A 40640-nucleotide genomic window follows, 5' to 3' on the forward strand; every position below is an offset into this window, starting at 1 on the left:
GATCAGCTGCACGCACCACGACGCGTTCCGGTTCTTCACCCCGCAGGCCCGTCCCCTCAACGCGCTGCAGCCCGAGCGCGCCGACCAGGTCCGCCTGGAACAGCCGGGCTGCCTCCACGCGAACATGGACCTGTTCAAGTGGAGCTACAAGCTCGAACCGTTCGTGCCCGCCGAGCTGGTCGCCGACTGCTTCGAACTGGCCGTGCGGGTGCGCGAACTGGACATGCGCGCCAGCCCGTACGACCTGCACGAACTCGGCTACGAGCCGGTTCCGGTCGAAACCCCCGACGGCCGCGCCGACTACGTCCGGTGGCAGCGCGACTTCGCCGCCGAGGCCGCGGTCCTGCGGCAACGGCTGATCGACACCTGCCGCGAGGTCCTCGACTGGGCGGCGCAGCCGGTGTGATCACCCCTGGTCGGCGGCGGCCCGCGCGGCGAGGATGCGGTTGACGTTGCGCTCGGACCAGTCGGCGATCGCCTCCACCGGCCCGCGCAGCGAATGCCCGAGGTCGGTCAGCTCGTAGGTCACCCTCGGCGGCACCTCCGGGTACACGGTCCGGATCACCAGTCCGTCGCGCTCCATCGCGCGCAACGTCTGCGTCAGCACCTTCGGGGCGACCCCGCCGATGCCGGTGCGCAGCTGCGTGAAGCGCAGCGGGCCGTCGGACAGCAGCGTCACCACCAGCACCGTCCACTTGTCCCCGATGCGGTCCAGCACCAGGCGGGTCGGGCAGTTCGGATCGGTCAGATCCCCGCGCTTGAGGATGCTGTCCTCACTGGTAACCACCAGATACCTATAGCACGGCCGAGAAGTCGGTTACAACTGGTTACCGGCGTGCCGGAACGCGCGGCTCCGTAGGCAGCTCCCGCAGGAAGCGCAGCGGCGAGCAGAAGACGACGAGCCAGCTCACCGCGAAGACGCCCGCCGAGACCCACAGCACCGCGCGGACGCCCACGAGTTCGCCGAGCACCCCGGCCAGCACGGAAGCGACGGCGAGCGCACCGGTCAGCAGGAACCGGAACGTGGCGTTCATCCGGCCCATGAGGTGATCCGGCGTGGCGGCCTGCCGCAAGCTCACCGCGAGCACGTTCCCGATGCCGGCCTTCGCGGTGATCAGCGCCCACGCCACGGCCGCCGGCCACAACCACGAGCCGCTCCCGAGCAGCGGCACGAAGCACCCGGCGCAGCTGGCGACCGCCCCGGTGATCCACAGCGTCCGGCCGTGTCCGAACCGCTCGCCGAGCGCACGCGCGCCGATCGCCCCGGCCAGCGCACCGCAGCCGCCGATGGCGAGGAACAAGCCCAGGCCCCACTCGCTGATCCCGAGTTCCCGGACGAACAGGACCGGCAGGATCGTGAGGGTCAGCGTCGTGGCGAAGTTCGTCAATGCGCCTTCGACCGCCATGGGCCGCAACAGCCGGTTGCCGAGCACGTGGCGCACCCCCGCCGCGACGTCCGGCCACACCCGCGACGCTCGCGGCACCGGTGTGGTCACCCGCGCACCCCGGATCCGCCCGATGGCGACGGCCGCGCACGCATAGCTGATCGCGTCGAACGCGATCGTCACCGGCGCCGTGAGCACTGACACCAGCAATCCGCCGACGCTCCGGCCGACGATCTGGTTCACCCCGCGCATCCCCATCAACCGGGCGTTGGCCCGCACCAGCTGCGCCCGCCCCACGACTTCGGGCAGGAAGCTCTGGGCTGCAACCTCGGAGAACACGGTCGCGATCCCGCCGAGCAACGCGACCGCGTACAGCTGCGGCATAGTCAGCGCGCCCAGCAGCCACGCGGCGGGGATCGAGGCGTACACCACGGCGCGCACCACATCCGTGGTGATCATCACCGCGCGGCGGGGAAGCCGGTCCACCCAGGCCCCGGCGGGCAGCCCGACCAGCAGGAACGCGATGGTGCTGAGGGCGCCGACCGCCCCGACCTGAGCCGGGCCCGCGCCGAGCGCGAGGACGGCGGTCAGCGGCAGCGCGACGAAGCTGATCTGGGTGCCGAGGTCGCTGCCGCCGACGGCGGCGAACAGCAGCCGGAATTCCCCGGGCAAACGGTCGGTTCGGTCGTTGATCACCCGGCAACCATGGTTCTCACCCTGCCGGGTGACCACGAATTTAGACTGGGCCGAATCCACCACTGGGAGGCATCGGGTGCTCAGGATGACGATGTCCGCCGGTGACCTCGCCCGCGTCCGGTTCGCCTTCTCCCCGTTGTGGGAGGTCGCGGCCAGCGTGCGGGTACTGAAGGAGCCCGGTCGGCACCCGCTGCACGGCTCGTGGCGGGCCGCGGCCGAGCGGCGGCTGCAGCGCAGTACCGCCGACCTGTCACTGCTGTTCGACCTGGTGCCGACCCCGACCAAGTACCTGCCCGGATTCCTCGCGCCCACCCCGACCACCTCGCGGCCGACCCTGGCCGAGGAGCTCGAAGGGCTGCGGGCGGTGCCACCGCATTCGGTCCGGACGATGATCGAGAACGCCGGCCGCCCCGCGTCGGCGCCGGTCCGCCGGCTGCACGCCGACCCGGCCCGCGAACTGCACCGGCTGGCCGGGGTGATCGAGGGCTACTGGGACCGGGCGATCCGGCCGTGGTGGCCGGAGATGCTCGACCTGCTGGACCAGGACGTCCGGCATCGCGGCGCCCTGCTGGTGGAGGGCGGCACCACGCGGCTGCTCAACGAGCTCAGCCCCCGGGTCCGCTGGCACGACGACGGCCTGCGGGTGACGCACCGGTACTTCGCCGGCACGCACGCCCTGGACGGCCGGGGCCTCGTCCTGGTGCCGTCGACGTTCGTCTGGCCCACGGTCTTCTCCAAGCTGGAGCCGCTGTGGCCGGCGGCGCTGCGCTACCCGTCGCGCGGCATCGCCGAGCTCTGGACCCCGAAGCCGCGCACCGCGCCCGACGCGCTGGCCTCGGTCATCGGCAGATCCAGGGCCCTGCTGCTGGCCGAACTGTCCGCCCCGAGGTCGACCACGGAGCTCTCCCGCCGGACCCGGATGTCCGCCGGGAACGCCTCCCAGCACCTGACCGCCCTTCGCGACGCCGGGCTCGTCTCGGTGCGGCGGGAGGGGCGCTACGTGCTCTACAGCCGGACGGACCTGGCCGAGGCCCTGCTCGCCCGGTCCAGCTGATCAGCGCTGGGTGGTCCGCTCCTCCGCGCGGGCGCCTGTCCGCGCCTCGGCACGGGCGCGGCGGGTCAGCGCGAGGTAGACCACGACCGCGGACAGCGACAGGGCTCCCATCACCACGCCCATCGGCAGTGCCGTGCCGGTGCCCGCCGAACCCACCAGCGGCGCCGCGAGGCCACCGGCCAGGAACTGCATGACGCCCAGCAGCGCCGATGCGCTCCCGGCCGTCTCGGGGTGCCCGGACAGCGCCAAGGTCGTGGCGTTGGGGAACACCACGCCCATGCTCGACGCCACCAGGAAGAGCGCCGGCAGCAGCCCCGGCAAGCCCAGACCGAACGCGGCGGAGGCCGCCACCGCGACGCCGCCGACCGCATTCACGCCGAGCCCGATGGCCAGCAGCCGGCCCGGGTCGACCCGGGCCACCAGCCGGCCGTTGAGCTGCCCGAAGAGCACGATGCCCAGCGAGTTCACGCCGAAGACCAGGCTGAACAGCTGGGGCGACATGCCGTAGACGTCCTGCAGCACGAACGACGATCCGGCGATGTAGGCGAACATCGCCGCGAACGCCAGCGCCGCGGACAGCGAATACCCGACGAACGCCCGGTCGCCGAGCAGGCTTCCGAAGGTCCGCAACGTGCTGCCCAGGCTGCCGGGCCGTCGTGACTCGCCGGGCAGCGTCTCCCGCACCCCGAACGCGGTCGCCACCAGCAGCACCACGCCGATCGCGCCGAGCACCAGGAACACGCCGCGCCACGACGTCACCCGCAGCATCTGCCCGCCGATCAGCGGCGCGAGGATCGGTGCCAGCCCGTTGACCAGCATGAGCAGCGAGAAGAACCGCGCCATCGCCACGCCCGAATACAGGTCCCGCACCACGGCGCGGGCGATGACGATTCCGGCGGCACCGCCGAGTCCCTGCACCAACCGCAGCCCCGCCAGCGCGTACGCGGACGGCGCGCCCGCGCACAGCAGCGACGCCAAGGTGAACACCACCAGCCCGATCAGCAGCGGCCGGCGGCGGCCGAAGGTGTCCGACAGCGGCCCGGCGACGAGCTGCCCCAGGGCCAGGCCGACCGTGCACGCCGTCAGCGACAGCTGCACCTGCGACGGCCCGGCTTGCAGATCGCCGGCGATCGTCGGAAAGGCGGGGAGGTACATGTCGATCGACAGCGGGCCGAACGCGGACAGCGCGCCCAGGATCAGCACGTACTTCACCCTGCGCGGTTGGTCCCCCATGCGTTCGCCCCCGTGGTGCTCGATACCGACCGGTACCGTAACTCCGCGGCGCACCCTGGGCAGCGGGCGGGCCCACCGATGAGAATCGGCCACCGGAGCGGTCTACCCCACCAGAACGGACTGCGAAGGAGCCGCGAAATGACCGACCTGCCCGACCTCCGGCCGGCCGCCGAGCACCTGGCGACCCTGCTGGGGAACGTTGCCGACGACCAGCTCGGCGCGCCCACGCCGTGCACCGAGTACGCCCTCGGCGACCTGATCGACCACGTCAGCGGCCTGTCGCTGGCATTCACCGCGGCAGCCGCGAAGGACTTCTCGCAGACCGGCGGAGGACCGTCAGGGGACGCCACCCGGCTTCCCGACGACTGGCGCACCCGCATCCCCGCCCAGCTGACCGCGATGGCCGAAGCGTGGCGCGACCCGGCGGCCTGGGACGGCATGACGCAGGCCGGTGGCATCCAGTTGCCCGGTTCGGTCGCGGGCGCCGTCGCGATGAACGAGCTGGTGGTGCACGGCTGGGACATCGCGAAGTCCACCGGGCAGCAGTTCCGGTGCGACGCCGTGTCGCTGGCGTCGGCCCTGGAGTTCACGTCCGCGCGGGCAACCGAGGAGCCCAGCCCCGACAGCCCGTTCGGCCCGGCCGTCGAGGTCCCGACTGACGCCACGCCGCTGGACAAGCTCGTCGGCCTCACCGGCCGCAACCCGGCCTGGCAGCCATGAAGAACCTGTGTGCACTTTTGGCTGTTATGGCAACAAAAGTGCACACGGGTCCTGAGGGCTCAGCGGCCCCAGACGGGGTTTCCCCACTCGGTCTGCTCGCGGAGTTGGCGTTTGAGCAGCTTCCCTCCCGGATTGCGGGGCAGCGGCTCCGCGCGCACCACGAAGTACTGCGGCACCTTGAAGTCGGCGAGGCGATCCGCCAGGTAGGCCAGCGCGGCCCGCGGGTCGAACTCGCCGTCCGGCGGCGGCACCACCACCGCGCCGACCTTCTCCCCCATCACGTCGTCCGGCACGCCGACGACCGCCACGTCGGCGACGCCGGGCGCCCCGGCCAGCGCGTTCTCCACCTCCACCGAGTACACGTTCTCGCCGCCCCGGTTGATCATGTCCTTGGCGCGGTCGACGACGCGGACCAGGCCGTGCTCGTCGATGCTCGCCAGGTCGCCGGTGCGCAGCCAGCCGCCGGCGAAGGCGTTCGCGGTCGCCTCCGGCTTGTTCCAGTACCCGGCGACGATGTTCGGGCCGCGGATGAGCAGCTCGCCGACGCCGCTTTCCGGGTCCGCCGCATCCAGCGCCAGATCCACCACGGGCGCGGCGAACCCGATGGAGTCGGCGTGCTCGGCGGCCCACTCGTGCGGCAGGAACGTCGCGATCGACGACGTCTCGGTCAGGCCGAACCCGTTGCCCACGCGGGCCCGCGGGAAGCCCGCCTTGATCCGCTCGACCAGCGCCGGGGCGATCGGCGCGCCGCCGTAGTTGACCTGGGTGACCGCGCTGACGTCTAGGTCCGCGAACTCCGGCTGTGCCAGCGCCAGCGCGTAGATCGCGGGGACCGTGATGAGGGTGTTGATCCGCTCCTCGACGAGGGTGCGCAGGAACCGCTTCGCCTGGAAGTTCGGCAGCACGACGGTGGTGCCGCCGAGGGCGAGCTGCACGAGTAGCTGGGTGTTGCAGCCGGTCACGTGGAACAGCGGCACCGACACCAGATTGCGCAGCGCCGGGCCCTCGGCGCGGTCCGTGCCCATCACCCGCAGCGCGGTCTCCACATTGGACAGGAAGTTCTCGTGGGTCGTCATCGCCCCCTTCGGGAATCCCGTGGTGCCGCTGGTGTAGAAGATCGCCGCGAGGTCGTCCGGCGCCAGGTCGTCGACCGCGTGGGCCGGACCGTCGGGCAGCGGATCGCCGGGTCGCAGCACGTGCTTCGCGCCGGAATCCGTCAGCACGTAGTCGATCTCGGGTGCGGCGAACCGGATGTTCACCGGCACCGCGACCGCCCCAGCCAGCTGCGTGCCCAGGAATCCCAGCACCCAACCCACCCCGGCGGGCAGCAGGCTCGCCACCCGGTCGCCCCGGCCGATCCCGGCCGCGCGCAACCCGCCGGCGACGCGCGCCGCCCGGTCCCACAACTGCCGGTAGGTGAGCCGCTCGCCATCGACCTCGACGAGCGCCTCGTTGTCCGGGAAGCGTTCCGCCGTGGACCGGAACATGGTCACCAACGACGCGGGAAGGCCGGTGTAGTGCGCGATTCCACGGCTGTCTCGCCGGATTCCGGAGGTGTCGAACGGGGCGGCACCGCGCGGATGCGGTTCGATCGGCATCCCGCTCACCCCTCCCCGCACATCGGGCTCCTGCCCGGGTCGCCGGGATCTACCGGTCCGCGAACGGTTTCCACCGAACCCATCGGTGCCTCCTCGCCACGCTGCGACAGACCCGCTCACCCTCACCTCGCGAACCGGCGGGGTCAAGACGTCCGAAAGCCGGGATCGCCTCAGGGAACCCGGAATCCGTAGGGGAGTTCGAGTCGGTGCGCGGCCAGCAGCTCCGCGTCGGACAGCAGTTCCGCGGTGGGGCCGTCGGCGACCACCGCTCCATCGTCGATCAGCACGCTGCGCGGGCACAGCTGCAACGCGTACGGCAGGTCGTGGGTGACCATGAGCATCGTGCCGCCCCAGTCCAGCAGAACCTCGGCGAGTTCGCGCCGGGCCACCGGTTCGAGGTTCGACGACGGTTCGTCCAGCACCAGCAGCTCGGGGCGGCAGGCAAGCACCGCAGCCAGCGCGACCCGCTTGCGCTGGCCGCCGGAGAGGTGCAGCGGCGAGCGGTCCGCGTGCTCGGCCATGCCCACCGCGTCGAGCGCCGACCGCACGCGCTCGGCCAGCTCCTCGCCGCGCACCCCGAAGTTCGCCGGGCCGAACGCGACGTCCTCGCGCACCGTCGGCATGAACAGCTGGTCGTCGGGGTCCTGGAACACCAGCCCGACGCGACGGCGGATCTCCTTGAGGTTCCGCGAATCCACGGGCAGCCCGCCGACGTGGATGCTCCCCGACTCGGCCGCGTGCACCCCGTTGAGGTGCAGCGTCATGGTTGTCTTGCCCGCCCCGTTGGGGCCGAGCACCGCGACCCGCTCCCCGTGCTCGACGCGCAGGTCGACGCCGTTGAGCGCGCGGTGCCCGTCCGGGTAGCGGAACGCCAGCCCGGACACCTCCAGCGCCGGGACGGACCCCGGCTCGGTGGCGCGCTCCGGCAGGGGTTCGGTCAGGCGGTCCACAAGGCCACTCCCAGCACGACGGCGGCGACGGCAGGTGGCACCATGCCCAGCCACCACGTCGCCAGTGATGTCCGGCGCGACTCCCCCAGCTCGGGCATCGCGCCGCTCCAGCCCCGCGACACCATCGCCAGGTGCACGCGTTCGCCCCGCTCGTAGGAGCGGATGAACAGGCTCCCGATCCCGCGCGCGGTCGCGCCGAGCTGCCACAGGAACCGCGGATCGTGCCCGCGGCAGATGCGCGCGACCCGCATCCGCTTGGCCTCCGCGACGATCACCTCGGCATAGCGCAGCATCAGCGTGATGATGGTGATCAGCAGCCGGGGCGCCCGCAGCCGCTGCAGCCCGACCACCAGCTCCCTCGGCGCGGTCGTGGCGGCCAGCAGCACCGACGTGGCCAACCCGAGCGTGCCCTTGACCAGGATGTTCCAGCCCGCCAGCAGGCCACCGGTGGACAGCGCCAGGCCCGCCACCTCGGTGGTCGCGCCGCCCGCGGTGAACGGCAGCACCAGCGCGAGCACCACGAATGGCACCTCGATCAGCAGGCGACCGGCCAGCCAGCGCGGCGGAACCCGGGCCACCAGCACGAGCCCGAACAGCAGCAGCGCGTACCCGCCGAACGCCCAGAACACCTCGCGCGGCGTCGCCACCACGCACAGCACCACCAGGAAGGCCGCCACGATCTTGACCTCGGGCGCCGACCGGTGCAGGACCGAGTCGCCGGGCAGGTGCAGCGCGCCGGCGTGACCGGCTCCCACCGCTATTCGCCCCCGGCCCGGCGCCGCAGGCCCCAGAACAACCCTCCGGCGGCACCGAGCGTGACCACCGCGCCGATCACCCCGGCCACCCGGTCCAGCGGTCGTCGCCGCCGACGGTGTAGTCCGCCAGCGGGCCACCGGAGAACGCGTGGTCCTGGGCGTGCTGCGCGATGCACTGCCCTTCCAGTTGCTCGCCCTGCTCGGTCTCGACCACGGTGCAGCCGCGCTGCGTGACCGCGTCCAGCCCGTCCGGGTCGGAGTCCGCGAAGTAGGCCACGCCACCCGCGATGACGAGGATGAACAGGCCGAAGACCAGCAGGAAACGCCGACGTGGGGCACTCATCGCACGTTCTCCTCCGTCCGCTTCCCGGTCCGCAGCAGATGGACCAGGTCCGGTCGGGCGGCCGCGACGGCACCCACCGTGGCCGCCGTGATCACGCCCTCGCCGATGCCGATCAGGCAGTGCACCCCGACCATCGCGACCGCGGCCGTGCCGAGGCCGAAACCGGCCGCGCCGCCGACCGCGTACTCGAGGACGAAGCCGCCGGAGGCGGCGACGGTGTTCACCCAGGCCGCGACGAAGGCGGTCACCAGCAGGCCGGTCCGGCTCCGCCGCGCGAAGCGGCGCAATGCGAGGGCGACGAGGTAGCCGGCGGCGGTGCCGATCAGCGCCATGTTGGTGATGTTCGCGCCCAGCATGGTCAGCCCGCCGTCGGCGAACAGCAGCGCCTGCACCACCAGCACGATCGCCACGCACAGCGCGCCGACCCACGGCCCGGCCAGGATCGCCGCCAGCGCCCCGCCGAGCAGGTGCCCGCTGACGCCGGGCAGCACCGGGAAGTTGATCATCTGCGCGGCGAAGACGAACGCAGCGACCAACCCCGCCATCGGCGCCGTCCGGTCGTCCAGGTCGGCCCGCGCCTTGGTCAGCGCGACCGCCAGCCCGGCTATCCCCACGGCCGCGAACAGCACCGCCGTCTGCGCGTTGAGCAACCCGTCGCTCATGTGCATGGCGAGCGTGGTGGTCGGCACGACGGGCTCCCTCCTGACCGGAACAGCTGCGCATCGAGAGTAGTTGCCGCAATACCGCAATCACCAGTAGCTGGCAGGAGGCCTAGATCGCAGTCCGGCGAGAAAAAACCGTCGTCCCGGGCATAACACCCAGGACGACGGTTCGAGTCCGTTCGGTCAGTCTCGGACGGCCAGCGCCAGTTCGCCGTTGGAGTCCCGCTCGGCGTCCAGCACCTTGTCGCCGAGCAGCTCGGCGACCTGCGGTTCGAGGAACACCCGCACGCCGGATACCTCGACCACCTCGTCGCCCGACTGCGGTTCGGCGGCGATCGACGCCTGCAGTCCTTCGCCCGCCGGCGCAATGCGCAGGCCGGAACCTTCCGGAGAGTCGCCGCCGACGAGGACGAGCTTGATGACCTCTGCGGCGCTCTCACTGATGGTGAGCATTGTGCTCAACCCCTTCTCCGAGCCGGTCGGTTTGAAGGGGCCACCGTGTCATCAGCCGCCGCCCCGACGCAAACCGAACCGCCCCCGGCGTGTCACCGGCCCCGGAAACCACGACACCCCCGGCCGCAACAGCGGTCCGGGGGCGTCGCCGCACTTCTTTCGCAGTTGGCAAGCGGCGCCAGCCGACAGCTGTCACGCCTGGTAGGCGTCCAGGGGTGGGCAGGAGCAGACGAGGTTGCGGTCGCCTCGCGCGCCGTCGATGCGGCGCACCGGGGGCCAGACCTTCGTCATGTCGGTGCCCAGCGGGTAGGCCGCCTCCTCGCGGGAGTAGGCGTGGTCCCAGTCCTTGGCCAGCGACGCCGCCGTGTGCGGGGCACCCACCAGCGGGTTGTCGTCGGCCGGCCACTGCCCGGCGACGACCTTGTCGATCTCCGCCCGGATCGCGATCATCGCCTCGCAGAACCGGTCCAGCTCCGCCAGGTTCTCGCTCTCCGTCGGCTCGACCATCAGCGTCCCGGCCACCGGGAACGACATGGTCGGCGCGTGGATGCCGTAGTCGGCCAGCCGCTTGGCGACGTCGTCGACCGTGATGCCGCTGGTCTTGCTGATCTGCCGCAGGTCGAGGATGCACTCGTGCGCGACGAAGCCGCCCTTGCCGGTGTAGAGCACCGGGAAGTAGTTGTTGAGGCGGCGAGCGACGTAGTTGGCGGCCGCGACGGCGGTCAGCGTCGCCCGGCGCAGGCCGTCGGCACCCATCATCCGCACGTACGCCCAGGAGATCGGCAGGATCGAGGCGCTGCCCCACGGGGCGGCGCTGATCGGGCCGACGCCGGTCGCCGGTCCGGCGGCGGGCTGCAGCGGGTGGTTGGGCAGGAACGGCGCCAGGTGCTCGCGCACGCCGATCGGGCCGACGCCCGGGCCGCCACCGCCGTGCGGGATGCAGAACGTCTTGTGCAGGTTCAGGTGCGAGACGTCGGAGCCGAACTTGCCCATCCGCGCGAGGCCGATCAGGGCGTTGAGGTTTGCACCGTCGACGTAGACCTGACCGCCCGCGTCGTGCACCAGCCCGCACACCTCGCGCACGGTGTCCTCGTACACGCCGTGCGTGGACGGGTAGGTGATCATGATCGCGGCGAGGTCGTCGGCGTGCTCGGTGACCAGCTCGCGCAGGTGGTCGAGCTCGATGTTGCCGGCTTCGTCGCAGCGGACCACGATCACCCGCATCCCGGCCATCACGGCGCTGGCGGCGTTGGTGCCGTGCGCGCTCGCCGGGATCAGGCACAGGTCCCGGTCCTCGTCACCACGGCTGCGGTGGTAGGCGCGGATCGCCAGCAGGCCGGCGAACTCGCCCTGGCTCCCGGCGTTGGGCTGCAGGCTCACCGCGTCGTAGCCGGTGACCTCGGCCAGCCAGGTCTCCAGGTCCTTGACGATCGACAGCAGCCCCTCGGCGTCCTGCGCGGGCGCGAACGGGTGCAGCGAACCGAACTCGGGCCAGGTGATCGGCTCCATCTCGGCCGTCGCGTTGAGCTTCATCGTGCACGAGCCCAGCGGGATCATGCTGCGGTCCAGCGCGATGTCCTTGTCCGACAGCCGCCGCAGGTAGCGCAGCAGCGAGGTCTCGGAGCGGTGGGTGTGGAACACCGGGTGGGTCAGGTACTCCGAGGTGCGCTCCAGCGCCGCGGGCAGCGCGTCCGGCGTCTCGATGTCGAGCTCGTCGACGTCACCGCCGGTGACGCCGAAGGCCTGCCACACCGTCGCCAGGTGCGCCCGCGTGGTGGTCTCGTCGCAGCTGATGCCGACGTGGTCGGCGTCCACGCGGCGGAGGTTGATGCCGCCCCGGCGGGCCGTGGCGACGATGTCGTCGGCCTTGCCCGGCACCTTCACGACGATCGTGTCGAAGAACTCCTGGTGCAGCACCTCGACGCCGCCACGGCGCAGCTGCTCGGCGAGCACCGCCGCCATCCGGTGCGCGCGGGTCGCGATCGACCGCAGCCCGGCCGGGCCGTGGTAGACCGCGTACATCGAGGCCACGACGGCCAGCAGCACCTGCGCGGTGCAGATGTTGCTGGTGGCCTTCTCGCGGCGGATGTGCTGTTCGCGGGTCTGCAGCGCCAGCCGGTAGGCCTGGTTGCCGTCGGCGTCGACGCTCACGCCGACCAACCGCCCCGGCAGCTGCCGTTCGAAGCCCTTGGCCACGGCCATGAACCCGGCGTGCGGGCCGCCGAAGCCCATCGGCACGCCGAAGCGCTGGGTGCTGCCGACCACCACGTCCGCGCCGATCTCACCGGGCGAGCGCAGCAGCGTCAGCGAAAGCAGGTCGGCCGCGACGACGACCTTCGCGCCGCGCCGGTGGACCTCCGCGATGATCTCCTCGTGGTCCCGCACCGCGCCGGAAGCGCCCGGGTAGGACAGCAGCACGCCGAAGAACTCGCCATCCGGCAACGCCTGCGCGCCCGCGGCGAGGTCGGCGACGACGACCTCGATGCCCAGCGGCTCCGCGCGGGTCTCGATCACCGCGATGGTCTGCGGCAGCGTGTCGGCGTCCACCACGAACCGCGGCGACTTCGACCGGCCCGCGCGGCGCACCAGCGTCATGCCCTCGGCCGCGGCGGTGGACTCGTCGAGCATCGACGCGTTGGCCACCGGCACCCCGGCCAGGTCTGCGACCATCGTCTGGAAGTTCAGCAGCGCTTCGAGCCGGCCCTGCGAGATCTCCGGCTGGTACGGCGTGTAGGCCGTGTACCAGGCGGGGCTCTCCAGCACGTTGCGCAGGATCACCGGCGGCGTGACCGTGCCGTAGTAGCCGAGCCCGATCATCTCGGTGTGCGGGCGACAGCGGCGCGCCAGCTCGCGCAGCTCGGCCAGCGCCTCGGACTCGGTGGCCGGCTCCGGCAGCGCCAGCTGCAGGTCGCCTTCCCGGATCGTGTCCGGCACGGCGTTCTGCCCCAGCTCCTCCAGCGAGCCGACGCCGATCACGTCGAGCATGCGCGCGAGCTCGGCCGGCATCGGGCCGACGTGCCGGTCGGCGAACGGCGTGCCGTGCTCCAGGGCGGCCAGGGGAATGCGGTCGTGGGTCACGTCGGTCATCGCCAAACCTCAATCGTCGCGGCGGCAAAAGGGCGGCAGGCAGCCGGAACTGCCCAGCTCTCCCCCTCTGTCACTGTCCGCGAAGCGAACGCCTGAGAGCTTCACCCGGGAACCGGGCTTGCACCGTCGGCGGGGTGCACCACGGCCGTGGTGCACCCTCTTTCCAGAGGTATCTCGCCCGTGCGGTCCAGGTGGCCTGAGAGGTTGTCGGGGAGGGTTGCTCCTTCGGCGCCGACCGCGGCCTAGGCCGGGCCGGACTCTCCCGCACGGGGTCGGCGATGTGCCGCAGCTTACCCGATCAGGGGGTCCGAGCGGACCAGCGATGTCACCGGCCGCACACCACCCGGTCGGGTCCGGTCGGCTCAGCCGGTCTCGGCCTGCCGGTCGCGCCGCCGGCGGGACAGCTCGTCGTCCATCGGGACCAGCTCCGCGCCGTCGGCCCGTTCCGCCGGGAAGTCGTGGATCGTGCCGCTGATCTCGCGCATCGCACCGCTGACAGCGATGCCGAACACCCCTTGGCCACCCTGCAACAAGTCGACCACCTCCTCGGCAGAGGTGCACTCGTAGACCGTCGTCCCGTCGCTGAACAGCGTCAGCCTGGCCAGGTCCTGCACACCCCGGTTGCGCAGGTGTTCCACCGCGACCCGGATGTTGTGCAGCGACACCCCGGTGTCCAGCAGTCGCTTGACCACCTTGAGCACCAGGATGTCCTTGAACGAGTACAGCCGCTGCGAGCCGGAGCCGGCCGCGCCGCGGATGGACGGGCCGACCAGCTTGGTGCGCGCCCAGTAGTCCAACTGGCGGTAGGTGATGCCGGCGATCTGGCAGGCGGCCGGACCCCGGTAGCCGACCAGTTCGTCCGGCAGCGAGGCGTCGGGGAACAGCTCGCCCTGCTCCACGGCAGCATCCCGGTTGGACGCTTCCTCGACCACGCCTGCCTCCCCTCGTCCGGCACGAAGCCGACGACGATCACCAGCTCCCGGACCATCGCGGTCCGAGGCCGCGAACACCGCCCAGCGGCCGAATCACACCGGGGCAATTCGCGTAAGTTCGACGGTATGCCTGCCCCGCGGGGAGGTCAACGCGACGCGCGGTGCACCCGGACGACCCGGCCCCCGCCTGCTCGCGCAGACGGGGGCCGGGCTGTGTCGTCGGTCGATCGGCGGGCTCAGGTGTCGGCGCCGCGGAAGTCCTCCGGGGAGACGGAGTCCAGGAACTCGCGGAACTTCTCCACCTCGTCCTCCTGCTCGTCCGGGATGATCAGCCCCGCCTCGTCCAGCACCGATTCGTCGGCGTGGATGGGCACCCCGATGCGCAGCGCCAGCGCCACCGAGTCGCTCGGCCGCGCGGAGACCCGCACATCCCCGTCGAACACCAGCTCGGCGAAGAAGGTGCCGTCCTGCAGGTCGGTGATCCGCACCTGTTCCAGGTCGCGCCCGAGGGCGCCGATGACGTCCTTCAACAGGTCGTGGGTAAGGGGTCTCTGCGGCCGCACACCCTGCTGCTCAAGCGCGATGGCGGTCGCCTCGACCGAGCCGATCCAGATCGGCAGGTAACGCTCGCCGTGCGCCTCGCGCAACAGCAGAATCGGCTGGTTTGCTGGTAGTTCAACTCGCACGCCGACGACGCGCATCTCGCTGCTCATCGTCACATCGCCTCCTCCAGCGCGCCGAAGCGTGACATCCCCGTCGAGGATCGCGCACCGACGCCTCCGACGCTACCCGCGTTGCGGCGGACACGCCCATCCCTTTAGCGGTCTGGTCGACCACCGAATCCGCGGCCTTCCTGCCGGTGCATCTGGCCCGAACCGCTGGCTGAGCTCTTCATCGAGCATTACCAGCACGATACACCGCCGACCCGTCCGCCGGACCGGTCGAAAGGCGGCCGCTACAACGTGGAAACCGGTTGCGACGGCGGGAAATTCCCCGCTCGGGAAGTCAGTCGATCTCGGCTGCGCACTACCTTCACGCGCCAGCGGGGCGACGCCGCTTCGGCGCCGCCCCGCTGGCGGATGGACTAATCGGTCCAAGGGCCCCTCAGCGGGCGCCCGGGCCCCCGTCGATCGGGCCGGTCAGGAACACCAGCCGGAACTTCCCGATCTGCACCTCGTCGCCGTTGGCCAGCACCGAGGTGTCGACCGGCTCCCGGTTGACGTAGGTGCCGTTGAGGCTGCCGACGTCGACGACCACGAAGTCGTTGCCCTCGCGCCGGAACTCGGCGTGCCGGCGGGAAACCGTGACGTCATCGAGGAAGATGTCGCTGTCCGGGTGCCGTCCCGCGCTGGTGGTCTCCCGGTCCAGCAGGAATCGCGATCCCGCGTTGGGGCCGCGCTTGACCACCAGCAGGGCGGACCCTGCGGGCAGCGCATCGACCCCGGATGCGGCGGCGGGCTCCGGGGACGCACTCTCGGTGCTCTCCGGCTCCGAGAGGAAGGGCCTGAAGACCGAGGTGGTCTCCGGTGACTGCTCCGGCGGAACGTCGCCGTGGCCGGGGAATTGGCTCACCTGAGCTCTCCTCTACGCGGATAGATCGTGCCAAGTATGTGCCCAACGTACAGTGCAGGTACAGACACGGGACGCGGGACTCCCGACATCTTCCTCTCGGCCCCTGACAGACCGACGATCTTGCCTGGTCGGGTCAGGATTCGGTCAGCTTCTGGTACGCCGCGGCGTCGAGCAGACCGTCCAGCTGGGCCGGGTCGGCGAGCTTGAGCTCGACCATCCAGCCGTCGCCCAGCGGGGCCGAATTGACCAACTCCGGCTCGTCCTCCAGCTGCTCGTTGCGGGCCACCACCTCGCCGGAGACCGGCGCGTAGATCTCCGAGACGCTCTTGGTCGACTCCACCTCGCCCATCGACTCGCCGGCGGTGACCTGCTGGCCGAGGTCCGGCAGCTGCACGAACACCACGTCGCCGAGCTGCTGCTGGGCGTAGTCGGTGATACCGATGCGCACCTTGTCGTCAGCCGTGCGCTGAATCCACTCGTGCTCTTCGGTGTACTTGATCTCGTCCGGGGCCGCCACGTGGTCCCGCCTCCCTGCTCCGCTGGTGCTGTGGATCACCGGTCACGGAGGTTCGCGTGATCGGCTCGGCGAGCGTATTCACCACGCGGCGCAGGCCGCAAGGCGACCCTCCAGCGGGCGACGAGAAAGGGCGCCATCCGCCGATCGCCTCGGCAGACGGCGCCCTTCGCGCGGGACGTCCGGACGGCGCTCAGGCCGGTCTGGCGCGGGCCTGGCGGACCGCCGCCATCACCTGGCCGAGGTAGAGGATGCCGGCCCACAGGTAGAGCGCGCCGCCCCAGCAGGTGAAGGCGTAGGCGATCGGTCGGACCACTTCGGACAGCGGGAAGTCCTCCTGCACCAGCAGCAACAGCGGGAACGCGTACATCAGGCAGAACGTCGCGGCCTTGCCGAGGTAGTGCACGTCCGGCGGTTCGTAGCCGTGCCAGCGCAGCACCGGCAGGCAGAGCGTCAGCACCACGTCGCGGATGACCAGCGCGGCGGCGACCCACCAGGGCACCACGTCGCGCAGCACGAAGGCCACCAGGGTCGCGACTATGTAGAGGCGGTCGGCGGCCGGGTCGAGGAGCTCGCCGATGCGGCTGTACTGGTTGAGCCAGCGGGCGAGCTTGCCGTCGAGCCAGTCGGTGATACCGCTGATCACCAGCACCAGCAGCGCGAGCAGGTCGGCCTTCGGGCCCAGCAGCAGCCAGAGGAACACCGCCACGCCGGCCAGCCGGATCACGCTGAGCAGGTTCGGAAGTGTCCACCATGGATCGGCCCACACGCCGGCGGCGGCCTCCCGTATCCGGGCCATGCCCGGATCGGGGCGCTCCGCCGCGGGGCCCTGCCCCGCCGGATCGGGATTCATCCCGCGATCCCCGCTCGTGGTGTCTTCCGTGGTGCGCTCAGCATCCTGCACCACGAGCCTCCCCTGAATGGTTGTGCGTCCTGCCCCCGCTTCGGACGCAACTTGTGCATCCCGACCAGATCAGGGTCTCACATTCCTCGCACAACACACTTGGCGGCCGGGCTCCCGCGAAGCCGGTCGATCGGGCTGCTTCGCGGCGGGAGCCGTCGGCCACCGGGCGTGGCTACGCCCTGGTGCGGCTCCAGCCGCGGCGGCGGAGGTCCGCATCGGTGAGGAACCGGGCCCTGCCGCGGTCGTCGACGCCCGCCCAGCGGGCCCCGGTGGAGCCCTCGAGGACGTAGGAATGGCCACCGCTCCACACCACGCTGCACGGCGCGGTGGGCAGTTCGGTGGTCGCGGGGCCGCGGCCGGGTTCGACCCGGGCGGCGGCGGCGGTCTGGGCGGCGGATGCCTGTGCGGACAAGGCCGGTTCCGTACTCATCGTTGTAGCACCTCCGATTCGGTTGTCGGCGCGATGCGCCGTGGTGTTAGCCCGATCATCGACTTCGGCTTGATTGTGTTCGGACGAGCACGCTCTGTCGCGCCGATCTACCCGCCCAGCGCCAAACGGACACGTTGTGTCGCCGAGTTGCACCCGGGTGTCCGGGCGGCGCTCAGCGCGGGCGAAGTCCGCGCGGCCGTTCGTCCGATCGGCCGTGTTTCGGTTGTGACAAAAGCGTTTCGCGCGTCGCTACCGGTGACCCTGGCGCTACGCCGCGTTGTGCGGTAGGACGACAGGCGACAGCGGGGCGGATGCAGGAGGAACGTGGTCATGGGTGCCTATGCCGAGGCCTACCGGCGGAGTTCGGCCGATCCGGAGGGCTTCTGGCTCGACGCGGCGGCCGCGATCGAGTGGGAGCGGGCACCGTCGCGGGCCCTGGACGCCACCGCGGACCCGTTCTTCCGGTGGTTCCCCGACGGCGAGCTCAACACCTGCTTCAACGCGCTGGACCGGCACGTCCGCGACGGGCGCGGCGACCAGGCGGCGCTGATCTGGGATTCGGCGATGACCGGCGAGGTGCGCCGCTGGACGTACCGGGAGCTGCTGGACCGGGTGGCGCAGTTCGCCGGGGCGTTGCGGGCGCAGGGCGCCGAGCCTGGCGACCGGGTCGTGATCTACATGCCGATGATCTCCGAGGCCGTCGTCGCGATGCTGGCCTGCGCGCGCATCGGCGCGGTGCATTCGGTGGTCTTCGGCGGCTTCGCGCCGAAGGAGCTGGCGGCGCGCATCGACGACGCCCGGCCGACGGTGATCGTCGCCGCGTCGTGCGGCCTGGAGCCGAACCGGATCGTCGAGTACAAGCCGATCGTCGACGAGGCGCTGCGGGCGACGGAGCACCAGCCGAAGCGGGTGATCGTGTTCCAGCGCGAGCAGGCCCGCGCGGAGCTCGGGCCGCGCGACGTGGACTGGAACGATGCGCTGGCGCAGGCCGAACCGGCCGACTGCGTGCCGGTGAAGGCCACCGATCCGCTGTACGTCCTCTACACCTCGGGCACCACCGGGCGGCCGAAGGGCGTGGTGCGCGACAACGGCGGGCACGCGGTCGCGCTGCGCTGGTCGATGGCCAACATCTACGACATCGGGCCGGGCGACGTCTTCTGGACCGCCTCGGACGTCGGCTGGGTGGTCGGCCACTCCTACATCGTCTACGCGCCGCTGCTGACCGGGGCGACCACCGTGGTCTACGAGGGCAAGCCGGTGGGCACGCCGGATGCGGGCGCGTTCTGGCGGGTCATCGCCGAGCACCGGGTCAAGGCGCTGTTCACCGCGCCGACCGCGTTCCGGGCGATCAAGCGGGTGGACCCGAACGCCGAGCTGCTGGCCGGCCACGACATCTCGGGCCTGCGGGCGCTGTTCCTGGCCGGCGAGCGGCTGGACCCGGAGACCTACCACTGGGCGTCGGAGAAGCTCGGCGTGCCGGTGATCGACCACTGGTGGCAGACCGAGACGGGCTGGCCGATCTGCGCGAACCTGCGCGGGCTGGAGCCGATGCCGGTCAAGCCGGGTTCGCCGACCGTGCCGGTGCCCGGCTACGACGTGGCGGTGCTGGACCAGGCCGGGAACCCGCTGCCGCCGGAGACCGACGGCGCGATCTGCCTGAAGCTGCCGCTGCCGCCGGGCACGCTGCCGACGCTGTGGGGCGACGACGAGCGGTTCCGCGAGTCGTACCTGTCTCGCTACCCGGGCTACTACCTCACCGGAGACAACGGCTACGTCGACGCCGACGGCTACGTGTTCGTGATGGGCCGCACCGACGACGTGATCAACGTCGCAGGGCACCGGCTGTCGACCGGCTCGATGGAGGCGGTGCTGGCGGCGCACCCGGCGGTCGCCGAGTGCGCGGTGATCGGCGTGCGCGATTCGCTGAAGGGCCAGGTGCCGCGCGGGTTCGTGGTGCTGAAGTCCGGTGTGGACATCTCCGAGGAGGCGCTGCGGGACGAGCTGGTCGCGGCCGTGCGAGCGCAGATCGGGCCGGTGGCGGCGTTCCGCGACGTGTCGGTGGTGGACGGGCTGCCCAAGACGCGTTCCGGGAAGATCCTGCGGAAGTCGATGCGCGAGATCGCCGACACCGGTGACACCAGGGTGCCTTCCACCATCGAGGATCCGGCGGTGCTGGACAAGCTGCGGCCCGCGCTGCGCGGCGAGGGGTAGGCGCGGGGCCTCACCCGCTCTGCCGGTTCCGCGCGACCTCCTCCAGCGCTTGGAGGACGGCGGCGATCGCGGGTTGCGCCCGGCTGCCCCGGCGCACGCAGGTGAGGACGCTGCGCGACGGCGCCGGCTTGTCCCGCAACGGGATTCGCACCACGTGGTGGTCCGGCGAGACGGTGGCGAGCCTGGGCAGCAGGCAGATGCCGAGCCCGTGCGACACCAGGGTCAGCACCGAGTTCCACTCCGCCGCCTCGTGCGCCACCCGCGGGGCGAAGCCGGCCGCCGCGCATGCGACCTCGATCAGCTGGAACTGGTCGTGGTGCGGCGCGATCCAGGTCTCGTGCGCGGTCTCGGCCAACCGCACGGAGTCGCGCTCGGCGAACCCGTGCGCCGCGGGCACCACCAGGTCCTGCGGGTCGTCGAGCAGCAGCCGCTGGTCGAACCGCGGATCGTCCAGCGGCGGGGTGCCCGGGACGGGCAGGATCGCGATGTCGGCCTGCTCGGCCAGCAGCAGCCGCAGGCTGTCGTCGATGTCGGTCTCCCGCAGCCGCACCTCCAGCCGCGGGTGGGAGTCGCGGAGCCGGGCGGCGGCGGGTGCCAGCAGCGAGCCGAAGCTGGTCGCGAAGCCGCCCACCCGGACCTGTCCGACCGCGCCGCCGGAATGCGCGGCCAGGTCGGCGCGGGCCTGCTCCCACTCGGCCGCGATCGCGTCGGCGTGCTCCAGGACGATGTGCGCGGCGGGCGTGAGCCGGACCCGGCGGCCTTCGGGCTGCAGCAGCTCGGCACCGATCTCGCGGGACAGCAACCGGAGTTGTTGCGAGACGGCCGAGGGCGTCAGGTAGAGCGCCCGCGCGGTCGCGGTCACCGTGCCCTCCTCCCGGAGCACCCGGAGGACTTGGAGCCGACGCAGGTCGATCATGTAGGTGATTCTTCACAATGCGCGGAAGAAATGCGAGATGGACCTGAACGGGCGGTGAGCCCCAGGCTTCAGCCGTGAAGACTTCGACCCCGCCGCAGCGCTCCGCTACCGGCGCATCGCCGTTCCTGTTCGTGCTGGGGGCTGTGGTCAGCGTTCAGTTCGGGCAGGCTTTCGGGAAGCAGCTGTTCTCCGCCGCAGGGCCGCTCGGCGTCGCGGCGTTGCGGCTGTCGATGGCGGCCGCGGTGCTGCTGATCCTGTGGCGCCCGCAGATCCCACGGGGTTGGCGTTCGCGGGGGCTGATCATCGCGTTCGGCGCGGCGATCGCGGCGATGAACGTGGTCTACCTCGCGCTGCCGCACCTCCCGGTGGGAGTCGCCAGCACGCTTCAGCTGCTCGGCCCGCTCTCCGTAGCGCTCCTGGGCTCCCGGCGGCCGCACGACGTGCTGTGGGCCGCGCTGGCGGCGGTGGGTGTTTTCCTGTTCTGCGGCCCGATCGGCGCTCCGCTACCGGCCATCGGCGTCGCTCTCGCCCTGGTGTCGGCGGTCGGCATGGGTTGCTACCTCCTGCTGAGCCATCGCGTCGGCGGGCTCAGCAGCAACGGCTCGCCGCTGGCGCTGGCCGTCGCGTGCGCCGCCGTCATCGCGCTGCCGTTCGGCATCGCCGAGTCCGGGACGGCGTTGCTCTCGCCCGCCGTTCTGCTGGCCGGTCTGGGGATCGCCGTGCTGTCGGCGGTCGTGCCCTATTCGCTGGAAATGGCCGCGCTGCGCCGGATTCCGCCCAGGGTCGTCGGCGTGCTGCAGAGTCTGGAGCCCGCGGCCGGCGCCGCGGCGGGCCTGCTGCTGCTGGCCGAGCTGCTGACCCCGTCCCAGGTCGTCGCGCTCGGTTGCGTCACCGCGGCGTCCATCGGCGCGGTGCTCACCCGGGCTCGTTGAGGCGGGCGACCGTTCGACATGCCCGATACGCCCAGTTGGAGGCTGCCGCTTCCAAATATGGTCTATACCTTTATGGGGCCGTTCCCCGATCATGGAGCGAGGCACATGACCAGACCGCCCCTACCGACGGTGCGCAAAGCAGCGCTCGCCGTCGTGGCGGGTGCGCTGCTCACCGGTGGGCTCGTAGCGCCCGCCGGTGGCGCACCGGCCGAGGAGAACACCGCGATGGAGAACATCATCCCCGCACCCGAGTCGGTGCGGCCCGCCCCCGGCACCACCTACGAACTCACCGAGCAGACCTCGATCGAGGCCGCCGGCGACGCCGCCGAGGTCGGCGAGTACCTGGCCGGGATCCTGCGCCCGGCCACCGGTTTCCCGGCCCCGGTCAACGAGGGTCCCGGCGGGATCTCGCTGGCGCTGGACGGATCCCCCGAGCTCGGCCCGGCCGGGTACCGCCTGCAGGTGGCCGACGACGGCATCGGCCTCCACGCGAGCAGCACCGAAGGCCTGTTCAACGGCGTGCAGACGCTCCGACAGCTGCTGCCCGCCGCGATCGAGAGCCCGACCGAGCAGTCCGGGCCGTGGACCGTGCCCGGCGGCGAGATCGTCGACAAGCCGAGGTTCGGGCACCGGGCCACGATGCTCGACGTCGCCCGGCACTTCTTCACCGTGGAGCAGGTCAAGCTCTACATCGACCAGGTCGCCCGCTACAAGATCAACTGGCTGCACCTGCACCTGACCGACGACCAGGGCTGGCGGATCCAGATCAACAGCTGGCCGCGGCTGACCGAGCACGGCGGCAGCACCGAGGTCGGCGGCGGCCCGGGCGGCTACTACACGCAGGAGGACTACGCGGAGATCGTCGAGTACGCGGCGTCCCGGCACATCACCGTCGTGCCCGAGATCGACATGCCCGGGCACACCAACGCCGCGCTGGCCTCCTACGCCGAGCTCAACTGCGACGGCGTCGCGCCGCCGCTTTACACCGGCATCGAGGTGGGCTTCAGCTCGTTCTGCGTGGACAAGGACATCACCTACCGGTTCGTCGAGGACGTCATCCGCGAGCTCGCGGCGATCACCCCCGGCCCGTACTTGCACATCGGCGGCGACGAGGCGCACTCGACCACCGACGAGGACTACAAGCAGTTCTTCGAGCGGGTGCTCCCGCTGCCCGCCAAGTACGGCAAGACCGCGCTGGGCTGGCACGAGTACGGCAAGGGCGCGCCCGAGGGCGACGCGGTGCTGCAGTACTGGGGCACCACCGACACCGATCCGCTGCTCGACGAGGCGGTCGCCCGCGGCAACAAGATCCTGGCGTCGCCGGCGAACCTGTCCTACCTGGACCACAAGTACGACGAGAACACCGAGCTGGGCCTGCACTGGGCCGGCTACATCGAGGTCGCCGACGCCTACGGCTGGGATCCGGGCAGCTATCTCAAGGGCGTGCCCGAGGAGTCGATCCTCGGCGTGGAGGCCCCGCTGTGGTCGGAGACCCTGGAGAACTCCGATCACATCGAGTTCATGGCCTTCCCCCGGCTGCCGGCCATCGCCGAGCTCGGCTGGTCCCCCAAGTCCACCCATGACTGGGAGTCCTTCCGCCAGCGCCTGGCCACCCACGGCCCGCGCATGACGGCATCCGGCATCGACTACTACCGCTCCCCACAAGTCCCCTGGCAGGACTGAGAACCTATTTCCAGACTCGTTTTTCGTGGCGGTGCGGGTGGCGGAACCTCAGGTGTCGCCTGGCACCGGGACCCCCGACTTACGTATGAACCAATACGCGGCATCGGGGCTGTCCTCGCCAGGCGACGCCTGAGAACCCGCGGCGGTGCAAGCTGCGTGCGTGGGCTAAGCGGCTGCGCCGCTTCAAGAACAAAGCCCGCGCTACACACCCGACTGCACCACGTCCAGAACAGCCTTTTAGCGTCCGTCACTCCCCTGCCGGGAGCTTGGGTTCCAGGACCGCCCACCACTCCGCCAGGGTCGGGCGTTCGGCGAGGTCGGCGAAGGTGATCTGGACGCCGAGGCGGCGCCAGTTCTCCACCAGCGTCATGATCCGCACCGAGTCCAGACCCCAGTCGATGAGGTTCTCCTCGTCGGTGAGCTCCGCCGGGTCTTCGTACAGCAGCTCGGCGACCTGCGCCCGCACGTCTGCCAGCGTCAACTTCTGCGACATTCCCACGTTCTCCCCGAAAACTCGTCAGGCCACTTCGGACTCGTGCAGCACCAGCGATCGCGCGAGCCCCCGCGAAGTGTCCACCACGGCACAACGCTTGGCGGCGTAGTCCAGCGCCATCCGGTGCTCCGCCAGCGAGAAGTCCGCGACCGCGTCGGCGGCCAGGAACGCCTGGACGTCCTGCTGGAAGGCCTCCGCCGCCGTCATCAGGCAGCCGATGTGCGCGTAGATGCCGGTGATGATCAGCTGGTCGCGGTTCCAGTCCCGCAGCAGCTCGCGGAGCTCGGTGCGCTGGAACGCGCTGTAGCGCCACTTGGTCAGCTGCACGTCGCCGGCGCCGGGCGCCAGCTCGTCGATGATCGCCTCCTGCGACGGATCGGCGACGCCCGGGCCCCACCACTCCAGCTGCAGCCCGCGCTGTTCCGGCGTCTGGCCGCCGGGCTGCGCGCAGTACACCACCGGCACGCCGGCCGCACGGGCGCGCTCGCGCAGCATGTGGATGTTCGGCACCACCTGGTTGAGCGGTTCGCTGTTGCGCGGATAGGCGTTGATGAAGTGCCGTTCCATGTCGTGGATCAGCAGCACCGCGCGATCCGGCTCGGGCCGCCAGGCCACCCGGTTCTCGGGCAGCTCGTCCTGCTGCGGCACGCGGTACGGTGCGATGGCCGGAAGTGCCACCGGTCCTCCCTGTCTGTCGTGGTTTGCGGGCGCTCGGCTCACGTCCGGTTCCGCAGCTCCGGGACCAGCTCGCGGGAGATCGCCTCCCGCAGGTCGCGCTTGCTGACCTTGCCGACCCCGGTCTGCGGGAACTGCTCGACGAACTCGACCCGGTCCGGCACCTTGTACGCGGCCAGGCCGCGTTCGCGCACGAACTTGATCAGCTCCCGCGCCTTCGGCGGGGTGCCGCGCGGCACGACGAACGCGCAGCTGCGCTCGCCGAGGTAGTCGTCGGGCATCGACACCACCGCGGCGTCGTGCACCGCCGGGTGCGCCAGCAGGTGGTTCTCCACCTCCTCGGCGGCGATCTTCTCGCCGCCGCGGTTGATCTGGTCCTTCGCCCGGCCTTCGACGACGACGTTGCCCTCCGGCGTGAGCCGGACGACGTCGCCGGTGCGGTAGAAGCCGTCAGCGGTGAACGCCCGGGCGTTGTGCTCCTCGGCCCGGTAGTAGCCGCGGATGGTGTAGGGCCCCCGGGTGAGCAGGTGCCCGGTTTCGCCCGGTGCCACCGGGTTGTCCTCGTCGTCGACGACGAGGACCTCGTCGTCCGGCGAGATCGGGCGGCCCTGCGTGCCGAGGACGACGTCCTCGGGGTCGTCGAGGCGGGTGTAGTTGACCAGGCCCTCGGCCATGCCGAACACCTGCTGCAGGGTGGCGCCGAGCACCGGCCGCACCCGCCGCGCGACCTCTTCGCTGCACTTGGCGCCGCCCACCTGCAGCACTTCCAGGCTGGACAGGTCGTGCTCGGTGTTCACGGCGGCGTCCAGCCACACCAGCGCCAGCGGCGGCACGGCCGCGAGGAGCGTGACGCGCTCGCGCTCGATCAGCGGGAACACCTCGTCCGGGCTGGGCCGCCGGGCCAGCACCACAGTGCCGCCCGCGTGCAGCACGCCGAAGGTGCCGGGCGAGCTCATCGGGAAGTTGTGCGCGATCGGCAGCGCCCCGAGGTAGACCGTGCCGGCGGTGACGCCGCAGATCTCGTTGCTGGCGCGGAAGGAGTAGATGTAGTCGTCGTGGGTGCGCGGGATCAGCTTCGGCACGCCGGTGCTGCCGCCGGAGAGCTGCAGGAAGGCGATGTCGCCGGGCTCCGGGCCGGCCAGCTCCGCGGGTTCGGCGTCCACATCGGACAGCGCCCGGAAGTCACTGCGGGGACACCCCTCACCCCGAGCTCCGGACTCACCCGCGATCAGCACCTGCAGGCCGGGGACCTTCGCGACGACCTCGGCCGCCAGCTTCCGGTGGTCGAACCCGGCCTCGACGTCGACGGTGATGTAGGTGGTGGCCTCGCTGAACTCGCAGAAGTAGGAAATCTCGGTCAGCCGGTGCGAGGGCAGCGCGAACACCGGGATCGCGCCGAGCCGGAACAGCGCGAAGCACACGTCGAAGAACTCGGCGATGTTCGGCAGCTGCACCACGACCCGGTCGCCCGCGCCGACGCCGAGCTCGCGGAGCCCGGCCGCGAGCCGGTCGGCGCGGACGTCGAGATCCCGGTAGGAGACGCGGCGGTCGCCGTCGACGACGGCGGTGCGGTCGGGGTGTTCGGCGGCGCGTTCGCGCAGCAGCTGCCCGAAGGTGTAGCCGCGCCAGTAGCCCGCGGCCCGGTAGCGCTGCGCGAACTCCGCCGGCCAGGTGGGGCAGCCGGGTAGCGATGCGGTCATGTTCTCCCCCTCAGACGGCCTGGTCCAGGCCCATCGCGGACAGTGCGGTGCGGAACTTCGCGGACGTCTCGGCGAGTTCGTCGGCCGGGTCGGAACCCGCGACGATGCCCGCGCCCGCGTACAACCGCATCGAATCGTCCTCGATGTCGGCGCAGCGGATGGCGACCACCCACTCGCCGTCGCCGGCGGCGTCGCACCAGCCGACCATGCCCGCGTAGTAGCCGCGCTCGAACGGTTCGGTCTCGGCGATGACGTCGCGGGCGCGCTGCAGCGGGGTGCCGCAGACCGCGGGCGTGGGGTGCAGCGCGTCGGCCAGTTCCAGCGAGGAGGTGGCCGGGTCGCGGAGCTCGCCGGTGATCTCGGTGGCCAGGTGCCACATGGCGGCGGTGCTGATCACCGACGGCGCGGGGACCTGCAGGTCGCGGCAGAACGGGCGCAGCGCCTGCACGACCGCATCGACGACTGCGGCGTGCTCGCGGTGATCTTTGTCCGAAGTGGACAGTTCGGCGGCGCGGCGCTGATCCTCGACCGGGTCGGTGCTGCGCGGCCGCGAACCGGCCATCGGGTTCGACCGGACCCGCATGCCGCGGCGGGAGACCAGCAGTTCCGGGCTGGCGCCGAGGAAGGTGCGCCGCAGCGGCGGCGGCGCGCCGAAGCTGTCGCGGGTGCCGTCCTCGCCGTGCCGCGGCAGATCCACCGCGAAGGTGTAGCTGGCCGGGTCCGCGAGCGCGAGGTTGCGCAGCACGCCGCGGACGTCGATCGGCTCGGCGGCGGTCAGCTCCAGGGAGCGCGCGAGGACGACCTTGCTCAGCTCGCCGACTTCCAGCCGCCGCAGCACCCGGCTGACGCCGCGCTCGTACTCGGCGGGCGCGGGCACCGGGCGGACGGAGCAGTCCGGCGCGCCGTTGCGCGGCGGCTGCGACACCACGACGTTCAACGGCGCGGCCCGGACCACTTCGTCGGGCAGCACCAGGTGCGCGGGCAGGCTCTCACCGAACGGCACCGCACCCACCACCATCGGGTTGCGGCGGCCGAATTCCGTTGCGCTGTTGAGGAAATCGGCCACCCGCCGGGGCAGTTCCTCGCGCGCGCACTGGGTCTTGGGGACGATCGCGGACACGCCGCGAGCTAAGAGCACGCCGTGCGGCGCGGAGAAGAGGAACGACGAGCCTGCCTCGTACGCCGCCAGCAATCGGGTCGCCTCGTCGTCCGCGACGAGGCCGATGCTGTCGGTTTCACTGTCCATCGTGGTCATGGCAACCTTTCCGGGTGTGCGGCAGGCGTGGTCAGGCGCGCAGTGTCGCGCCGCCGTCGACGTACAGGTCGTGCATCGTGATGTGCCCGGCCTGGTCGGAGGCCAGGAAGACGACTGCGTCGGCGATGTCTTGCGGGGTGGCGAGCTTGCGCAGCGGGATGCCCGCCTTGAACGTCTCCGGGGAGCCGGCGATGACGCGTTCGGCACCGCGCTCGTCGGCCCACATCCCGCGCTGCATCTCGGTGTCCGTGGAGCCGGGCGCGACGACGTTGCACCGGATGCCGAACTCGGCGAGCTCCAGTCCGAGCGACTTGGTGAACAGCGTCGCCGCGGCCTTGGAGGCTGCGTAGGCGGACATCCCGTGCCGGGGCACGCCGGCGGCGTTCGAGCTGACCGTGACGATGGCGCCGCGCCGCCGGCCGATCATGTGCTTGGACACCGCGCGGGACAGGTTGAACACCCCAGTGGTGTTGACCGCGAAGGTGCGGTGCCAGTCCTCGTCGGTGAGTTCCTGCACGGTACCGACCTGCAGCACGCCCGCGACGTTGGCGAGGACGTCGATGGGGCCGTGCGTGCGCTCGACTCGGTCCACGACGTCGTTGACAGCGGCGGCGTCCGCGACGTCGGCGCGGTAGGCATGGACCGCGTGGCCGCGCCCGGTCAGCTCGGCGGCCACGGCTTCGGCCTGCTCGCCGTTTCGGTCCACGGCCGCGACCGTGGCGCCGAGCTCGGCGAGCGCGGTGGTCACCGCCGCCCCGATGCCCTGACCCGCGCCTGTCACGATGGCGACCTTGCCGCCGATCCCCGTCCGGTTCATCGCGCCCTTCTGTCAACTCAGGCAAGCCTAACCTTTGTCAGGCGAGCCTGAGTTTAGAACACGGACGTGTTCGGATCTTCCCTCCATCGAGGTGGCATTGATCACCGAGCGCAATCTGCCGCGCCACGAATGCCGAGGCTTCCTAACCCGGCCGAACTAGCGGCCGAGACCCGCAGTGAGCTCGCGCATGCAGCGGACGGCGAGCTCCGCGGCCGACCCCGCGCCGTCCGCAGGGGCGTCGCTCACCGCCCACGCCTCGACGGCCACCCGGATCGCGGCCGTGGCCGCCGCGGCCAGCAGGCGGATCTGCAGATCATCGGCGGCGCGTTCGGCGAGCAGCGGCACGAGCTGCTGCTCCGACTCCTGGTTGACGCTCGCCCACACCGCCAGCAGCGCGGGATCGCCGGCGGCCGCGCGCAGCAGGCCCCGCGTCCACCCGAAGGACTCGACGTCCTCCTCGTCGCGGACGGCCAAGGCGCGTTCGGCGGCCTGTTCCAGCGCATCCGGCAGCGGAATGTCGCGCGGCGTGGCCGCCAGCAGGTCCTGCCAGCGCCGGGCACCGAACGCCAGCAACGGCGCGACTGAGTCCTGCTTGGTGCGGAAGTAGCGGTAGAAGGTGCGAAGGCTCACCCCGGCGCGCTCGGCGATGGCCTCAGCTGTCGTGCCGTCGGAGCCGCGCTCGGCGAACAGCGCTGCGGCGATGCGGGCGATTTCCAGCTGGGTGGCGGCCTTGCGGCGTTCGGTGAGGTTCACTCCCCCAGTTTAGGTATAAGGTGGCAATGTGGCATGTTGTGCCACGTAGACACGATGTGTCGATTCCGTGCAGAAGAGAGGGAACTCCCATGGAGCGCTTCGAAGGACGTCGCATCCTGATCACCGGGGCCGGTTCGGGCATCGGGCAGGCCACGGTGCACCGGATCCTCGCCGAGGGCGGCCGGGTCATCGGGTTCGACCGCAGCGAGGAGGGCCTGGCGGCCACCGCCGCCACCGCCGCCGAGAACGGCACCGCCGAGCGGCTGACCACCGCCGTGGTGGACGTCGCCGACGAGAGCTCCGTGCGCGCGGGCGTGGCCGAGGTCGTGGCAACGCTCGGCGGACTCGACGTGCTGGTGAACGCGGCGGGCATCCTGCGGTCGGCGCACACGCACGAGACCACGCTGGACTTCTGGAACACGATCCTGGCGGTCAACCTGACCGGCACGTTCCTGATGACCCGCGAGGCGTTGCCCGCGCTGCTGGAGTCCGGGCACGGTGTCGTGGTCAACTTCAGCTCGACCTCGGCGAGCTTCACGCACCCCTACATGGCGGCCTACGCGGCCTCCAAGGGCGGTATCCAGTCGTTCACCCACGTGCTGGCCGGCGAGTACGCCAAGCAGGGCCTGCGCGCGGTCGCCGTGGCGCCCGGCTCGATCAGCAGCGGCATGACGACCGGCCGCGGCCCGGGCCTGCCGGAGGACGCCGACATGAGCCTGTTCGCGAAGCTCATGCCCGCCATCGGCCAGGGCATGGCGGGGCCGGAGACGGTCGCGGGCGTGGTGGCGATGCTGGCCTCCGACGACGGCGCGTTCGTCACCGGCACCGAACTGCGCATCGACGGCGGCACCCACATGTAGGGGCTGTTTCCAGACTCGTCTCGCGTGGCGGTGCGGGTGGCGGTCCCCCTGCGGGAATTACCGCCGCCGCCTGGACTGTGGGAGCCCCGACTTGCGCATGCCCAATAGCCACCGGAGTCGAGCTGATGTCCACCGCGAGTTCGCGGTGGGCATCACCGCGCGATGCCCTGGACGAAGCCCAGGTCCAGCAGGTCCTGGGGGCGCAGCCGCAGGTGGTCGGCCAGGTCCCGCGCCTCCGCCGGGTCGCGCTTGAGGATGGCCGCGCTGGATTCGGGCGCGATGACCGCGAAGTAGGCGTCCGAGGTGATCCAGGTCCGCTCCGGCGCGGCCAGCGCCAGCGCACCGCCCGAACCGCCCTCCCCGATGACTAGCGTGGTCACCGGCACCCGGGCGTCGGCGACCGCGGCGAACACCTCCGCGATGGCCGGCCCGATGCCGCCGCGCTCGGCCGCCGCGTCGTTGGCCGCGCCCGGGGTGTCCACCAGCGTCAGCACCGGGACGCCGAGCTGATCGGCGAGCCGGATCAGCCGGGCCGCGGTGCGGAACCCGGCCGGGGTGTTCGCGGTGCCCGTCTGGGCGGCGAACGCGACCGTGCGCCCGTCGTGGTCGCCGAAGCCGCAGATCATCCCGCTGTCCCGGCCGCCGGCGCGGTCGCCGCTGATCTCGAAGCGCCGGGTGAAGTAGGCGTCCAGGTACGCCCCTGCGCGCGGCCGGTCCGCCGAGCGCGCCCGCTGCACGGCTTCCCAGCCCGTTGCAGGCGGCTCGCCGCCGGACAGCGACGCCGGGATCGGGGCCGGTTCCGGCGGCCGCACCAGGCGCTGCGGATGCAGCAGCGATACCAGGCCCGCCAGCGCAGTAGGCAGCTCCGCGTCGTCGACGACCTGGTCCACCTGGCCGTCGGCCAGCTTGCCCTCGGCGTGGAACGCCTCGCCGGTTTCGGACGCGTCGCGCACCCGGCTGCCGCCGAAGGCGACCGCCGCGCCGGGCGAGGCCAGCACGACGTCGGCCGCGGCCGCCAGCGCCACCCACATGCCGCCGGTGGTGGGATCGCGCAGCACCGCGATGTGCGGGATCCGGTCCTGGCGGGTCAGCAGGCAGGCCCGCGCGATCTCCTGCAGCTGGCGCAGGGCGCAGATCCCCTCCTGCATCCGGCTGCCGCCGGAGGCCACCTGCGAGATCACCGGCAGCCGCAGCTCCCGGGCCTGCTCGAACGCCGCGACGATGCGCGCCCCGTCCGCCTCCCCGACCGAGCCGCCGAGGTAGGCGAAGTCGAAGGCGATGAGCACCGCCTGCCGCTGCCCGACCCAGCCACGACCGCACAGGACCGACTCCTCCGAGCCGGTCCGCGCGGTCGCGCGGGCGCGCTGCTCGTCGTAGCCGGGCCAGCCCAGCGGGCCGTCCCCGGCCCGCGGACCGGCCGGGGGCTCGAACTCCTCGAACCCCCGGCTGACCGACTCGACGACCGCGCGAGCAGCGGTGTGCTCAGCCATGCTGCAGCGCCTTCTTCTGCACCTTGCCCATCTCGTTGCGCGGCAACGCGTCCAGGAACCGCACCTCGCGCGGCCGCTTGTGCGGGGTGAGCAGGCGGGCCACGTGGTCGGCCAGCTCCTGCTCGGCGGGCTCCTGACCGGGCGCGCGCACGATCCAGGCGATGATCCGCTCACCCAGGTCGGCGTCGGGCTCGCCGGTGACCGCGACCTCGGCGACCGCCGGGTGCTCCAGCAGGCAGTTCTCGATCTCGCCCGCGCCGATCTTGTAGCCGCCGCTCTTGATGATGTCGGTGGCCTTGCGGCCGACGATCCGGATGTAACCGTCCGGCGCGCGGGTGGCCACGTCGCCGGTGCGGAACCAGCCGTCGGCGAACGCCGCCTCGGTGGCGTCCGGCCGGTTCAGGTAGCCGCTGAACAGGTTCGAGCCGCGCACCAGGATCTCGCCGACGGTCTCGTCGTCGCTGGCGGTGATCTCGCCGCCCTGTTCGTCGACGAGCTTCAGCTCGACCCCGGCGAACGGGCGCCCCACGTAGCCGGGCCGCCGGTCGCCGTCGGCCCGCACGCCGCAGTTCATGATCGTTTCGCTCATGCCGTAGCGCTCCACGACCCGCTGGCCGGTCAGCCGCTCGATGCGCTCGTGCTCCACCGCCGGCAGCGCCGCGGAGCCGGAGACCAGCAGCCGGGCCTTGCCGACCGACCGCCCGATCTGCGGGTCGAGCTCGGCGTCCTCGGCCAGCCGGTGGTACATGGTCGGCACGCCGAACATCATCGTCGCGGGCCCGGCGAGCTCCTCGGCCACGGCGGCGGAGGAGAACTTGCCCACGTGGTGGACGGTGCCGCCCAGCCGGACCGGGCCGAGCGTGCCGAGGATCAGCCCGTGCACGTGGAACAGCGGCAGGGCGTGCACCAGCACGTCGCGCTCGGTCCACTCCCAGGCCTCCGCCAGCGCGTCGAGGTTGGCGCGGATCGCGCGGCGCGGCAGCACGACGCCCTTCGGCGGCCCGGTGGTGCCCGAGGTGTAGACGATCAGCGCGGGGTCGTCCTCGTCCGCTTCCGGCGGCAGTTCTCCGCCGCGCACGTCCAGGTCGACCTCGTGCACCGGGACGTCGCCGAGGCCTTGCGGCCGCTGGAAACCGGGCGGTGCGAACAGCAGTTCCGGCCGGCTGTCGCCGAGGATGTGCGCGAGCTCGCGCTCCCCCACCTTCGGGTTGATCGGCACCACCGCGACGCCCGCGCTCAGCCCGCCGATGACCGCCGCGCAGGTCTCCGGCGACGCCGTCGCCCAGACCGCGATCCGCTTCGCTGTCCCGACGCGCTCCGCGATCCCGGCGGCCACCGCCGCCAGCTCCCGGTAGGTCAGCGCCTTCTCGCCGAAGCGCAACGCTTCCTTCTCGTCGGGCTTCCGCAACTTGGGGAACAGCACCTGCGCCGCGCCGGCCATGACCACCTCCACGTTCGTCAATGTCCCGCCCGCGGACCCGCGATGCCCGGCGAGCCGGCATTGGTCCACTGGCTCGACCACTTTTGCGCCGTTTCGGACACCGCGTCAAGTGGATGTGGCAAAATTGGCTCATCCACTCGACCAAAAGGTCGGTGTTAGCCTGATCACCATCCGTCCGGCCTGGAGGAAACCCGGTGTCCGAAGCCCTGCGACCGCTCGCCCGCCCGCGCCTGTACGAGCAGGTGGTGCAGCGACTGCGGGAGCACGTGGCGGATTCCGGCCTGCGCGTCGGCGACCGGCTCCCCCCGGAGCGGGAGCTCGCGGAGCGCCTCGGCGTCAGCCGCGCGTCGGTCAAGCAGGCGATCGTGGTGCTGGAGGTGCAGGGCCTCGTCGAGGTCCGCCACGGCGGCGGCACCTACCTGCGCCGCGAGTCGCTGGACGCGGAACCCGTCGCCGAGCTCGTGGCGCGCAAGCGCCGCCTGCCGGACGTCCTGGAAGCGCGCGAAGCGCTGGAGACCAAGCTCGCGGAGCTGGCCGCGCAGCGGCGCACGGACGCCGACCTCGCGGAAATCGACGCGGCACTGGCGGACATGCGCCGCGAGATCGCCGAAGGCGGGCTCGGCAACGAGGGCGACCGCCGGTTCCACGCCGCGATCACCGCCGCCGCGCACAGCTCGCTGCTGGCCGACTTCATGCGCACCATCGCGACCGAGATCGCGGAGAGCCGCCAGGAGTCGCTGCGCCAGCCCAACCGGCCGGGCAAGTCGCTGGCCCAGCACGAACGCATCGCCGAAGCGATCCGGGAGGGCAACCCGCGCGCGGCGGTCACGGCCATGCGCCGCCACCTCCAGACGGTGAGCCGGGTCCGCCTCCTCTCCTGGGACCCCGACGCCGACCCCACCCGCTCCGGCGAGGCGTGACGGAGCCACTCCGGCCGAACTCCGAGCCCGCGCCGATCGGGTGATCTGGGCGTTTTCGCGCGAAAACGGCACCGCCAGGCGTGGAAAACGCCGCTTTCGCGCGAAAACGCCGCGCCGACACCCGCACGACGGCACCGAGCCGCGGACGCCTGAGGTCGGCGGAGGCGCCGCTCAGCCGGCCGGGCCGCCCGGTTGGGGTGTGACCCGTTCGGGTCGGTAGGCTCGGGCGGCCCTGTTTCAGCAGCTACGGAGCACCTGACTTGATCGACCGTCCGGGTTCGCAGCGCGGGAGTGCCGTTGGCCGGGTGGTCCGGTGATCGGGTGGCTGCTGGCCACCGCGGGCACCGCCGCGCTCGGCAGCGTGTTCCCGCTGGTCAACATCGAGCTCTACCTGCTCGGCGTGGTCTCCACCGTGGATGGCGTCAGCTGGTGGGCGTTCGGGCTGGCCGCGGCCGTCGGCCAGGTCGCCGGGAAGACGCTGTTCTACCTGGCGGGCAAGGGCGGCTTCGCGCTCGGCGAGCGGTTGCGCAAGCGCGTCGAGGCCAAGCGGAAGGGCCGGTGGGCCGGCTGGTTGGAGAAGTTCCACCAGCGGACCGAGGAGCGCCCGTGGTGGGGTCTGGGCGTGCTGTGCCTCAGCGCCGTGCCCGGCATCCCGCCCTACAGCCTGATGTGCTTCCTCTCCGGCGCGGCCGGCATCCCGCTGCTGGGTTTCCTGCTCGCGAGCCTCGTCGGCCGGTCGGCGCACTTCCTGATCGTCGCCGGCGCGCCGGAGCTGCTGCACTGGCTGCCCGCCGCGCTGGGCTCGTAGCCGGCGAATACCGGTCCGGGCGGCCGGGAACCCCCTGTGCTGTTAGCCGACATCGAGGGGAGCCAGCACGCGGCCCGACGCTGCTGGAGGACTTCCAGGCCCGCGAGAAGATCACCCACTTCGACCACGAGCGGATCCCGGAGCGCGTGGTGCACGCGCGCGGCGCGGGCGCCTACGGACACTTCCAGCCCTACGAAGACAACGGCCTCGCCGACCTCACCACCGCGCAGTTCCTGACCGATCCGGGCCGCCGCACCCCGGTCTTCGTGCGGTTCTCCACCGTCGCGGGCTCGCGCGGCTCCGCCGACACGGTGCGGGACGTGCGCGGATTCGCCACGAAGTTCTACACCGACGAGGGTAACTACGACCTCGTCGGCAACAACATGCCGGTGTTCTTCATCCAGGACGGCATCAAGTTCCCCGACTTCGTGCACGCGGTGAAACCCGAACCGGACAACGAGATGCCGCAGGCGGCCTCGGCGCACGACACCTTCTGGGACTTCGTCGGGCTGCAGCCGGAAACCCTGCACATGGTCATGTGGCTGATGTCCGATCGGGCGCTGCCGCGCAGCTACCGGATGATGCAGGGCTTCGGGGTGCACACCTTCCGGCTGGTCGACGCGCAGGGCCGTGGGACGTTCGTGAAGTTCCACTGGAAGCCGCTGCTGGGCAGCCATTCGCTGGTGTGGGACGAGTGCCAGAAGATCGCCGGCAAGGACCCCGACTACAACCGCCGCGATCTGTGGGAGTCGATCGAGGCCGGGCAGTTCCCGGAGTACGAGCTGGGCGTGCAGCTGGTCGAGGAGTCCCGGGAGTTCGACTTCGACTTCGACCTGCTGGACGCCACCAAGATCATCCCGGAGGAGGTCGTGCCGGTTCGGCCGGTGGGCCGGATGGTGCTGGACCGCAACCCGGACAACTTCTTCGCCGAGACCGAGCAGGTCGCCTTCCACACCGCCAACGTAGTGCCGGGCATCGACTTCACCAACGACCCGCTGCTGCAGGCCCGCAACTTCTCGTACCTGGACACCCAGCTGATCCGGCTGGGCGGCCCGAACTTCGCGCAGCTGCCGGTGAACCGCCCGGTGGCCGAGGTCGCCAACAACCAGCGGGACGGCTACGGCCAGCAACGCGTCCACAGAGGACGGACCAGCTACTTCAAGAACAGCCTCAGCGGCGGCTGCCCGGCGCTGGCCGATGAGGGCGCCTTCACGCACTACCAGGAGAAGGTCGAGGGGCACAAGATCCGCAAGCGCAGCGAGAGCTTCAAGGACTTCTACGGCCAGGCCACGCTGTTCTGGAACAGCATGGCGCCCTGGGAGAGGGAGCACATCGTCGCGGCGTTCCGCTTCGAGCTCGGCAAGGTCGACCACCAGCACGTCCGCGAGACCGTGGTGCAGCAGATCGAGCAGATCGACCACGAGCTGGCCGTGGCGGTGGCCGAAGGCGTCGGGGTGGCGGCCCCGAGCGGCGGCACGCCCAACCACGGCCGCAGCTCCCCCGCCCTGAGCCTGGTGAACCAGGGCGCCGACACCATCGCGACCCGCCGCGTCGCGGTGCTGGTCGCCGACGGCGTGGACGCCACCGAAGTCTCGCAGATCCGGCGCGAGCTGTCCGAGCGGGGAGCGATGGCGGAGGTCCTCGGCTTGCGCGACGGCGACGTCCGCAGCGCCGACGGCGACGAGGTCCCGGTCGACCGCGCCATGAACACGATGGGCTCGGTGCTCTACGACGGCGTGATCGTGCCGGGCGGCGCGGAAAGCGTCCGGGCGCTTTCCGGCGACGGGTTCGCCGTGCACTTCGTGGCCGAGGCCTACAAGCACAACAAGCCGGTGGCGGCCAGCGACGAGGGCATGGAACTGCTGCAACGGGCTGGGGTTGCGGAGGCCCGCAAGCCCACCGGCACCGACGGCGTGGTGACCGAGCTCGGCGTGGTCACAGCCGCGCACACCGGGGGCGCGCTGCCGGAGGGGTTCATCGCGGAGTTCGCCGCTGCTCTCGGCAAGCACCGCGCGTGGGAGCGGGACACCTCCTCGGTGCCCGCCTGATCGGCACCGTGTCGGGTGCCGTTTTCGCGCGAAAACGGCGCCCGACACGCGTGGAACGCGACGGTTTCGCGCGAAAACGGCGCACCGCCCTCACGCGGAACGACGATTTCGCGCGAAATCGTCGTCCGGTTCCTCCCGGTTCGTGCCGATCTCACATCGGCGTTGATAACTTTTCGTGCCCTCATCGACACTCATAGCGATTGTTCACTGGGCGTTGGCGCGGGAGTCATCTACGGTGCCTGCCTGTGAGCGTCTTTCGAACAATGCCCGTCGAGGACGTCCTGACCCGCGGCGAGCGCAGCGGTCTGATCCGCCGGCTCACCGGGCGCGACCTGGTCGGATTCGGCATCGGCATCATCATCGGCACCGGCGTCTTCACCTTGGCCGGGATCGAGGCCAAGGAGCACGCCGGCCCCTCGGTGGTGCTGTCGTTCGTGGTCGGCGGCGTCGTCGCGGCACTCGCCGCGCTCGCGTACGCCGAGCTCGCGTCGGCGGTGCCGACCGCAGGCAGCGCCTACACGTACGGGTACGCCACGCTGGGCGAGTTGTTCGCCTGGATCATCGGCTGGGACCTGCTGCTGGAGTTCGCGCTCGGCGCGGCGGTGGTCTCGCGCAGCTGGTCGGGTTACGTCGCGAACCTGCTCGGCCTGCCGCCGCAGTGGTTCGGCGAGGACGCCACGATCAACGTCGGCGCGATCCTGATCATCGCGATCCTCACCGTCATCGCGGTGGTCGGCATCCGCGAATCGTCGTGGGTGACCAACGCGCTGGTGGTGGTCAAGGTCGCGGTGTGCGTGCTGGTGATCGTCGCGGGGCTGTTCTTCTTCAACGGCGCCAACCTCACCCCGTTCATCCCGCCGGCCCAGCCCGCGCCGGAAACCGCGAGCGGGTTGGAGCAGCCGCTGCTGCAGGCGGCGCTGGGCATGGAGCAGTCGATGTACGGCATCGGCGGCATGTTCACCGCGGCGGCGATCGTGTTCTTCGCCTACACCGGCTTCGAGGCGCTGGCCAACCTCGGAGAGGAGACCAAGCGCCCCAAGCGCGACCTGCCCGTCGGGCTGCTGGGCAGCCTGATCGTGTGCACCGTGCTGTACGTGGCGGTCGCGATCGTGCTCACCGCGATGGTCGACTACCGGCAGATCGACGAGGCCGCTCCGCTGGCGGCGGCGTTCCAGTCCGTCGGCCAGCCGTGGGTGGCGGCGCTGATCGCGCTGGGCGCGGTGACCGGGCTGACGTCGGTGATGATGGTCGAACTGGTCACCATCGGCCGCATCGGCTTCGCGATGAGCCGCGACGGCCTGCTGCCGCCGAAGCTCTCGCAGGTGCACCCGAAGTGGGGCACGCCGCACCGGATGACCATCGGCGGCGCGGTGGTGATCATGCTGCTGGCGGGGTTCATCCCGATCTCGGAGCTGGCCGACATGGTCAGCATCGGCGCGCTATCCGGCTTCGTCATCGTCTCGATCGCGGTGCCGGTGCTGCGCAGCCGCAAGCCAGACCTGCACCGCCCGTTCAAGATGCCACTGTCACCAGTGCTGCCGATCATCTCGGCCCTGGCATGCCTGTACCTGATGTCCAACCTGGACGTCATCACCTGGATCCGCTTCGGCGCCTGGCTGGTCCTCGGCCTGGCGATCTACTTCCTCTACGGCCACCGCCACGCCCGCCTGGCCAACCCGTCCCCTTCGAAGTGAAGGGCGCATCTGACCGATAAATCGGACAGCATGTGTCCTCCCAGGTCAGGACCGGTGTTGTCGATCTTGATACGGCGTCTGCTACTCGTAGCGCTACACAAGATCATCACGAGAAGTTCCTCCGCAACGCTGGACTGCTGGCGATCGGCGACAAGTACATGGACGGCTACGCCGTGGCCAGGGTGCTCGGCGTGGAGATGGACGACGAGTAAGGGAAGGAGGAGGCCATGCGGTTCCGACTTGGAGGTGGAGCGGTCCGCCGGGTTGCGGGCAGCATGTTCCGCAGCCGCCGGGCAGCGGGCGCTGCGGGCGCAGCTCCGGCACGTAAAAGGTTGGGTGCGCCAGTTGCTGGCGCACCCAACCTTGGCCCCGACTATCCACACAAGACTATGCCGCGAATGTAGCCGTCATTCGGATCGCCGCTGGACGGCGCAGCCATCTCAACATCTGCGAACTGATACGGAGCAACGTTGATGCAAGCAGTGTCCGGCGCGTCGGTCGTATCAATCCTCACGTACTGAGGAGTCCTACAATCGTTGTGGATGCGCATCGTCCAATAAAGGAAGCCCCCCTCCTGAACTTTCCAGGTGACGCAGGCGGGTGCCGGAGGGGATGCGACTGAGCCGTCCTGGGAAGCCGATGCGGCAGGTGAAAGCGCCAGAGCGAGCGCCAACACCCCGAAAATTACCCCAGTTACACGCATTCGAAAATTAACTCCTTCTGTTTATGGATTGCTAAGCCTGTTCAACTCTTCTTTGGAACGCGGAATATAGCCATGGCGTCCACCAATGCGTTCGAGAGCTTCAAACTTGGCCGCAGGAAACGAGTGACGCCATTGCGTAATGAAGGCGGACTCGTCCGTATCATTGACTCGAATGCGCTGAAGTTCTCGCGTGAGTCCAACTAGGAAGCCCGAGAAGGGTACGTATGCTTCAAGCAAGCACTTTCCCCTGCGCGGCGTCCACTTCGTCGTCGGCTGAAGCCACGTCCAGTGCTCGGCTTCGTGTACGGCAACACCCATATTGCCGTAGTGGTCCAACGACATATCCAGAAAGACATTTGCCCCGGGGGCGTTCCCTTCTCCCCCCCACAGGACGCACGCAACATCAGCACCCTCTGCCAAGGCGAGCGTCGCCTCGACAAGATTATTCAGAGCATTCCGCATGAACGTGGCCTTAAATGAATGAGTTTGCTCGTCAGTTTCGACCGAGAGCTCACACCACCCATTCTTGATAGTCAGTGCGACATCGAACTTTTCCGAAATCGTAGAGTCACCTTCCATGGCGGCATTATATTGGAAAGATCGCGTTCAGGCTAGGCGGCGTCGCAACGTACCCAATCGTTGCTGACAGGACCCCTCGTGTAGAAGGTTACCCCTTCTCCATCGCCGTTTTGGTAGACAAACTCGGCGACGTCGTTAGGGCCAGGGCCAAATCTCCAGGCCCACACAGAGTAGGCTGGATTGCTGCCGGGCCGGTCCCAGCGCCCGTGAACCATTGTGTCAAGAAGGCAGTTCTGGAAAGCGTCGGCAGTTCCCTCTAGGATCTCATGTTCGGTGTCGACATGGAGCACGCCGATACCGCCAGGGCTACCGCACCGCATTCGAATCGTCTGCCCGTTCGGCGGCCCATACTCAGCGACAACCGAGTCCGGAAGCGCGGATCCGTCGAAGCACGCCCAAGCCCTCACGGCCTTTACGTCGATATCACTGGATCCCGCGTTGGCATACCCGGTCATAATTCCACCGAGAGCGAGCGAGGTTGCCGCGATCGCGACGGCGCGGGACGGGAATCGATTCTTTCGCTTGCTCGGTTGGTTTCTTGTGAACACGCTCGTGATCAAATCATCGGTATCGACGCTTTTCAAGAATCGCTTTGGGTGACTACTTTCGTCTACATCCAATGGATGCCAGTAAGTCTACTCATGTACAAATACTTGGGCGCAGTTGTTGACTGGAGGCAGCCATATGGGCAAACGGGGTACTGCTCCGAAACCCACGGCACTTCGCGTGCTGCACGGCGACCGCAAGGACCGGATCAACGACGCCGAGCCGACCCCGCCCGAGGGCGAGGTCACACCGCCGGAGGATCTGTCCGACGACGCCCGCGCCGCATGGGACCGGCTGGCGCCCAGCCTGATCGCGGTCGGCGTGCTCACCCCGTGGGACGTGGACGCCTTCGTGGTGGTGTGCGAGGCGCTGGCCCGGTACAAGCAGGCGACCAAGCTGGTCAACGGCTCCGCACTGCTAGTGCAGGGGCCGAACGGCTTCGTGAAGAATCCAGCGCTGACGGTTCAGCGGGAGGCCGAGGCGACGTTCGCGCAGTACGGCGCGAGGTGCTGCTGGCGGGGTTCATCCCGATCTCGGAGCTGGCCGACATGGTCAGCATCGGCGCGCTATCCGGCTTCGTCATCGTCTCGATCGCGGTGCCGGTGCTGCGCAGCCGCAAGCCAGACCTGCACCGCCCGTTCAAGATGCCACTGTCACCGGTACTGCCGATCATCTCGGCCCTGGCATGCCTGTACCTGATGTCCAACCTGGACGTCATCACCTGGATCCGCTTCGGCGCCTGGCTGGTCCTCGGCCTGGCGATCTACTTCCTCTACGGCCACCGCCACGCCCGCCTGGCCAACCCGTCCCCTTCGAAGTGAAGGGCGC

Annotated in this window: 37 protein-coding genes, 3 pseudogenes and 1 riboswitch (1 of these 41 running past the window's edge); of the genes and pseudogenes, 14 read left to right on the forward strand and 26 right to left on the reverse strand. The window is 70.7% G+C overall.

From position 1 onward, the window contains the following. Positions 1–406 carry the 3' portion of a 3-methyladenine DNA glycosylase gene (locus E1288_RS12005; RefSeq protein WP_132484319.1) on the forward strand. It extends 470 nt beyond the left edge of the window, so only the last 406 of its 876 coding nucleotides appear in the window; the start codon falls outside the window, past its left edge; the stop codon is at positions 404–406. Here the strand turns inward: E1288_RS12005 and E1288_RS12010 are convergent, their stop codons facing one another. Together E1288_RS12010 and E1288_RS12015 are read right to left on the reverse strand one after the other, a co-directional pair. Continuing rightward, a complete protein-coding gene (locus E1288_RS12010; RefSeq protein WP_132484321.1) occupies positions 407–787 on the reverse strand; it encodes a winged helix-turn-helix transcriptional regulator in 381 nt (126 codons plus the stop codon). Between the two features lie 40 nt (positions 788–827). Beyond that, positions 828–2081, reverse strand: a complete 1254-nt coding sequence (locus E1288_RS12015; protein ID WP_207954304.1) for an MFS transporter — start codon at positions 2079–2081, stop codon at positions 828–830. A gap of 91 nt (positions 2082–2172) precedes the next feature. Between E1288_RS12015 and E1288_RS12020 the strand changes: the two genes are divergently transcribed. Beyond that, positions 2173–3135, forward strand: a complete 963-nt coding sequence (locus E1288_RS12020; RefSeq protein WP_235883501.1) for an ArsR/SmtB family transcription factor — start codon at positions 2173–2175, stop codon at positions 3133–3135. On the opposite strand, the gene E1288_RS12025 is transcribed toward E1288_RS12020, so the two are convergent. Then, complete coding sequence (locus E1288_RS12025; RefSeq protein ID WP_132484323.1) at positions 3136–4368, reverse strand: Bcr/CflA family multidrug efflux MFS transporter; 1233 nt, start codon at positions 4366–4368, stop codon at positions 3136–3138. A gap of 138 nt (positions 4369–4506) precedes the next feature. Between E1288_RS12025 and E1288_RS12030 the strand changes: the two genes are divergently transcribed. Beyond that, a complete protein-coding gene (locus tag E1288_RS12030) occupies positions 4507–5088 on the forward strand; it encodes a TIGR03086 family metal-binding protein (RefSeq protein WP_132484325.1) in 582 nt (193 codons plus the stop codon). A 59-nt stretch (positions 5089–5147) separates the two neighbouring features. On the opposite strand, the gene E1288_RS12035 is transcribed toward E1288_RS12030, so the two are convergent. The 13 genes from E1288_RS12035 to E1288_RS12095 form a co-directional block, all read right to left on the reverse strand. After that, positions 5148–6686, reverse strand: coding sequence for a class I adenylate-forming enzyme family protein (locus E1288_RS12035; RefSeq protein WP_132484327.1), 1539 nt, complete (start codon positions 6684–6686; stop codon positions 5148–5150). A gap of 170 nt (positions 6687–6856) precedes the next feature. Continuing rightward, positions 6857–7636, reverse strand: a complete 780-nt coding sequence (locus E1288_RS12040; protein ID WP_132484329.1) for an energy-coupling factor ABC transporter ATP-binding protein — start codon at positions 7634–7636, stop codon at positions 6857–6859. After that, a complete protein-coding gene (cbiQ, locus tag E1288_RS12045; protein WP_132484331.1) occupies positions 7624–8391 on the reverse strand; it encodes a cobalt ECF transporter T component CbiQ in 768 nt (255 codons plus the stop codon). The genes E1288_RS12040 and cbiQ overlap by 13 nt, the downstream gene beginning before the upstream one ends. A 76-nt stretch (positions 8392–8467) precedes the next feature. After that, positions 8468–8734 (reverse strand): PDGLE domain-containing protein, encoded by a 267-nt coding sequence (locus E1288_RS12050; protein WP_328592454.1) that lies wholly within the window; start codon positions 8732–8734, stop codon positions 8468–8470. Further along, entirely contained in the window at positions 8731–9402 is a 672-nt protein-coding gene (locus E1288_RS12055) for an energy-coupling factor ABC transporter permease (protein WP_132484391.1), read from the reverse strand. Before E1288_RS12055 ends, E1288_RS12050 begins: the two co-directional genes overlap by 4 nt. A gap of 177 nt (positions 9403–9579) precedes the next feature. Continuing rightward, a complete protein-coding gene (locus E1288_RS12060) occupies positions 9580–9849 on the reverse strand; it encodes a HesB/YadR/YfhF-family protein (protein ID WP_132484333.1) in 270 nt (89 codons plus the stop codon). A 192-nt stretch (positions 9850–10041) separates the two neighbouring features. After that, positions 10042–12936 carry an aminomethyl-transferring glycine dehydrogenase gene (gene gcvP / locus E1288_RS12065; RefSeq protein WP_132484335.1) on the reverse strand — a complete coding sequence of 965 codons (2895 nt, stop codon included), beginning with the start codon at positions 12934–12936 and terminating at the stop codon, positions 10042–10044. A 173-nt stretch (positions 12937–13109) separates the two neighbouring features. Next, a riboswitch (glycine riboswitch) is annotated at positions 13110–13211 on the reverse strand. Between the two features lie 87 nt (positions 13212–13298). Beyond that, on the reverse strand, positions 13299–13868 hold the full coding sequence (locus E1288_RS12070) for a MerR family transcriptional regulator (protein ID WP_132484337.1): 570 nt from the start codon (positions 13866–13868) through the stop codon (positions 13299–13301). Positions 13869–14104: 236 nt separating this feature from the next. Further along, the gene (locus E1288_RS12075; protein ID WP_029534961.1) at positions 14105–14581 is read right to left on the reverse strand and encodes a bifunctional nuclease family protein; all 477 of its coding nucleotides are present in this window, start codon (positions 14579–14581) and stop codon (positions 14105–14107) included. Between the two features lie 391 nt (positions 14582–14972). Continuing rightward, positions 14973–15440, reverse strand: a complete 468-nt coding sequence (garA, locus tag E1288_RS12080) for a glycogen accumulation regulator GarA (RefSeq protein ID WP_101376763.1) — start codon at positions 15438–15440, stop codon at positions 14973–14975. Positions 15441–15573: 133 nt separating this feature from the next. Further along, complete coding sequence (gcvH, locus tag E1288_RS12085) at positions 15574–15957, reverse strand: glycine cleavage system protein GcvH (protein WP_132484339.1); 384 nt, start codon at positions 15955–15957, stop codon at positions 15574–15576. Between the two features lie 190 nt (positions 15958–16147). After that, complete coding sequence (locus tag E1288_RS12090; protein ID WP_207954305.1) at positions 16148–16861, reverse strand: CDP-alcohol phosphatidyltransferase family protein; 714 nt, start codon at positions 16859–16861, stop codon at positions 16148–16150. A gap of 169 nt (positions 16862–17030) precedes the next feature. Next, positions 17031–17288: a hypothetical protein gene (locus tag E1288_RS12095; RefSeq protein WP_132484341.1), complete on the reverse strand. Its 258-nt coding sequence runs from the start codon at positions 17286–17288 to the stop codon at positions 17031–17033. Positions 17289–17618: 330 nt separating this feature from the next. Here E1288_RS12095 and E1288_RS12100 point away from each other — a divergent pair, with 330 nt between their 5' ends. Next, positions 17619–19499 carry a propionyl-CoA synthetase gene (locus E1288_RS12100; RefSeq protein WP_132484343.1) on the forward strand — a complete coding sequence of 627 codons (1881 nt, stop codon included), beginning with the start codon at positions 17619–17621 and terminating at the stop codon, positions 19497–19499. Positions 19500–19509: 10 nt separating this feature from the next. Here E1288_RS12100 and E1288_RS12105 read toward each other — a convergent pair whose 3' ends face one another. Beyond that, a complete protein-coding gene (locus E1288_RS12105; RefSeq protein ID WP_132484345.1) occupies positions 19510–20415 on the reverse strand; it encodes a LysR family transcriptional regulator in 906 nt (301 codons plus the stop codon). A gap of 74 nt (positions 20416–20489) precedes the next feature. Here E1288_RS12105 and E1288_RS12110 point away from each other — a divergent pair, with 74 nt between their 5' ends. Together E1288_RS12110 and E1288_RS12115 are read left to right on the forward strand one after the other, a co-directional pair. After that, positions 20490–21347: an EamA family transporter gene (locus E1288_RS12110; protein WP_235883502.1), complete on the forward strand. Its 858-nt coding sequence runs from the start codon at positions 20490–20492 to the stop codon at positions 21345–21347. Positions 21348–21452: 105 nt separating this feature from the next. Continuing rightward, on the forward strand, positions 21453–23030 hold the full coding sequence (locus E1288_RS12115) for a beta-N-acetylhexosaminidase (RefSeq protein WP_132484347.1): 1578 nt from the start codon (positions 21453–21455) through the stop codon (positions 23028–23030). A gap of 247 nt (positions 23031–23277) precedes the next feature. Here E1288_RS12115 and E1288_RS48735 read toward each other — a convergent pair whose 3' ends face one another. The 6 genes from E1288_RS48735 to E1288_RS12140 all read right to left on the reverse strand — a co-directional run bounded on the left by E1288_RS48735 (position 23278) and on the right by E1288_RS12140 (position 28723). Next, entirely contained in the window at positions 23278–23523 is a 246-nt protein-coding gene (locus E1288_RS48735) for a phosphopantetheine-binding protein (protein ID WP_235883503.1), read from the reverse strand. Positions 23524–23547: 24 nt separating this feature from the next. Beyond that, positions 23548–24201, reverse strand: coding sequence for an isochorismatase family protein (locus tag E1288_RS12120; protein ID WP_235883504.1), 654 nt, complete (start codon positions 24199–24201; stop codon positions 23548–23550). A gap of 38 nt (positions 24202–24239) precedes the next feature. After that, entirely contained in the window at positions 24240–25898 is a 1659-nt protein-coding gene (locus E1288_RS12125; protein ID WP_132484349.1) for a (2,3-dihydroxybenzoyl)adenylate synthase, read from the reverse strand. A gap of 10 nt (positions 25899–25908) precedes the next feature. Then, positions 25909–27144 carry an isochorismate synthase DhbC gene (gene dhbC, locus E1288_RS12130; protein ID WP_207954306.1) on the reverse strand — a complete coding sequence of 412 codons (1236 nt, stop codon included), beginning with the start codon at positions 27142–27144 and terminating at the stop codon, positions 25909–25911. A gap of 40 nt (positions 27145–27184) precedes the next feature. Continuing rightward, positions 27185–27970, reverse strand: a complete 786-nt coding sequence (locus tag E1288_RS12135) for a 2,3-dihydro-2,3-dihydroxybenzoate dehydrogenase (protein WP_132484353.1) — start codon at positions 27968–27970, stop codon at positions 27185–27187. Between the two features lie 156 nt (positions 27971–28126). Continuing rightward, positions 28127–28723 (reverse strand): TetR family transcriptional regulator, encoded by a 597-nt coding sequence (locus E1288_RS12140; RefSeq protein WP_132484355.1) that lies wholly within the window; start codon positions 28721–28723, stop codon positions 28127–28129. 89 nt (positions 28724–28812) lie between these two features. On the opposite strand from E1288_RS12140, the gene E1288_RS12145 reads away from it, so the two are divergent. Then, on the forward strand, positions 28813–29583 hold the full coding sequence (locus E1288_RS12145) for an SDR family NAD(P)-dependent oxidoreductase (RefSeq protein WP_132484357.1): 771 nt from the start codon (positions 28813–28815) through the stop codon (positions 29581–29583). A 152-nt stretch (positions 29584–29735) separates the two neighbouring features. Here E1288_RS12145 and E1288_RS12150 read toward each other — a convergent pair whose 3' ends face one another. Together E1288_RS12150 and E1288_RS12155 are read right to left on the reverse strand one after the other, a co-directional pair. After that, the gene (locus E1288_RS12150) at positions 29736–31073 is read right to left on the reverse strand and encodes a carboxyl transferase domain-containing protein (protein WP_132484359.1); all 1338 of its coding nucleotides are present in this window, start codon (positions 31071–31073) and stop codon (positions 29736–29738) included. Continuing rightward, positions 31066–32514: an acyl-CoA synthetase gene (locus E1288_RS12155; protein WP_132484397.1), complete on the reverse strand. Its 1449-nt coding sequence runs from the start codon at positions 32512–32514 to the stop codon at positions 31066–31068. The genes E1288_RS12150 and E1288_RS12155 overlap by 8 nt, the downstream gene beginning before the upstream one ends. A 194-nt stretch (positions 32515–32708) precedes the next feature. Between E1288_RS12155 and E1288_RS12160 the strand changes: the two genes are divergently transcribed. The 5 genes and pseudogenes from E1288_RS12160 (at position 32709) to E1288_RS12180 (ending at position 38196) form a co-directional block, all read left to right on the forward strand. Beyond that, a complete protein-coding gene (locus E1288_RS12160; protein WP_132484361.1) occupies positions 32709–33434 on the forward strand; it encodes a FadR/GntR family transcriptional regulator in 726 nt (241 codons plus the stop codon). 313 nt (positions 33435–33747) lie between these two features. After that, positions 33748–34242, forward strand: coding sequence for a VTT domain-containing protein (locus tag E1288_RS12165; protein WP_132484363.1), 495 nt, complete (start codon positions 33748–33750; stop codon positions 34240–34242). 68 nt (positions 34243–34310) lie between these two features. Continuing rightward, positions 34311–36290: pseudogene (locus E1288_RS12170) on the forward strand (catalase); the annotation flags it as partial. Between the two features lie 263 nt (positions 36291–36553). After that, complete coding sequence (locus E1288_RS12175) at positions 36554–37984, forward strand: amino acid permease (protein WP_165968082.1); 1431 nt, start codon at positions 36554–36556, stop codon at positions 37982–37984. 32 nt (positions 37985–38016) lie between these two features. Next, positions 38017–38196, forward strand: coding sequence for a hypothetical protein (locus E1288_RS12180; RefSeq protein WP_132484367.1), 180 nt, complete (start codon positions 38017–38019; stop codon positions 38194–38196). Positions 38197–38708: 512 nt separating this feature from the next. Here E1288_RS12180 and E1288_RS12185 read toward each other — a convergent pair. Further along, entirely contained in the window at positions 38709–39266 is a 558-nt protein-coding gene (locus tag E1288_RS12185) for a hypothetical protein (protein WP_132484369.1), read from the reverse strand. Between the two features lie 684 nt (positions 39267–39950). Here E1288_RS12185 and E1288_RS12190 point away from each other — a divergent pair. Then, positions 39951–40289, forward strand: a pseudogene (locus E1288_RS12190) (P27 family phage terminase small subunit); the annotation flags it as partial. Between the two features lie 32 nt (positions 40290–40321). Further along, positions 40322–40633: pseudogene (locus E1288_RS12195) on the forward strand (amino acid permease C-terminal domain-containing protein); the annotation flags it as partial. Between the last annotated feature and the right edge of the window lie 7 nt (positions 40634–40640).

Origin of the sequence: Saccharopolyspora elongata (genome assembly GCF_004348985.1) — a bacterium.
GTDB classification, from domain to species: Bacteria; Actinomycetota; Actinomycetes; order Mycobacteriales; family Pseudonocardiaceae; genus Saccharopolyspora; species Saccharopolyspora elongata.

Excerpts from the sequence above, each read along its gene's own strand:
- E1288_RS48735 (WP_235883503.1), bottom strand. The coding sequence starts at position 23,523 with ATGTCGCAGAAGTTGACGCTGGCAGACGTGCGGGCGCAGGTCGCCGAG.
- E1288_RS12155 (WP_132484397.1), bottom strand. The coding sequence starts at position 32,514 with ATGGCCGGCGCGGCGCAGGTGCTGTTCCCCAAGTTGCGGAAGCCCGAC.
- E1288_RS12025 (WP_132484323.1), bottom strand. The coding sequence starts at position 4,368 with ATGGGGGACCAACCGCGCAGGGTGAAGTACGTGCTGATCCTGGGCGCG.
- E1288_RS12100 (WP_132484343.1), top strand. The coding sequence starts at position 17,619 with ATGGGTGCCTATGCCGAGGCCTACCGGCGGAGTTCGGCCGATCCGGAG.
- E1288_RS12035 (WP_132484327.1), bottom strand. The coding sequence starts at position 6,686 with ATGCCGATCGAACCGCATCCGCGCGGTGCCGCCCCGTTCGACACCTCC.
- E1288_RS12145 (WP_132484357.1), top strand. The coding sequence starts at position 28,813 with ATGGAGCGCTTCGAAGGACGTCGCATCCTGATCACCGGGGCCGGTTCG.
- E1288_RS12125 (WP_132484349.1), bottom strand. The coding sequence starts at position 25,898 with ATGACCGCATCGCTACCCGGCTGCCCCACCTGGCCGGCGGAGTTCGCG.
- E1288_RS12105 (WP_132484345.1), bottom strand. The coding sequence starts at position 20,415 with ATGATCGACCTGCGTCGGCTCCAAGTCCTCCGGGTGCTCCGGGAGGAG.
- E1288_RS12185 (WP_132484369.1), bottom strand. The coding sequence starts at position 39,266 with ATGGAAGGTGACTCTACGATTTCGGAAAAGTTCGATGTCGCACTGACT.
- E1288_RS12055 (WP_132484391.1), bottom strand. The coding sequence starts at position 9,402 with ATGCACATGAGCGACGGGTTGCTCAACGCGCAGACGGCGGTGCTGTTC.
- dhbC (WP_207954306.1), bottom strand. The coding sequence starts at position 27,144 with ATGGACAGTGAAACCGACAGCATCGGCCTCGTCGCGGACGACGAGGCG.
- E1288_RS12030 (WP_132484325.1), top strand. The coding sequence starts at position 4,507 with ATGACCGACCTGCCCGACCTCCGGCCGGCCGCCGAGCACCTGGCGACC.
- E1288_RS12095 (WP_132484341.1), bottom strand. The coding sequence starts at position 17,288 with ATGAGTACGGAACCGGCCTTGTCCGCACAGGCATCCGCCGCCCAGACC.
- E1288_RS12050 (WP_328592454.1), bottom strand. The coding sequence starts at position 8,734 with ATGAGTGCCCCACGTCGGCGTTTCCTGCTGGTCTTCGGCCTGTTCATC.
- gcvP (WP_132484335.1), bottom strand. The coding sequence starts at position 12,936 with ATGACCGACGTGACCCACGACCGCATTCCCCTGGCCGCCCTGGAGCAC.
- E1288_RS12115 (WP_132484347.1), top strand. The coding sequence starts at position 21,453 with ATGACCAGACCGCCCCTACCGACGGTGCGCAAAGCAGCGCTCGCCGTC.
- E1288_RS12135 (WP_132484353.1), bottom strand. The coding sequence starts at position 27,970 with ATGAACCGGACGGGGATCGGCGGCAAGGTCGCCATCGTGACAGGCGCG.
- E1288_RS12150 (WP_132484359.1), bottom strand. The coding sequence starts at position 31,073 with ATGGCTGAGCACACCGCTGCTCGCGCGGTCGTCGAGTCGGTCAGCCGG.
- E1288_RS12020 (WP_235883501.1), top strand. The coding sequence starts at position 2,173 with ATGTCCGCCGGTGACCTCGCCCGCGTCCGGTTCGCCTTCTCCCCGTTG.
- E1288_RS12175 (WP_165968082.1), top strand. The coding sequence starts at position 36,554 with ATGCCCGTCGAGGACGTCCTGACCCGCGGCGAGCGCAGCGGTCTGATC.
- E1288_RS12060 (WP_132484333.1), bottom strand. The coding sequence starts at position 9,849 with ATGCTCACCATCAGTGAGAGCGCCGCAGAGGTCATCAAGCTCGTCCTC.
- E1288_RS12075 (WP_029534961.1), bottom strand. The coding sequence starts at position 14,581 with ATGAGCAGCGAGATGCGCGTCGTCGGCGTGCGAGTTGAACTACCAGCA.